This window comes from Arsenicibacter rosenii (genome assembly GCF_001870735.1).
GTDB lineage: Bacteria > Bacteroidota > Bacteroidia > Cytophagales > Spirosomataceae > Arsenicibacter > Arsenicibacter rosenii.
On record NZ_MORL01000001.1, the window covers coordinates 519,045 to 576,715 of the forward strand.

Consider the following 57,671-nt stretch of genomic DNA (forward strand, 5'->3'; position numbering starts at 1 on the left):
GGATTGGCCTCGTAACGGGGATTCTGATGTCGCCCCGCTTCGGGCTGCTGGTGTATTTGCAGTACAGCTTTCTGGTTAATATACTCGCCCGGTTTTTGCCGGTAAGTGCGCCCTTCGGCCTGGTCGTGGATGGACTGCTGGCGCTGATTCTGCTCAGTCTGCTGTTCAACGGCCGCCGCTTAAACTGGTCGAAACTGAAGAACCCGGTCTTTTTTCTGGTCGGGACGTGGTTTATGTATAACGTGCTGGAGCTGGCCAATCCGGAAGCGCCCTATAAACCAGCCTGGTTTTTTCACGTGCGCGCGTTTTCGATGCACTGGTTCTTTGTCTCGATTATTGTACTGGTAACGCCGATAAAACGTTCCGATATTCTGCTGGTGTTACGAACCTGGCTGATCTGGTCGGTATTTGCGGCCATCTGGGCATTTAAACAGCAGTATCTGGGGCTTACCCAATCGGAACTGGAATGGCTCAATTCGGCCGGAGGCAAAACGCATTTGCTGTTCGGACACTTACGGAGCTGGTCATATTATACCGATGCTTCCCAGTTCGGAGCCGAAATGGCAGGGCTGGCGCTGATCTGTCTGATCTTCTTTTTTGAAGAGGATAAGTGGATTGTGCGGCTGGGCTACCTGGGGCTGGCCCTTGTGTACTTCTGGGGGTATGCTGTTTCCGGAACGCGGAGTGCCTTGTTTGTATTTATCGCAGGCTATGGCTTTTATCTGCTGCTGAAGCGCGATTTTACCAAGATTGCCATCGGGTTAAGTGTTGCGATTCCGGTATTGCTTATGCTGTTGTATACCGACATCGGCAACCAGAACTACCAGGTCTACCGGATACGCACCGCCCTGAAGCCCCTGGAAGATCCGTCGTTTCTGGTGCGGCTGGAAAACCAGGCCAAACTGGCAAATTACCTGCGGTATCTGCCGTTCGGGGCGGGGATTGGGACGGCGGCGGATGCAGGGGCGCGGTTCTCGCCCGGGCATTTTGCCGCGCAGATTCCGCCTGACAGCTGGTACGTTGAACTTTGGATTGAAACCGGTGTGGTAGGCGTGTATTTATATGTTGCGATGCTGCTGAGTATTGTCGGGGTAGGGGTCTACCGGATCTGGCACCTGAACGACCCCTGGCTGAGTAAGATCATGGGCATGTTCATTGCCGAATTTGTCGGGATTGCCGTCATGGGCTATTCCAATCCGGTGCTGGGGCAGTTTCCGACCAGTACCATGCTGTACCTGACGTCGCTGGCCTTTACGACCTGCAACCGCTGGGATACCGCCCCTACGAAACCGGCCTGACCCAGGCTTGTTGCGCGGCATCGTACTGTTTCAGCATGCGTGCCGGATTGCCGCCGACCACCGAGTAGGGAGGCACGTCTTTGGTTACCACACTGCCGCCTGCCACCACCGAATGGCGGCCGATGGTGACCCCTGCCGTGATAACGGCATTGGCACCAATCCAGCATTCGGGTTCGATGGTGATGCGTTTGGTGGTGACGGGTTGCCGGTGAATAGGCTGCTGAATGTCTTCGTATGCGTGATTCAGGCCCGACATGACCACATGCTGGGCAATGATCACATCGGAGCCAATGACCACGGGCCCGATGACTACGGAACCGATGCCTATCAGGGAGTTGTCGCCGATGGATACGTCGCCGACACCATTGTTGACGACGCAGAAATCTTCGATGGCACTGTTTGCACCCATCGAAAACCCATTGAACGGCAGCACATCCATGCGGGCAGACGACCGGATGGACGACCTGCGGTGGCGCTGGTGCATAAACGGGTTAACGAACCATTTAACCCACAGTCTGGGCCGGGCCTGACCGGCCGGAATGAGCAGCCAGTGGACCAGTTTTTTTACCGACGGGCGGCTGTCGAGGTAGGATTTTAGTGACATAACAGGTTAGGGCGCTGGCAGTTTACGGATAGCGTCGATGAGTTTTTGCATGGAGTTGTCCCAGGTATGCTCGCGCGCGAAGGCAATGCCAGCCTCCGCCGACGACGGGAAATGACCCAGCAGGGCCTGGTCAATGGCGCTGACAAACTCACCGGCATCGCCGGCGAGGTAGACGTGATCGCGGAAAATGCCCATGGTCTCGGTTTTAACGGCCACAACCGGTTTACCCATAGCCAGGTACTCGTCGATTTTACGCGGGTAATTGCCGATGGTTACCTCATTGACCCGCTGTGGATTAATCAGCACGTCGAGGTGGGCGAGGTAGGCCGGAATTTCGTGGGCCGGTTTAGAGCCAAGGAACGTAATATTGGGCTGCGCATTAAGCCGCTCTTTCTGGATTGAATCGTCGGTATGGCCGATCAGAACAACCTGCCAGTCAGGACGTTGGCGGGCCACGGCTTCGATAAGTTCGACGTCGAGGCGCAGACCGGTCAGGGCGCCGGCATAACCAATGCGCGGGCCGGGAAGGGCGGCCAGGTCAGCGGGAATAGGGGCGTGCGCGGACGGGTCGAAAAGCGTCAAGTCGCAACCCTGGCCAATATCAATGGCATTCGGATTGTAGCGGGCGGCCTGATTGGCAAGGTACAGCGAGTTGCTGGCAACCAGATCCGACGTTGCCATCAGCAGCGGTTCGAGCCGGAGACCGTGTTTACGCCAGTAATCGACCGCCAGAAAGTTGTCGCGCAGGTAGTAAACGGATGCCGCCGGACGGAGGAATTCTTTGTGGTAAAAACCCTGAATCATGTCATTATCATTGATCAGGACAAAGGAGGGCCAGCCGAGTTGGTTAACGGCACCGGCAATTTCACCGGCCACGGCCCGGCCATTGCGGCGGTTCATCCAGTCGAACAGCGGGCCGTCGGGCAGGAAGTTAATGGAAGCCAGTACCGATGCCGGACTCAGCACCCACAGATTCGGTTCGTCTTCGATGAGCCGCTTGCCCTGGTGTTGATCCAGAAACTGTTGGCGGGCCTGACCACGACCGGCCGGATCGTTGAAAACCGTCGTCCAGTCCATCGGGTCATTGACGAACAAAACGGAATGATTTCGGGCCAGACAGCGGGCCATGTCACGAATGTTGCTGCCCAGATTTTTTTCTTCCCAGGGTTGTCGGGAGGTAATGACAAAGTTCATACCCGTGGATTGGGTTGGATGAAAAAAAGTTACCGCTTTGGGGGAATATGTGTTACTTATTTAATTTGAGCGATATTAATAAACGCAATAGGTTTCCTTATAAACTCAAATCGTAAAGCGAACATATTGACCTGAAAAGCCAAATATTGTGATTAATTTTAAAAAAAAGAGCGATTCTCGTATAACTTTTGCTAGAAGTTTAAACAGGTAAAACGGCAGTTTTCCTGGGTATCCGGAGCGCAATACACTATGAGTACACGGACGTATATACGAAGAATAAAAAGACGAATGGGTCGGTATGCCGTTGGGTCAGGTCTGATAATGACCGGTTTTTTGCCGGCACACGGACAAACCACTCCGCCGGCCACAACGACGGCGCCCGCGGGTGTCGGCATTATGATCAACGACACCCTCTATTTTGATTTTAAAAAAGATATTTCGGCCCAATTATTGCCGATAAACCAATTGAGTGATCTGGCCGTGGCTTCATCGCCTTTGGTTAAATACGAAAAGCAGGTAACGGTTAGTCAGCTGGAGGCTATCAAACTGGCCAAATCGCAGAAATTTACGAATGCATCCGGCTTTGTGAATTACTCAACCGGTAATCAGGCGATTCTGTCGACAACACCCACGGGCAACGATGCCATCGGGCAGATTGCCAACGGGTATCGGGCCGGGGTGACCTTACAGCTAAGCCTGTTTGAGCTTTTCGGGCGGAAACACGAGGTACGGATGGCCCAGTCGAACCAGCAGGCAGCCGTGTACCGCCGTGAAGCCATTGAGTTACAGGTACGCCGTGAGCTGATCAACCTGTACCAGGATTTGCTGACTGCTCAGCGTATTCTGCTGGTGAAAATGCTGGACGAAGAAAACTCCTTAACGGCACTGCGGATTGCCGAAATTGAAATGCAGCAACGCAAACTGGACCCGAATACACTAGCCAACGTCAGCAACCGGTATTCGATCGTCAAATCATCGACGGAAGAGGTAAAAGGGCAGTTGCTGAAAAGTTTTTACCAGCTGGAAGCCCTGGTCGGGGTACCGATGCAGCAGCTGCGCCGGAAGTAAATTGGCTGAAGGACAGAACAAGGATTTAAAGGCAGCTATTCCGGTTTAACCGGTTTACGGAACGATATGATTTCAAAACTATTTCTCCGGATACTGAAACAATATGCTTACCTGTTTGTGCTGTTGCCACTTATTACGGCAGGGACGGTAGCTTTATTGACTCAAAATCAAAAGAAAACGTATTTATCGCAGGCGACAATTTATACCGGTCTGGCGTCGGGGTATTCACTGAACGCTAACAAAAACAACGCTTCCTTCGACTATTCCGGGGTAAGTAATGCATTTGATAACCTGTTGACCACCCTTAATTCAAAGGAAACGCTTCATCAGATTGCCGTAAGCCTGCTGGCCAAACACATGCAGGTGGCTCAGCCGGATACGCTTGTGCTGGCTGCTCCGGGGTTCGAAAAACTCAGACAATCGATTCCTGATCCGTTACGCCGCGAGATGCTGGCTGCCGGCTCACCAGCCCTGATTTATGCACGGATTGACAGCCTGTCGCGCTCCGAAAAAGACAATCCGGTTAAGGCACTGCTTTTTCGCTCGGAGACGTATTATTCGGTCAATCAGATTGCCAAGAAGCTGATCGCCAACCGGAAAAGCTCCAGTGATATGCTGGAAATGAGTTATGAAGCCGATGATGCAGCGGTGGCTCAGCAAACGCTGCAGTACGCGATCGGGATTCTGAATGCCCGCTACACCGCCCTGAAAAGTGCCGACAGTAATCCGGTCGTTACCTACTACGAAGATAAATCAAAGGAAGCCAAACGGCGCCTGGACGAAGCCGAAGCCCGGCTGCGGTCGTTTAACGTACAGCACGAGGTCCTGAACTTCGACGAAGAAGCCAAAAATATGGCCTTTTCGCGGGAGACTTTCGAGAACCAGTACAATCTGGAACTTATGCGGAACAACGCCGCCAAAGCAGCCATGGATGCCCTGATGCGCCGGATGGGGCAGCGCGGTAACCTGTTAGCGATCAACAGCGATATGGTCAAAAAGCAGAATGAGCTTTCTGACGCCGAGCTGCAACTGGTGACGGCGATGGCCAATAACCAGGATAAAACAAAATTGCAGGAGAAGGTGGCCCAGATTTCGGAAGAACTCCGGACCATTGCCCGCCGGTATTATGCCGCCGGTGACTCGCCGGAATCCATTCCGCAGGAAAAACTCATTGATGAGTGGCTGGCAAAAGTTATTGAATTCGAGGAGTCGGGGGCGCGGCTGGGGGTTTACAAAAAACGCCTTGGTGAGTACCAGGCAAAAACCAAAGAATATAGTCCGCTCGGATCCGATCTCCGGGAGCTGAACCGCGATCTGAGCGTGGCCGAGAAAGAATACCTGACGTTGCTGCAAAGCCTCAACGAGGCCCGGATTCACCGGCAGGACGTCTCGATTGACGGGGAACTGAAAATTCTGGACCAGCCGAATTATCCGTCGTCACAGAAAAAAACAAGCCGGATTGTGTTTATTGCCGGTGGTATCGGAGTCGGGTTGTTCCTGGCGCTGCTGGTGGTTGTGCTGCGCTTCCTGCTCGATCGCCGGATCAGCTCGCCGGACCAGGCCGAGTCGCTGATTGGCCGGCCGGTAGTGGCAATCTTTCCGGTCATTAAACGGTTTTCGATTGACGCCCGTAAGAGCCGGATTGCCCTCAGTATGTATGAGCAGCTGTGCAATGCGATCAATGTTGACATTGCGCGCTCAACCAGTAAAATTCACCCGCCGGTAATTACCCTGATCAGTATGCGGGCCAAACAGGGTAAGACCTGGATTACGCATGGCCTCGCCCGCCTGTATGCAGAGTCTGATCAGCGGATCGCGTTCTGCTTCCCGCGCCAGAGCGACGAAGATCACGGGTTTGAGCAGGATAATGTGACGTTTTTCCCTTACCGGGTCTTGCCGGGATTCATGAATACGATGTCGGTCGACGAGCTGATCCGCCGCGACTATCCGTTCAATCCGACCGATTTCGACAAAATCATTCTGGAGTTGCCGGCCTTTATCAACAGCCCGATTCCGGTTTATCTGGTAAACCAGACCACCGTGGCTATCATGGTGGCCGATGCCAACAGCGTGTGGGGGAGAGTGGAAAAGAATCTGCTTGATTTGTACCTGAAGGTAGCCAATCATCAGATGTTGCTGGTCCTGAATAAGGTAGATGGCGAGTATACCGAGGCCCCGAGCGTGGAAGAAGCCCGCATGGTCCGGATTCAGCCCGACCACCTGAATGAAGGGCGCTAAAGCCGAATTACTGACCCATAAATAACGTATGAGTACTACCCGGAATGCGATTGACGGCGGGAAATGGATTACCATTTCTACGGTCATATCCACTGTGTTTCAATTTGCCCAGGTATCGATACTGGCGCGGCTGTTAGATCCTGCGGTGTTCGGGGTCGTCAGCGTCAGTACACTGATCATCAACTTTTTTTACATTTTCAGCAATTTAGGTTTTTCCAACTCCATCATTTACAAGCAGGAAAGTGATCCGCGCGTATTGTCGACCCTCTATTACGTGAGTTTGCTGATGGGTGTGCTGATCTTTGTGATTGTCTATTTCAGTGCCCCCCTGGTGGTTGCCTATTACAAGGAGCCGAAACTGGACCGCGTGATCCGGCTGGCTTCCCTCTACTTTCTGATAATCTATTTCGGGCAGCTTTATCTGTTTATTCTGCAGAAAGAACTACGGTTTAAATCCATTGCCATCATGGAAATTCTGGGCGCCTTTGTCGGCACCGGCGTGGCGATCGGGCTGGCCTATAATGGCTTTGAAGAATTATCCCTGATCTACGGGCAACTGGCGATGCACGTGGTCCGGACAGCGATTCAGATTATGTTCGGTATCAAGCTGTTTTTTCCGTCGTTCTATTTCAATTTAGGGCTTGTAAAAGAGCATATTAAATTCGGTATTTATAATGTCGGCGATGGGTTGCTGGGGTTTGTGCAGGGTAACTCCGATAACATTATTGTCGGCGGACTGCTGGGCGTAAAAGCGCTGGGTTATTACACAATTGCCTACCAATTGGCGGTCTTTCCGATCAATAAACTGAACCCGATTATTTTACAGGTTGCTTATCCGATTCTGGCCAAGATGAAGGAAAATGCGGATGAATTAAAGCAGTCGTATCTCAAGATTCTGGACCTGATCAGCTACCTTAATATTCCGCTATTGGCCGGATTATTTATCACGGCCGAAAGTGTAGTACCGTTGTTATATGGCGACGGGTGGGAGGAAACGATTCCGCTCATTCAGATTTTTGTTTTACAGAGCTTTTTCAGCTGCCTGGCACATCCGTTGTTTACGCTGGCATTTACCAAAGGCAAGCCAAATCTGTTGTTTTACCTGAACCTGGCAACGCTGGTTGTTAAAATTCCGCTTTTGCTGCTTTTCGGGAAGTATTGGGGGGTAACCGGCATTGCGCTGGCGTTTGTATCGGCTACCTTCTTTAACCTGGTCGTCAATTTCGGTATTGCCCATTCGCTGATCGGGTCGTTTTTCGGTTCTTTTCTGCGGAATATTCAAAAACCGCTCCTGTTTGCGTTACTAATGATCGTTGGCATATATCTATACAAAGTGAGTGTCGGCTACGAAGGTCCAATACATACTTTGGTCGAAATTGCCATTGGCGGACTCATTTTCGGCGCCTTGACGCTTCGCTTCAAATTGTCGTTTTCGGAATTAAAGGCGTTCAGACAACAGATGTAATATGAAAACCAAACATCGTTTTGACGTTCTGGATATATTCCGGGGAATTTTTGCGTCGATGGTGGTCTTTTTTCACCTGTCGCCCTTTGCTGATACGCCGTTACTGAATAATCCGCTGGTCGACAACGGCGATATGTTTGTTGACTTTTTTTTCGTGCTGAGCGGGTTTGTCATTGCCTACAACTACAGCGAAATCCGGTCGGTCGGCGAGGCAAAGAACTTTCTCTCAAAGCGGTTCTGGCGGATTTATCCGCTACACCTGATTATGCTGCTGGCATTTCTGGTGGTGGAGCTGTCTAAAAACTCCTTATCGGCCTACATTCATGTTAACAATTCGGTCAGGAGCAACGATGTAAATTCGTTTATTTCTTCCCTCTTGTTGATTAACTCCATTAAGCTGCCGGGCATTCAGGATGTCAGCTGGAATATCCCGAGCTGGTCGATCAGTGCCGAGATGGTAGCTTACGTTGTATTTGCAGGGATTTTGCTGCTTATCGCCAGCCTGAACCGGCAAGAGGCAAAAGGAATTGTTTTTCTGATTGTGGCGGGGCTGGCCGCCTTGATGTTAGTACAGCTTACCGGTACCTACCGCTTAAACTATAGCTTTGATTACGGGTTTCTGCGCGGGAGTTTCGGGTTCTTTTCCGGAGCGTTCTGCCTGATCATTTTTCAGGGTTCGTACGGCAGTGTACACCAATTTTCCCGCTATCTGTTTGACGTACTGGAGCCCCTCATACTCGCGGCGATTTTCTACATGATCATACACGGGGAGCAGTATAAATCGGTCGGGCTGGTGTATGATGCGTTGTTTGTAGCGGCGATTTATATTTTTTCGTTTGAAAAGGGGTTTGTATCAGCCTTACTCAAAAAGCCGGCTATACTGGCAAAGGTCGGGATGTACAGCTACTCGATCTACATGACCCATACGCTCATCCTGAGTTTGTTCAATATTGTCTTTATCCGAATTCTGAAATTACCGCCATCGGCGTACGTTTATTTAGTATTTTTGAATTACTACCTGATCTACAAAGTGTCAGCGTGGACCTATCACCATATTGAAATGACGTTTAAAGGACTACCCGACTGGCTCAAGAAGCATCTTTATCCGTATAATCCTGCCAATCTGCCGCAGGACCGGGTAGAGGCCATCCGTCAACGAATGGCAAACCAACGGACCGATCAGCCTGATGTGTCGATTGTGGTGCCGGCCTATAACGAAGAAGCGAATCTGCTGCATACACTCTCATCGCTGGCGAGCCAGAAAACGGCGTATACGGTTGAACTGCTGGTGGTCAACAACAACTCGGTCGACCTGACGCAGGCGATTCTGGATCAGTGCGGCGTACGCTCGGTACTGGAAAAACGTCCGGGGGTGGCCTATGCCCGTCAGGCGGGTCTGGAGGCGGCAAGAGGCCGGTTTGTGGCCAATGCTGATGCCGACTGTATTTATCCTGCCGGCTGGGTAGAGGCTATGATCAGGCCGCTCGAAAAACCGGAAATTGCCTGTACCTATGGTCTGTATTCGTTTCTGCCCGGCGGCCACTCCTCCCGGCTGGCGCTGATGGCCTATGAAAAGGCGGCGCATCTGGTGAATGCGATCCGGAACCGGAACCGTGCCTACCTCAATGTGTATGGCTTTAATTTTGCCTTCCGGCGTGCCGATGCGCTGGCGGTTGGCGGTTTCGAACTGGATTCGGGCCGGGAGGGCTCTGTGGCCGAGCTGATTGCAGGGGGAGAGGCCCCGCCGGATTCAGGGCGCTGTGAAGACGGGTTAATGGCTATGGCCCTGGAAGAGGCGAAAAAAGGCCGGATTCTGCGGATTGCCAACCCGGCCGTGCGCGTCTGGACAAGCGACCGGCGCCTCGTGGCTGACGGAAGTCTCGGACAGGCATTTAGCCGGCGGGTGCGTAAAAGTTTGCAGGAGATGGGTTTCTACCTCTCCTCATCCAAAACGACTTCGTCCTGATATGAAGCGACTGCGGCAGCTTGGTCTTTTGTGGATGAGCCTGTTGATGAGTCGGTGTTTATGTGCGCAATGTCCTTCCGGAACCGGACTGATTATAGCACAGGAGACCTTCGGAACAGGTCCCTCGATACCTTTGCCTGCCGGACGGATCCCCTTTACGTACGTGACCGCTAATTGCCCGAATGACGGACAGTATACCATTACCCGCGCGGTAAGCGATACCTGTTACACATCAACCTGGCATGGTGCACCGTCGGATCGCTCCGGAAACGGAAACATGCTGGTGGTCAATGCCCCTTATCCGGGCGAATTTTACCGGCAAACTGTCAATGGACTCTGTAACGGCACCTCCTACGTTTATTCGTTCTGGATTGCCAATCTGAATATTATCCTGCCGCCGCTGACCTGTGACATTGTGGTTCCGCATAACCCGGACATAACCATAATTGCCCAGCGTCCCGACGGTAGCCTGATCGACTCGGTCAGTACCGGTGTGATCGACCGGACCACCAGCCTGCAATGGCGGCAGTTCGGGTTATCGTTCACGATTCCCGGCGCCACCACAGACAGCAGTTCGGTTGTCATCCGGTTGGTCGACAAAGAAAAAGGGGGCTGCGGCAATGACTTTGTGATGGACGATCTGACGCTGACCCAGTGCAGCGACTGTTATTTTTCATCGGTGTTTGTGCCGGATGTATTTACCCCAAACGGCGACGGGCTCAATGATGTGCTGGAGATTTTCAGCGGTAATACCGGTGCCTTTTCGATGACCGTTTATAACCGCTGGGGCAGTGTTGTCTTCGCGTCGGATGCCCGGCAGTTACGCTGGGATGGCACCTACCTTGGCGAACCCTGCGAAGAAGGGCTCTATACCTGGACGTTAACCTATGCAGGCTTAACGACCAACCGTCAGTTTAAGCGCACAGGACGTGTACTACTATTACGTTGACTATGACTACCCCGACCCACAATTTTCCGGGTGTAACGCTGCTGATCACCCATTATAACCGCAGCTCGTCGCTGGAACGGCTCCTGAAGGCGTTTGAGGCCCTTCATTGCCGGTTCGACGATATAGTGGTATCGGATGACGGCAGTAAGCCCGAACACCTCGATGCCCTCCGCCAGCTTTCCGGCACGTATGCCTTCCGGCTGATTACAACCCCGGTCAACAAAGGGCTGGGCAACAACATTAACAAAGGGCAGGACGCGGTAAAAACGCCGCTGACGTTGTATGTACAGGAAGATTTTGTGCCGAAACCAGCCTTTGTGCCCCATTTTACAGATGCCCTGGCCATCATGAACCAGGAGCCTGCCCGGGACATTATCCGGTTTTATGCCTATTTCCCGTACCCAAAACTGAAACCCTATGGCAAAGGGTTTTCGGAAATGGTCTACAGCCCGTGGACGCCCGATCACCTGAAGTTTTATTTCTACAGCGACCACCCGCACCTCCGCCGGAGTAATTTCTTTACGAAGTTCGGCCGGTATGCGGAGGGGATAAAATCCGATAAAACCGAGTTCCTGATGTGCCTGTCTTTTCTGAAACGGAAGGCAAACGGATTATTTTTCAACGACTTCACAGCCGTTTTCGATCAGGTCAATTCGAGTGACGAACCGAGTACCATCGGACGCGCCGACTGGCGGCAAAATAAATCACCGTTGTTTCTGGCCATGCGGCGGGTGTATCTCGTATGGCGGTTAATGAAAAATCAGATAGAACTGGCCCGTACAAATTAAGCGTCTATGCATCATCATTTTCCTTCCGTTACCCTGCTGATTACCCATTATAACCGAAGCCGTTCACTGGAACGGTTGCTGGCATCGTTCCGTGATCTGGGCTTTGCGTTCGGAGAAATTGTGGTGTCCGATGATGCCAGCAAGCCGGATCAGCAGCAGGTGCTGACGGCTTTACAGGCTGAATACGGTTTCCGCCTGGTTTCGACACCGGTAAACAAGGGGTTGGCCAATAACCTGAACAAAGGACAGGCTGCCGTTAAAACGCCCCTGACGCTTTACGTGCAGGAAGATTTTATTCCCAAACCCGCTTTCATTGAAAAATGTAAGGAAGCCGTGGCGATGATGGAGGCGGAGCCGGTCTGGGATTTTGTACGGTTTTACGCCTATCTCAGGTACCCGTATCTGAGGCCATACCGCGCCGGTTTTTCAGAAATGTTGTATAAACTCTGGTACACCGACTACCACAAGATTTACCTTTATAGTGATCATCCGCACCTGCGCCGGAGTAATTTTAACGAGCGGTTCGGGAAATATGTGGAAGGAATCAAGTCGGATAAAGCCGAATACCTGATGTGTGTATCGGTGCTGCAAAACAAACCGAAAGCCTTATTTTACGAAGACTTCAAAGGCTTATTTGATCAGGTCAATTCGAGCGATGAACCCAGCACCGTGACGCGTAATAACTGGCGTCAGCAGAGTCAGAATCCGCTTATTTCCATCGCCCGCTACGTCTACCGGCAACTTAAATACAACTACGACCTACTATGATTATAATGATTGAAGGATTAAATGATTGAAATATTAGATGATTGAAGGATTAAATGATTGAAATATTAGATGATTGAAGGATTAAATGATTGAAATATTAGATGATTGAAGGATTAAATGATTGAAATATTAGATGATTGAAGGATTAAATGATTGAAATATTAGATGATTGAAGGATTAAATGATTGAAATATTAGATGATTGAAGGATTAAATGATTGAAATATTAGATGATTGAAGGATTAAATGATTGAAATATTAGATGATTGAAGGATTAAATGATTGAAATATTAGATGATTGAAGGATTAAATGATTGAAATATTAGATGATTGAAGGATTAAATGATTGAAATATTAGATGATTGAAGGATTAAATGATTGAAATATTAGATGATTGAAGGATTAAATGATTGAAATATTAGATGATTGAAGGATTAAATGATTGAAATATTAGATGATTGAAGGATTAAATGATTGAAATATTAGATGATTGAAGGATTAAATGATTGAAATATTAGATGATTGAAGGATTAAATGATTGAAATATTAGATGATTGAAAGCTTAGATGATTGAAAAATTAAATGATTGAAGGATTAAATCATTGACCTGAAAAAAGTGGTGGCCCGACTAGTCGGGCCACCACGAAAAAGCTACCCAAAAAAGGATACACGTCAGCTAAAAAATCATGCCAATCATTGAATCAAACAAATCATGTGTCCTAGTTAACTTTGATGACCTTCCGGAAGGCGCGTTCATTGCCGCGTTTTACGTCGATTACATAGGCGCCCGGAGCCAGCCGGCTGAGATCGATCCGCTCGTTGACAGCGATGCCCGCCTGCGGCACCTCAATCTGACGATGCAATGTGCCCGCCTGCGCATCGAACAGGATAATGCTGACCGGCTGTAACGACGGATTCGGCAGGCTTACCTGTACATACTCACTGGTTGGGTTCGGATATACCTTCACTGTCGTAGCCAGCGTTTCAACAGCTTCCGGAGAAACGGCCACCCGGGCACCGGATACGTCCAGGGCTTTAACAAATACCGGCGTTTCGGTTACGGTCAGCGTTACTGTTCCCTGATTGGTAGCTACCGTGTCGACATGCATGGTGGCCGTACCTGCCTGCGGTGTGTAGACCAGTGCCTTAGCCGCGTTACCCAGATTCAGGGAATAAGTGGCTGTGCGGCCTACCTCATCCGGGACAACCAGCGCGTAGATTGATTTACCGTTTTTCTCATACCGGTCGACAATCGGATCGGCGTGCAGGGTTTGTTTGTACTGGAAATCGCCAAGCAGGTTTTTGGCCTGTAGCAGAAAATCAGCGGCGGGCTTACGGGTCTGATCCGGATTTACCAGTCCGGATGAGCCAAACTGGATCGGGTTGTTGATATTGTCGTCGTAAAGTTGGTAGAAAAATACCTTGTCGATGCCGGTTCGGGCATAGAACAACGAGGTGCGCAGTATCCAGTCGGCCTGCGTCTGCAGCACTGATTTCGGGCCAATCGGGATTGCTTTCAGCGGGCTGCCCTGGTTAACGTCGTAGCCGGTTTCGGTAATCCAGACCGGCATGTCATTCAATTGCTCGTGAGCGGTTTTCAGCAGCTGAGCCGCGACATCGGCAGCGGCAGATTTTTCGGGAGCTGCCCCACGGGTACTTTGGCCGCTTTGTGATGAATTGGCGTTGTCGGGGTAGAGGTGATAGTTGATTACGTCCCAGCAGACATTGACAGAGCCATCCGGCCGGTAACCGCGATGCTGACGGCACCAGTCGATCATTCCCCGCAGATAGTCGTCACCGGCATAGACAGAGGCCATACCGCCAATCACCACCTGTACCGACGGATCGGCATTTTTGACGCCTACCCCGGCACCCATCGTATTTTTGTGACCATCGTAGAACGCCGACAGGTTAGCAGCATATTCGCGGGCAGTTTGGTAGGCTTTGCGGCCTTTCCACCATTTGTCACGCTCATTGTCGCATTCGATGTATTTAATGAGCCCCAGACCGATTTTCACGGTATTGATCCCATCACCCGTCCAGCGCTGCGAACTGTTTACGCGGAGCAGTGAGGGGTCAACCGACGGATTGCTGCCATAGCGGGCAATGTACTGAAACGCGACCCTGGCCTGTTCAAGGTAAGAAGCTGGTTCAGCAAAATCCTTGCCATAGCGTACCGGCACATTTTCGGCATCCCGTTCGGATGCCGGATACGTGTTCAGCATCCAGTTCGGTACTGTTTTTAAGCAGGCCAGTACCTCGATACCGTCGGCTTTGCAGCGTTCGTAAATCACATCATAATTCCAGCCGCCGCTATGCGTAGGATTATAGGTATAGCCGCCTTCGGTCGACTCCAGTTTTTCCCAGTCCATATAATGACGGACACCCGAGAATGTCTTTACCGCCTGCATTTTAGTCTCATTAATGACGGTTGGATTCTGACCGTCTTCGAAATCCCACTCAAACGCGTTTACACCCACCATATGCTTGAATTCCGGCGATTTTTGCGGGGCAGCGGTGGTAGTTGCAGCCGGGGGCGTATAGCTGCCGTACAGCTCAATTTCGGTTGGGTAGCCCCACCAGGCATTAATCACCAGATAACGGGCATTGGTAATGGGCGTGTCCAGCATATATTTTGCCTCACCCGACAACTGACGGTCCGGATACGGGCCGACCCAGCCGTTATATTCTTCGCCGGTAAAAGTAGCAATCGGGATACGCTGCCATTGATCGGTAATAATCGATAACGTCATCGGCTTATCCTTCATAGAACCCTCACCATCAAAAAACTTAATTTTTTCGATGCGCATGGTTTCGCCGGGCTTCAGGGGGTAATAGGCATCATAGTTGGCCAGTACTTTACCCCAGCCGGTATTGACCTGCGTCTGGGTGTTACCGTCAAATAAACCGTTCAGCCCGTTGCTGACGTTGTTTAGCTGATACCAGCGCTTCGGATCAATGGCTATTTTCACGGCTGTCGACGATACGGGGTGGTGGGGTGGTGGGGTAACCGTGCCATTAGTGCTGAAGCTGAGCCAGTTAAAATTCCAGTCGCCGACAAGGGCGTATACACGGAGTTTCTGACCACCGGCAGGCAACGTAACGTTTGCGGTGAGGGTGGTCCAGCTTTGCCAGCCACCGGTTTGCGGTACGGAGAGCGTTGCCAGTACACTATCGGCCGCATTGCGCAGCTGCAGTATACCACTGCCCCACGAGTTTGATACCCGGAATGAAGCGGTATAAGCCCCTGCCGCAGCGACGTTTACGGCATAATCCATCCAGTCGCCGTCATTGATCCAGCCCACATTCAGCCCGCCATCTGTATCAGATGTAGTTTCGGTCTGAATCCCGTACATACCGGAATGATTTTCGGCCTGAATAACGCCGGGAATGCTGGTGGCCGGGGTGAAGGAAAACCAGTTGAAATTAAAGTCGCCGTTTATGGCATGGATGCGCAGCGTCTGATTGCCCTGGGCCAGCGCAATGGTAGTTCGTACGCTTGTCCAGCCTTGCCAGCCACCCGAAAGCGGAACCGATGTGCTTTGTAACACCGTGCCATTTTCATTCCGTACCTGAATAATACCATTGCCGTAGCCGTTTGCCGTACGGAAGGTCAGGTTATATAAACCGCTTTGCGCAACCGACACATTATAATCCATCCAGTCGCCGTCATTGATCCAGCCTACATTCAGTCCGCCGCCTTCATCGGATGTGCCCTCGGTCTGAACGCCCTGCATGTTTACGTAACTTTCGGCTTCGATTTTGCCCGGAACAGGCTGTAGATTGGTCAGAGCAGGAGCCTGCTGCCCGTAAACCTGTACTTTTTGCGGAATGTTATTCGAAAATTTGTGAATGCAGATGGCGTCAGCCAGTACAGGCGCTGGAAGCTGCCAGTTCACCCAGCTCATATAACCCGGACCATCGAAACTACCCAGGAATATTTTTTCATTCCCGTTTAGCGCATAAATTAGGGCCGGCTTGTCGGTGAAAACGCCTTCATAGTCATACAACGAAATGCGGTTGATGTATGATTTGTTTGCCAGTTTCAGGGTAACATCAACATATTTAAAGTTATTTTCCCAGGCGTTAGGAACCAGACTGGTCAGGTCATCAGACAGCCATGAGCTATAATCCTGTCCGGTATTCTCGCTTGCAGTTATGGTTGAAAAATAAATCCGTGAAGGCGTCTGCGCATTCAGTTTTATGGTAATTACAAGTAACAAAAAGGTGAGTAGGAAATGTTTCATAATCCAATATTTATGAAAGAAAATGTACAAGATTCGGCTAAAAAGGTAATTTTATACTGAAATAATGTGAATCAAGGAAAAAAAATATGATTTTAAGCAGGAAGAAATGTAACTAAACTTTGTGGTCTATATACGTTTATGAGCCTAAACATGGATTTGTAACATGACATTTGAAACTTTTTTTTCAATTGTATTCTTTCCAGTAGCTATCTATCTGATGGCCAATGTGTTGTATTTGTGTGGTAATGCTGTTGCCGGCTGGTTCGGCGATAGCGATGATGTACCTGCACAACAGAAACCTTCCCTGTACCGGAAAATAGTCGTCCTGATTCCGGCTTATAAAGAAGATAAAGTTATTCTTGACTCAGTAGCCGCCAATCTTAACCAACAATACCCTGCTGACCGGTTTGACTTGCTGGTAATCGCCGATTCGTTTAAACCAGAGACTTTACAGACGTTGCGTACACAACCGGTCAGGGTCCTGGAAGTGAGCTTCGAGCAATCGACTGTTCAGAAGTCTATCAATGCTGCACTGGCTTCACTGGGGGAAAACGAGTACGATATTGTGGTAATTTCGGATGCCGACAATCACATGGCACCGGATTTTCTCCACCGGGTTAATCTGGCCTTCGACGCGGGCTGGCGGGCCGTACAGGGGCATCGGGTAGCCAAAAATACCAATACCAGCGTGGCCATTTTTGATGCCATGAACGAAGAAGTCAGTAACCATATTTACCGGATGGGGCAGCGGGCCCTGGGCTTATCGGCCCAGCTGATCGGCTCGGGCATGGCTTTTGAACCCGAAGCGATGAAACGGGGAATGAGTCAGCTGAAAACCATGGGTGGCTACGATAAAGAGCTGGAAATCAGTTTGCTGTCCGAAGGAATTCACATTGGTTATCTGGAAGATGCCTATATCTACGATGAAAAAGTGCAGAATCTGGAAGTGTTCGAACGCCAGCGTACCCGATGGATTGCTGCCCAGGTTCATTTCGTAAAAACTTACTTCTCCCTTGGCATGCGCGAACTCTTCAGAGGCAACTACCACGCCGCCAATGCCGTTTTAAAATTTCTCATCATTCCCCGCACACTTTTACTGGCGCTGTTGTTCACTAGTTGTCTTCTCGGTATCGTAACCGGTTTCAAACCGCTTTGGTCGTGGACGGGCTGGATGCTGGGCGTGCTGGTGTTTGCGATGGTCATCTCCATCCCGGGCTATTTGTGGAAAAAGCTGTCCATTCAGGATCTGGCCACATTCCCGAAACTGGTTTTCCGCATGATACGCTCATTGCTGAAGCTGAAAACCGCCGGTAAAAGCTTTCTGCATACCCCGCACGGTGAGACAAAGCCGGACGCTACCGGACAGTAAATAAATTTTGAGCGCTACCCGTATTATGGTCAGGGGGTTAGCACGACATGCCAAAAAAGGGCTTCCGGTTAATGCCTGAACCTGTTATTTTTGGTATAGCAAATTACTATTGCCCAATCGTAGATTATTATGCAGTTTTCTCACCTTCACTGTCACACACAATACTCGTTGCTCGACGGTCAGGCCGACATCAAGAAGCTAATCAAGAAAGCCAAAGCCGATAACATGCCGGCCGTTGCCATTACCGATCACGGTAACATGTTCGGGGTCTTTGAATTTGTTGCGGAGGCGGCCAAACAAGGCATCAAACCCATTGTGGGTTGTGAGTTCTATGTGGTTGAGGATCACACCAAAAAACAGTTTACGAAAGAGCAGAAAGACGTCCGCTACCACCAGCTGCTGCTGGCCAAAAATGCGACCGGCTACAAAAACCTGGTAAAGCTTTGCTCCCTTGGCTACATGGAAGGGCTTTACGGGAAATACCCGCGGATTACAAAGGAACTGATTGACAAATATAAGGAGGGCCTGATTGCCACAACCTGCTGTATTGGAGCAATTGTGCCGAAAACCATTCTGAAAAAAGGCGAAGAGGCGGCCGAAAAAGAGTTCAGATGGTGGCTCGACCGGTTTGGCGAAGACTACTATGTGGAGTTACAGCGCCACGAAATCCCGGATCAGATCAAGGCCAATCAGGTGCTGGTAAAATTCGCGGTAAAGTACAATGTAAAGATCATTGCTTCGAACGACTCACACTATGTTGACCGCGACGATTGGGTGGCACACGATATCCTGTTGTGCGTCAATACGAACGAAAAGTTAAGTACGCCTTCCGAGAAAGAATTCAATGACGAGGAAGGGCCTAAAAAAGGGACCCGTTTCGCATTCTTCAGCGATCAGTTCTACTTCAAGAACACGCAGGAGATGAGTACCCTTTTCAGCGATATGCCGCAAGCCATTGATAACACCAATGAGATTGTGGATAAGGTGGATACGCTGAAGTTGAAACGGGATATTCTCTTACCTAACTTCCCGATTCCCAAGGAGTTTCAGGTACACGATGATGATGTGCTGAATCAGTGGGAATACCTGAAGCACCTGACCTTTGAAGGAGCCCGCAAACGCTATGGCGAGATTGAATCGCACATACAGGAGCGCCTCGATTTTGAGTTGTTTACGATCAAAACCATGGGTTTTGCCGGGTACTTTCTGATCGTAGCGGACTTTATTCAGGCGGGCCGGGATCTTGGGGTGATGGTTGGCCCGGGGCGGGGGTCCGCAGCCGGATCGGCAGTTGCCTACTGCATCGGTATTACGAACATTGACCCGATAAAGTACAATTTACTGTTCGAACGTTTCCTGAACCCGGATCGTAAATCAATGCCCGATATTGATACGGATTTCGACGATGAAGGCCGTCAGCGGGTGATCGATTACGTAGTGCAGAAGTATGGCAAACAACAGGTTGCCCAGATCGTTACCTATGGTACGATGGCTGCCAAATCGGCGATCAAAGACGTGGCGCGGGTGATGGAACTGCCCCTTTCCGACTCCAATGCCCTGGCGAAACTAGTGCCGGATAAGCCGACCTATAACATGAACCTCCGCCGGATTTTCGAAGATCCGATCGACGGCCCGGGGGGGCTGACCAACGTCGTTTTGCCGGAAGAAGTTGAAAACGTGCGGCGAATGCGGCAGCTCGAACAGGGCGACGACCGTACGGTAAGGGAGCTTAAACTGCTTTCGGATTCGGAAAAGATTGCTCAGGTATTGCGGCAGGCCCGTAAGCTGGAGGGGACTGTCCGGAACACCGGCCTGCATGCAGCAGGGATTATCATTGCCCCCGACGACTTGTCGAACATCGTACCGGTGTCGACGTCAAAGGATACCAACCTGATTATCACGCAGTATGAGGGGAAAGTGATTGAGGATGCAGGGGTAATCAAGATGGACTTTCTGGGACTCCGAAACCTGACGATTATTAAGGAGTGCCTGCGCCTGATCCGGCAGAACTACCATAAAGAGATTGAAATAGACAGTATTCCGCTCGACGATCCGGAACCGTATAAGCTTTTCCAGCGCGGAGAAACGAATGCGATCTTCCAGTTTGAATCCGACGGGATGAAGAAGTACATGAAGGACCTTAAGCCTGATCGCTTCGAGGACCTGATTGCGATGAACGCCCTGTATCGTCCGGGACCGCTGGCGTATATCCCGACGTTTATTAACCGGAAGCACGGCCGCGAGGAGGTGAAGTATGACCTTCCGGAAATGGAGGAGTACCTGGCGGAGACCTACGGAATTAACGTTTATCAGGAACAGGTGATGTTGCTGTCGCAGAAACTGGCTGGGTTTACGAAGGGTGATGCCGACGTACTCCGGAAGGCGATGGGTAAGAAGCAGAAGGACATCATCGATAAGATGAAGGGCAAATTCATGGAAGGGTGCGGAAAAAACGGCCTCGATCTGAAAGCCTGCGACAAAGTCTGGACTGACTGGGAGGCCTTTGCGTCGTATGCCTTTAACAAGTCGCACTCAACCTGTTATGCCTTCGTTGCCTATCAGACCGCTTACCTGAAAACGTACTATCCGGCCGAATACATGGCCGCCGTTTTAACCTCGTGTCTGGGCAACATCGAAAAGATTACGTTCTTCCTCGAAGAATGTAAAAGCCTGGGCATCCGGGTATTAGGTCCTGATGTTAACGAATCGGAGCGGGTGTTCGGGGTAAACAGCCGGGGCGAAATCCGGTTTGGTCTGGCGGGTATTAAAGGGGCCGGGGATGCCGCCGTTGAAGCCCTGATCGCCGAACGGATGGAAAACGGCTTTTATAAAGACATTTTTGATTTCATTACCCGCGTTAACCTCCGGACTGTCAATAAGAAAACGCTTGAAGCGCTGGCTTATGCCGGTGCCTTTGATGCCATTGATGAATATCACCGGGCGCAATATTTCGATATGCCGCCGACAGAGTCGACGAGCTTCCTGGAGAAGCTGATCCGGTATGCCAACAATTATCACGCCGATAAGGCGGCGGCACAAAGCTCGCTGTTCGGGGCCATGATGGGAGGCGACGACATGATGATTGCCCGTCCGAAAGCACCGGTTGTTACCGAATGGAACCAGATCGAAAAACTCAAGTTTGAAAAAGACGTCGTGGGTTTCTACATCACCGGTCACCCCCTGGATGAATTTAAACTGGAGCTTGATGGGTTCTGCAATTGTAAGACAGATCAGATTTATGAGATCAAAACGCCGGAGATTAAAATCGGTGGTATTGTCTCCTCGGTTATCAACAAGATTGCCCGAAACGGCAATCCGTTCCTGATTTTCAAGCTGGAAGATTATAACGGGTCGGTGGAAATGACGCTGTTTGGCGAGGACTATGTGAAGATGGGTCAGTATATTGAAGTAGGGCGTTTCCTGCACGTTACCGGCAAGACCCAGAATCGCTGGAACTCTGATCAGCTGGAATTTAAACCAACGAATATCCGGTTACTATCCGAACTCCGTGACAAGATGTGTAAAGAGGTCCGGGTGTCTCTGTCGCTTGAAGCTGTTACGGCTCAGTTAATCAGTGAGATCAATGCCTTGATCACAGCGCATCCCGGAAACTGCACCCTGTTACTGAACGTGACCGATCCTGAAGAACGGATGGAGGTGAGTATGCTTTCCCGGACCGTGAAGGTTGCGCCAAACAACTCGCTGCTCCGTGGCCTTGAGGCGCTGGATGGCGTGGCGTGTAAGGTAGCGTAAAATGGTATCGTTTGATAACAAAGGGTTGTTGATGCCTTATGGCGCAGTAGTATTGCCGCCGGAAACTGTCAGTGAAGTATTCGTCTGGAATGAACAACGTCAGCGCCTCTGGGATTCATATCTATGCTTTAAACGTAAGTTAAGGGATCTGCTCTTAGTGGATTGTAGATACTGGATTGACGGAAGCTTTTCCACAAAAAAGGATAATCCGGGGGACATTGATATTGTTGTGCTCATTCCGTATGAGGAGTTCACTAAAAATATTGATCAGCTAAAGTTGCTGAGGCGTTCGGTAGCTGATGTAGATTGTTATTTTGTTGAGACATTCCCACCAGAACATCCCAGGTACAATATTGCTAAGGCGGATGAACTGACGTGGTATTATTTTTTCAGAACCGATCGCCGTAAAAGACTTAAAGGATTCATTGAAATTAATTGGTAAAGACGATGGAAATTCATGATGAACTTGAAATTGAAATTTTCAATACAATTGAACAGATAAAGCGGATGAATGAAGCTATTCATCGTCATGAACAGTCAAATGATCCGAATCCTTTAATGATTGAACAATTTCAGGAAATACGAAATAGATTAACATCGGATTTGCAGAGACTTATGTCGGAAATAACCGAAACGACATGGGTTCTTGCTGCTTAACAAAAAAGCCCCGGACACGTTGTCCGGGGCTTTTTTGTTAAGCAGCAGGCTTATCGGTTTCTCGGCCGGCCACCGCCCTGACCACCGGTTGTACCCTGGCCTTGTTGAGGCGTGCCTCCGTTATCTCCGCCACCGTCGCCTTTGACGTCGTCGTTGTTAACGGATTTTTTCTTGCGACCACCGAAGCCCTGGCCATCCATGCTCATTTTTCCGAAGCGGTAGCTAAAGTTTACCCGCACACCGGCGTTGTAGAAACTGGTCAGACTCGACTGGGTAAAGGTTGCTGAAGCTAACTCAGTACGGACCTTAAATGGATGGTTGAAAAAGTTTTCACCTGATATACCGATACTACCCCGTTTGCTGGCAAATTCTTTTTTCACTCCAAGACTATAGAACGCAAAGCTCCCCTGCGTACCCTGAAGCTGAACCTGCCGGCCTCTGGCAAAACCGAATCCCTGAATACCCCAGCCGTTTTTAAGGGTAACATTAGTAAAAATCCGCCCTGAAATAACAAAGCCGGAATTGCTCGATTTAAGCGATGGATTCGGACTGTTATTTGTCAGGAAGGTATAATAAGCATCAAACCCGCCACCGATCTGCCACTTCGACAAGATGGTTGCATTTCCAAACAGGTTAAGACCATACGACTCCTGCTGACCAATGTTATAGTAAGTTGTCCGGATGACCTGTTGCAGTACCGGATTTACCACATCACCGGTTCTGATCGTGTCGGTCGTCCGGACACTTTCAATGGAGTTGCCGGTAAACCGTGCAAACAAGGAACCGTTCAGGTAAACGCTTTTAATGTACGTACTGGTGCTGAATTCAAAATTGTCCGTGAGCTCAGGCCGTAGGTTTGGGTTCCCCTGGGTAATGTTCGTTGGGTTCGACGCATTCACGTTCGGGTTCAGGAACTGAATACCCGGACGTTGGAGCCGTCGGTTATACGCCAGCTTAATGGTCTTACCACCTTTGAGGGCTTTTGAAATGTTAATGCTTGGCACCAGGTTCCCATAATCAGGTACACTCACTGCCGGTTGGCTGGTTGAGGTCCGCGACGTAAAGTCGGCATTAATGAATGTGTATTCATATCGGGCTCCCGCCTTAATGGTGTATTTGCTCTTTGTTGAATAAGTGTAAGAGAGGTACGTAGCTGCGACGTTCTGATCGTAGTTTAACGTGTTTGCCGGACGCACATCACTGTTGATCGGATTGAAGGCACCGCTCGCACCGGATGCTGAATAGTACTTAAAGTCGCTGTTTACCTGCCGGAAAATCCCTTTTCCGCCAAATTCAAGCATTTGGTTTTCTTTAACCGGCGTCTGATAATCGGCCTGAACCGTTGTCTCCTGATTATAGCTCAGGTTCTCATTCTTCTCCCGGCTTGTAATTGTCTCCATGTCTACATTATTTAAAATGTTGGCAATGAAGTTGTTGGTCCGGTTGTTGCGGCTATATTGGGTCAGAATACTGAACTCCTGCTGTGGTTTACTGAATGTCTTGGTAAAGTCAACGTTCACATCGACCGTACCCGAGTAATCCTGCACATTTACGTCACGAATACCCAGCGTGCCGGTGGCGCCGCCTGGTAAGAAGGTACGCGTGGTCAGCTTATCCTGAAATGAGTTGTTGTTTCGTAAGCCATAGCGTACGCTCGCCGTGATCGCTGTATTTTTGTTCAGGTCATAATCCCAGCCTAGCTGATACTGGCCAAACATCCCGTTGCTCCGTGTATCGGCCGATTGGACAGTCCGTGAGGTTGACCCACTGCTGTTCCGGACAGTCTGATCATTCTGGTAGGAACCGACTACATTATAGTTTGCCCGGCCGAAGCCACTGAGTGAGAAGCCCATCTTACCGGTACGCAGGTTACCATTCAGACCAAGGTTTGCCCCACGGTTGCCGACACCGGCATCGGTGTTGAGGGTGAATCCCTGCAATGTGTTTTTCTTCGTGACAATATTGATGATGCCGGCAGAACCCTCGGCGTCATATTTCGCCGACGGGCTCGTGATCACTTCTACCGACTTAATCATATCGGCCGGAATTTGCTTGAGCGCATCGGCAACACTGCTCGCCACAATGGTCGAAGGTTTGTTATTGATCAATACCCGCACGTTGGAACTCCCCCGCAGGCTGACGTTACCGTCAAGATCGACCGAGAGCATCGGGACTTTCCGCATCACATCGGTGGCATCGCCCCCTTTACTGGTAATGTCCTTGTCGGCGTTATAGACCAGCCGGTCCACTTTTTCTTCGACCAGAGCGGCCTGCCCGGTAACGGTAACCTCATTGAGGGTACGCACTTCCGGAGAAACCAGAATTTTTCCCAGGTTTATGTCTTGCCGCCGTCCGTCAATAGTCACGGATGGGATAGCCTTATTTTTATAGCCGACGAATGAGACCAGGACGCGGAACGTACCCGTCGGAACTTTGCTCATGGTAAACTGTCCTTTCTCGTCGCAGACCGTTCCGTCAATCGGCCGGTTCGTAGCCGGATCGATCAGGGCAATACTGGCAAATTCAACGGGTTTGTTGGTTGTTGAATCAATAACGATTCCGGAGATTTTTGCATTGCCTTTCGGAGCGTTGTCAGATGCCGTACCAGGGATAACCGGTACGGGCTGGCTTTGTCCGCCGAGAGGAATCTGGGCAAATGCCGTGGTGGCAGAACTGAGTAGTAAAAAAAGTAATGTGTTTTTCATGACGACCATAGGCCAGCTGCTTGCAATAACTATATGTGTGTTCTATACCTATACTTTATAAACGTGGTTACGGGTTGTTAGTTAGAAAATAAGCGCGTATAATCGACAAACTGCCGGATTCTCCCGGCGAATGGTCGGTATGATTCGTTTACTCGTGAAAGAGTTCCGCTTTACCGGCAAGCTCCGGGTAAGACGAAGGGGCCATGATCTCAGCTACATCCGTCGGCTCACTGCGGGATGTGATCCGTTTGCTGATGCTATGGCTGTGCATTTTTGAGACCGGATACTGACGGGCTAACAGGGTAAGACAGTCTGCTTCGGACAGGTTTCCGTGGAGCCAGCTCTCTTCTTCATCCGGAGTGAGCAGACAGGGCATCCGTTCTTTTGAATTATGAATAGCAGCCATGAGCGGATTGGCCGCTGTTGTCAGCATGCTGTACGTATTGACAACTTCACCGGTCTCCGGATCAGCCCACTCGTCCCAGATTCCGGCAAAGGAGAAGATGGGTTGCTCTTTGGAGTGGATATAAAACGGGAATTTCTTCTTACCGATGGTATGCCATTCGTAAAAACCGGTTGCGGGGATCAGGCAACGTCTGCCAGCCTGGATGGCGCCCCGGAATGATGGCTTTTCGAAGATACTTTCCGATCGGGCATTGATGGTTTTTGCCCGGATAGCATCCGCATCGGTACGGCTCTTGACCCATTTCGGGATCATCCCCCAGTGAAAAAACTGAATCAGATCCGGTTGCTGCCTGGTAATGACGGGACTGGGAGTAAACTGATAGGCATTGATATGGTAACGCGGCAGGTCATCCTTTTTTTCAGGCTGCCTTATTTTTGCCTTGTATTTTTCTTCCAGTTGAGCGGCCTGCACGGCAAGGGCATAATGATAACACATGTTCAGTCGGATTAGCTTGGGTAGTCGGAAAAGTTTGAGTAGTTTGTCACGTAAACTGTCGGAGCAGTTCCTGCTGATTAGATAACAACAGACAGTGGTCGTTAAGTTACGTCAATGAGGCCATTTAATAAGTTACGGGTAAAACAGTGGATGACGGGGATTGTCCCGGGCGTTTTGATGAGCATGCCTGTACAGGCTCAGTTTCTGTTTTCGCCTGAAAAACCGGTTGCCGGTCAACCCGTTTCCATTACCTATACGCCCAAAGGGACCGTACTCGAAAAGGAAGAGGCAATAACTGCGTCGTTTCTGCGCTATGGCCTGCCAGCGTATATGTATGCCAGCCGGACAAAATTGATCCCAATGGTCCGGCAAGGCGAAGTCTTTGTCGGGGAAATACCGGCGAGCCACGGTCGGGATAGTGTATTGACTACCGGTATGGTGCTGGCTTTCAGAGGGAAGCAGAATCAAGCCGCCGTTGACCACAACCGTAACCGGCTCTATACGGTACCGGTCCATGATCCGGTCAGCGGCAGCCCGGTCCGGCATGCTGTCGGCGGACTGGCTACGGTGCATACCCGGACCAGCTTTTTGTACGATCTGGGGGCCAAGGCCGATCCCGTATATACCATTGCCTTGTATGAGCAGGAAATGGATTGTCATCCGGATACCCGTCCGGTATATTGGGCTGATCAGCTGACGGCAATCCTCAAACAAAAAAAGCCGGGATTTGCCTTGCGGGTGAAAACGGGGATTGAAGCCTATCTGTCAGCACGTCCGGGCGGCGGGTCAGTCGAGGAACTGACGAAAGCGTGTCAGCTCTACGAACAACTGGGTGTGGCGGCCGATCTCAAACGATGTAAAGACCGGTTGCTGGCGGCTGATACAAAAGGTATTCCGGCGCAGGTGCAGCGGCTGGAAGCGTTGCAGCGGACAGCAACGCTGGCTGATAAGCAACAACAGTATCTGGCTTTTGAGAAAGACTTTCCCGCATCAACGATGCTCCGGCGCGCTGCCGATGCGGTTATCGACGGCTTCCGCGTGGCCCGTGACGGCAAGGCCATTGCCGAATTCATAGGTCAACGCCCGAAGTTATTCACCGATCCGGCCGAACTGGATGATCTGGCGAATCAGGTCAAAGCCTATCCGAATGGCTTACCACCGGCGGAGTGGCTGGCCAAACAGGCTGCCCAACTGGCAAAGACGCAACCTAAACCGGCCCGTTTTACCGGCGACTGGGAGGCTAACCGGCAAATGCTTTACCGGCAATGCATGACAACGTATGCCGTGATCGTTACCGATCAGCAGCGTTTTGACGAGGGCTATCTGCTTGGTAAAGAAGCTATTGATGTAGAAAATCCCTTTCAGACTGATCCGGTAGCGAATGAGGTGCTGGTGCGTTGTGCGTTGAAAACGGGCCGGCCGGATGAGGCCCGTCAGATAGGGGAGTCGGCGGTGCAGTCAGGCACGGGGACGCCGTTTATTAAAACGACCTTACGCGATTTTTATGTACAGGCACAAAAATCCGATACCGGATTTGCAGCGTACTGGACAGAACTGGAGGCACCCTTTAAGAAAAAGCAGCGTGACCTCTTGCGCAATACACTGATCAATGTGCCGGCCCCGGCGTTCTCCGTTCGGGATGCGAAAGGGAATGTGTTTTCGCTGGCGAGCCTGAAAGGGAAGATTGTGGTCGTTGATTTCTGGGCGACCTGGTGTGGTCCGTGTGTCGCCTTATTCCCGGCCATGAACCGGGCACAGGCTGCGCAGAAGGGGAACCCGAATGTGAAATTTCTGTTCGTAAACAGTCGGGAGGGTAATGCCGATGTGGGTACGATGGCGCGGAAAGCGCAGGCCTTCATGCAGAATAAATCCTATAATTTTACAGTGCCGCTGGATCCGGGCAACCGCATGTCTTCCGCGTTCGGCGTGCAGGGAATTCCAATGAAGTTTATCATAGACCAGCAGGGGAATATCCGCTACCGGTCACTGGGCTATGAAGGAAATCCGACAAAAGTAGTAGATGAGATTTCTGCGATTATTGAGGCGCTGAGTGTGGAGTAAAAATAAAAGAGCCCTCAACCGGAAAGTTGAGGGCTCTTTTATTTTTACCAGGGATATTAGCCCAGATACGTTTTCAGCGCTTTGGAGCGGGACGTATGACGCAGGCGGCGGATGGCTTTCTCCTTAATCTGACGAACGCGTTCGCGGGTCAGGTTAAATTTCTCGCCAATCTCTTCCAGTGTCATCGCATGCTCGCCGTTCAGACCGAAGTACAACGTAATCACATCGGCTTCACGCTGCGTCAGCGTCGACAGGGCCCGCTGTACTTCCTTACGCAGTGAGTCATTGATCAGGCCGGAGTCCGGCTTATCTTCACCATCGTTTTCGAGTACATCGAGCAGGCTGTTTTCTTCACCCTGCACAAACGGGGCATCCATTGATACGTGACGACCTGAGATTTTCAGGGTATCAACGACTTCGGCCGGGGTAATGTCCAGCACAGCAGCCAGTTCTTCCGGTGATGGCTCACGTTCAAATTTCTGCTCCAGATCAGAGAAGGTCTTTGAGATTTTGTTCAGCGAGCCTACACGGTTAAGCGGCAGACGAACAATACGGGACTGCTCAGCCAGTGCCTGAAGAATCGACTGACGAATCCACCAAACGGCGTACGAAATAAATTTAAAACCACGGGTTTCATCAAAACGCTGTGCTGCCTTGATCAGACCAAGGTTACCCTCATTGATCAAATCACCCAGTGACAAACCCTGGTTTTGATATTGTTTAGCTACCGAGACAACGAAGCGAAGGTTGGCTTTCGTTAACCGCTCAAGTGACAGTTGGTCTCCCTCACGGATTTTCTGTGCCAGAATCACCTCCTCGTCAGGAGTGAGCAGATCCACTTTACCAATTTCCTGTAAGTACTTGTCTAGCGACTGGCTCTCACGGTTGGTAATCTGCTTTGATATTTTTAGCTGCCTCATGGTACGAGAATTCGGGTGTTATGGGTAGATAACGTTAAATTTAGACGTTTGATTACACGAAAAAGTAACAAATCCCTATGGATTTTTGTTCGCCGGCTTCGGTAAGAGGACCTTACGAGATAAGCGGTATTTACCTGTCTTTTTATCAATGTCAATCAACTTAACCCGTACTTCTTCTCCAACTTCCAGCACCCCTTCCATCGCCTCCAGACGCTCCCACTTAATCTCGGAAATGTGCAATAAACCGTCTTTATTCGGCAGGAACTCAACAAACGCTCCGAACGGCATAATTGTTTTTACTTTACCGTCGTAGATTTCACCGATTTCCGGAATGGCAACAATACCTTTTACGCGGGAGATCGCCTTGTCCATACCTTCCTTGTTGGTGGCGAAGATACTTACATAACCGGCGTTGTCTTTCTCCTCAATAACAATCGTCGTACCTGATTCTTTCTGAATTTCCTGTACCACTTTACCGCCTGGCCCGATAACGGCACCAATCTGGCTCTGTTCAATCTTGATCACATGGGCCCGTGGTGCATGTGGCTTCAGATCATCACGTACTTCACTGATGGCCTTCTTCATTTCGCCCAGAATGTGAAGACGACCGGCACGCGCCTGTTCCAGCGCCTGCTCCAGTACTTCGTACGACAAGCCGTTTACCTTCATGTCCATCTGACAGGCGGTAATGCCTTGTTCGGTTCCGGTTACTTTGAAGTCCATATCGCCAAGATGATCTTCGTCACCCAGGATGTCCGACAGAACGGCGTATTTTTCCGAGTCGGTAATCAGACCCATCGCAATACCGGCTACCGGTGCTTTAATCTTCACCCCCGCATCCATCAGGGCCATCGTACCGGCACAAACTGTCGCCATTGACGACGACCCGTTTGATTCGAGGATGTCGGAAACGATACGGATAGTGTACGGGTTATCTGCGTCAGGCGGTAATACCTTTTTCAACGCACGGTGTGCCAGGTTCCCGTGACCTACTTCGCGACGGCCGGGCCCGCGGTTAGGCTTCACCTCACCGGTTGAGAAACCAGGGAAGTTATAGTGCAGCAGGAATTTGGAATATCCCTGGAACATAGCCTGATCCACAATCTGCTCGTCCATTTTCGTACCCAGCGTAACAGTTGTCAGAGACTGCGTTTCGCCACGGGTAAACAGGGATGAGCCATGCGCACGTGGCAGAACATCGGCTTCGCAGACAATCGGGCGAATCTGATCCAGTACGCGGCCATCCAGACGATAGCGCTCGTCGAGCACTAACCGGCGTGAGGCTTCCCAAACCAGATCATTGAAATATGTTTTGACCAGTGTTTTATTTACGTCAGCATCTTCCGCAAACGTCTCCAGGTATTCGTTCAGAATAGCTTTGAAGGCATCGCTGCGCAGCTTTTTAACCGTCTGTTTCTGACGGGCTGCCTCATAAATCTTATCGTAGCAATAAGCACGAACTGCCACCCGCAACTCTTCGTCGTGGGTTTCGTGGCTGTAGGTACGCTTTTCGGTTTTACCGACTTTCGCTTCCAGTTCTTTCTGGGCCTGGCACTGTAGCTTGATTACCTCGTGGGCGACTTTCAGGGCTTCCAGTACTTCGGCTTCAGAACACTCGTTCATTTCGCCTTCCACCATACAGATATCCTGCTCCGTGGCACCAACAATCAGATCGAGTGATGCACGCTCAAGTTCTGAAATTAACGGGTTGATCTTGTATTCGCCGTCGATTTTGGCCACGCGAACTTCAGAGATCGGGCCGTTGAACGGAATGTCTGACACTGCCAGGGCCGCAGATGCTGCCAGGGCCGCCAGCGCATCCGGTAAAACCTGTGGGTCTGCCGAGATCAGGGTAATCATAACCTGCGTATCGGCATGATAATCCTCAGGGAAGATCGGGCGCAGGGCACGGTCGACCAGACGGCTGATCAGCACTTCATGATCAGACAGTTTCCCTTCGCGACGCTGAAAGCTCCCCGGAATCCGGCCTGCTGACGCAAATTTCTCCTGATAATCAACCGATAATGGCAAAAAGTCAACGCCCTCTTTAGCTTCTTTGCTGGATACTACGGTGGCTAGCAACATAGTATCGCCCAGACGGACAACAACGGCACCATCAGCCTGACGGGCTAATTTGCCGGTTTCGATGGTAATCTCACGTCCGTCGGGAAGAGGAACAGACTGGGTGGTGATTTGAAACATATTCGTAGAAAACGCGCTACAACAGCTTTAAAACCTCTAAAATGACTTCTCCGGCCGCTTTACCGCTTAAAAATTATTAAATGGAATTACTTAAGTTCAGGCTTCCGGAAAGGAATACCTACTCATAACAAAGCAAAAAATCAGGGAATCTACCATTGGCAAATTCCCTGATTGTGTATACTTACTTCCGGATGCCCAGTTGAGCAATAATCGCCCGGTAGCGAGTAATGTCTTTTTTTGCGAGGTAATCGAGCAGATGGCGACGCTTACCTACCAGTTTAAGCAGCCCTTGACGAGTACCGTAATCATGCTTGTGCACTTTCAGGTGCTCTGTCAGGTGAGCAATCCGGTATGTAAACAGCGCGATCTGAGATTCCGCCGAACCAGTGTCTTCCGGACTTTTCTTGAAACCCTGGTTAGCAAAAATTTCCTGCTTTTTGTCGTTCGTTAAATACATCGTCAGACAGCGTTTAGTTTACTGAAAAAATTTAGAAAACGCAAAGGTACGTAAAATTTAATTAAAATGATACAATAACCCCGTTTTTATTGACGGCTAGTGCATCCGGAGCCGGTCAGGCCATTTGTGTTTTCCGGCGCATGCGCCATTCCGTAACCCGCTTCCGGAACCGATCCCAGGCGATGATATAAACATCCTTATCAAAGATGCGTGAATCGTGACGGGCCTGCCGCATGAAATAAAGCCCTACCGGCAGCAGGAGCGCATTCGGTAACCAGGCCCCGATGGGTACCCAGACCACGCCGTCCTTCGCCAGCTTATCGCCGTTGATTGTCAGTACATACAGCAGAACGAAGAAGACGATGGAGACCAGTACCGGTAAACCAAAGCCGCCCTTTTTGATGATGGCTCCCAGCGGCGCACCGATCAGAAACAGGACAAAGCAGGAAAGGGCCTGGGTAAATTTATGGTGACTTTCGAGTTCGTATTTATAGACCGCTTTTTGTTTCTCGGTCAGATAGGTAATGTTAGACGAGGCATAGCTCAGCACACTCTGCGCCTGGTTGAGGGCGGCCTGTGCCAGGTCAAACGGTACCGCGCGGTTTTTCGCCAGCAGCGAATCCACCCATTTCCCGCCTTTCAGCGGTTCTTTACCCGGCATCACCGCTGAGTTTGGCTTAAACTGGTAGTTGTAATACTGTTTGGAGGTGGTTGACACGCTGAGGCTGGTACTTTTCAGGTCTTTTTTCAGCGAATCGGTGGTATGTGTCAGTTCGCCGAGGTTTTTCATAAACTCGTGGTATTCGAACTGCTGTTCGTCGGTACGTTTCAGCCCGAAGGATTCAAGCCCGATGATCAGTTTGTAGTGATTAAACCCGTTTCGGATAAACTGAGTGGGTTTTGTTCCGGTGTTGATATACGCCGGACTACGGCCATCCGCATATTCCTGGTAGTCGTTGCCGTGGTATAGTTCAAAAACGAGATAGGAGTTATCCTGAGCCGTGTACATCTTACCCGAATCGGCCAGGATCACCTCGCGGTTGCCCGTTTCCATGCCCGACGTCGAGTGTTTGTAAATAACCAGCCCTTTGAGCGAGACGCCGTCCTTGGCTTTTTTATCGACCTTAATGCTGTAGCCCGGCAGGTCATTGTAAAAAATACCTTCCTTCAGGTTCAGGGTTGCTTTGGCCGTACGGATGTCGTACAGCAAACTGTAGCCTTTAAGGTTGGCCCAGGGCGAGACATAGTTGTTGAACCAGAATGAAAAAAAACTGATCAGCACGGCTACGATCAGCAGCGGGCGCATGGCGCGGGTCAGGGAAATACCCGCGCTTTTCATGGCTGTCAGCTCAAAAAACTCGCCCAGGTTGCCATAGGTCATCAGCGACGACAGCAGGGTGGCCAACGGGAGCGCAGTAGGAATGGTTAGTAGTGAGAAGAAAAATAACAGGCGGCCAAACGTGGCCAGTGTAATATCCTTAGAAACAAAGTCGTCAATATAAAACATCAGGAGCCGTGTGAGGAAAATAAAGATGACCACACACAGGGTCAGGACAAACGGCCCCCAAAACGAGGTTAAAATCAGTTTATCAATTCGTTTCATGCGTAAATGTATAATGGATAGTGTACAGTGTAACGAGCGGAATGCTTAAAAAACGTTAACAAAGACAGTATGCATTATTCACATCGGTTAGCTTCCGACAATTTCCTTTAGTTTATCCAGTAAACCATCCCAGAGGTCCTTGAGTTCTTCTTCGTCCAGATTCGTCGAATAATCTGTAATACGCAGGAATGTCGACTGGGTTAACTCGCTCTGATCGATCCGGAAGTCGACGTAGTTATTGTCGTGCCCCGACTCACTGGTCTCCAGAAACTCAAACCGGACGCTTTTATTCTGGCGCAATGAAACCTGTTTGGCGATATGGCTTTCGTTATCCCACTGAAAGTCGTATTTCTGATCAGAGAGCGTATTGACCTTAGCTGCGAACCATTGAGACAAGCCGGATGCCGTACTGATGTAAGGGAAAAGCATTTTCGGGGATGCCCGGAACTCGTATTCGGTTACAAACTTAAATTTTTCCATACCTGAAGATTTTTTTTTTACATACCAGCATGCTACAGGGCTTCCTGTCTATCTTCTTAATAACCAGTTGACAGAACCGGCTTAGGGGGCTAAACCGGCATTGGCCTATAAGCAAAGGTAAAATAATTTTAATGCGAAACTCAATGATATAGGTTGCGCGAATAAATATTTTGTGTACTTTTGCACTACGAAACAAGGCGGGGTAGCTCAGCTGGTTAGAGCGTAGGATTCATAACCCTAAGGTCGGCAGTTCGATCCTGCTCCCCGCTACTAAAGAGTCATCAACTGATGACTCTTTTTTTGTTGCCCGGTCTCCTTGACAATCAGTGTTTTATTACTGAACGAAGGGACTTTCTTCCGTCTCGCGTCATCGCCCCCTCTCCGGCAAATATAGAAAACTAGCCATTATAAAGAAGCAGTGCCCTGTTAATTAATGACGTAATCCTGATAAAAATACATGAGCGTTTTTTGGTAAGAAATGGCGGGAAATTATTTAATGGTCTGTCGGGAGAAGGCCCTTGCCGGTTAACAGGGTTAAGGCTGCCCTCTGCTGAAGTTGTACGGGTTCAGCCTTCGGGGTAATTCAGGCTTTAGCCTGGAGACGCTGATGAAAAGCGCCATTGGTTCAGCGCAAAGCAGAGCAGAAAATTATTGTAGAAAGGCCGGAGAGGTGTACATGCCTTCCTGAAGATACAAGTGTGTAGATAAACCTGAAAGGATAAGGCGTACCCTCCGGCGTTTGTCGCTCCACAAGTAGATGTTCCCCGCTGACTCGATAGAAATAGGACATTTAAATTGATTCATATGCATTTCCTGAATAAATTACCTGACAGCTTTTCAACGCAATTTGCAATCAGGACGGTATATGAAAAAAGTGACCGGAATTGGCGGTATATTCTTCAAATGTGATGACCCGCAGAAAATGAAGGAATGGTACGCTCAGCATCTGGGGTTGCCGGTCGATGAGTATGGGGCAACTTTCAGGTGGCGGGAGGCAGATGACCCGCAAAAGAAAGGCACAACGGCCTGGGGGGCGTTCAGTAAGGATACGAAGTACTTTGAGCCGTCAAAAAAAGAGTTTATGATCAATTACCGCGTTGAGCATATCGAAGAACTGGTGGCGCAACTGAGGCGGGAAGGGGTGACGATACTCGATGAAATTGCGGAATATAACTATGGGAAGTTTGTCCATATTATGGATCCTGAGGGTAATAACATTGAACTCTGGGAAGATGTGCAGTCGTAAATACATCGGGTTTCCGGTAGAGAAATACGCCGTCAGGGCACATAAGCACTTAACCAGGGAGCGGCAACGCTCCCTGGTTAAACCAGTAGCATCACACCCGGTACCGTTTTTGCAGCATCGTCATCATGTAGTGATTGATCTCCCACTGATCAACAACGGGCTGGCGGGTGTATGGCAGCAACAATAAGTAGGGGGGCGCCCCGAATTCCGGCGTAATCGTCGTGACCGTATGGCCGGCGGCGGCGCGCTGCGCAATCACTTTGTCCCAGCAAGCCAGGTGGTGTTCGACGACTTCCTGCCACTCCGGGGCTCTGGGGTCTACAATCTGCGGGCCTTCAATGTAGCCAACCCGGCTGTGGATGTGATCGGTACGGCTGATGGCCAGGGAGACCGCCTCCGGCTGATCGTCCAGATAGGTCTCGGCCGTTGTGAACCAGTGCGATATGTCGAGGGTGATCCTGAGCGAGGGGAGCTGCTCCAGGTACATACGGGTTATGTGGGCCGCAAAACTGAATTTGCCGCGGTGTGTTTCATGGATTACCGGAATGCCGGTTTCACCGGCGATACGATCTGCCAGAGCAATTAACCGGGCATTTTGCGCAAACGTGTAATAATCCTTTCCCGTCTGGGTGTTAATGAACAGGGGTTTTACGGCCGCTAACGCCCGGATTCGCCGGTCATATTCAGCATAGTGCCGGTCAAAATCCGGATGTTTGGTTTCCCAATGCTGACCAATCAGTTGCAGGTTGTGGGCTGCCAGGGCATTCAGCATCGTGTCCAGTTCCTGTGATGATGCCGGTATGCCGACTTCGACACCATGATAGCCGGCATCGGCTACCTTCCGGGCAAATACCGGCCATGGGATGTGTTCCTGCCCCCATCTGGGGCAGAAAAAAAGGAGTTTCATGCGTAGCAGGTAAAAATGGTTGATGACGTATATGTATACAGGTAGCCGGGCAATGCCTTATTTCAGGGCCAAATCATCTTCTTTTGCCAGAAAGTTAGCCTCCGCTTCGGTTAATCCGCCCGCTTCACGGGTTAATAAGGCGTCGTCCGGGACAACATCAATGGGGGTTATACAGGCCCCCGCCGAGGCAACTTCATTATAGCCCGGATTCGACTGGCGGTTGTAGCAGGAAATCAGCGACCAGCGGGCACGGTCAGACAGGTTCGCCTCAGACCGGTGCAGGATGTTGCTGTGAAAGAATAACACATCCCCGGCTTTCAGCGTCACATACACCAGCGGCATCGTTTTCAGGGCCAGATCGACGTATCGTTGCGAGGCACCGACCTGCTCACCGGCAAAACCATGCTCCACGCGTCCCATTTTGTGCGTCCCGGGAATAACCTGTAAACAACCGTTTTCGCGGTTGGCATCCGTAATAGCAAGCATGACCGACATCATCTGATCGGGAAACAGAAACTCGTTTTTATACCAGTAGCCATAATCCTGATGCCATTCCCACGCACCGCCGACACGCGGCTCCTTCTGCATGAGCTTTGAGTGAAAATGACAAACCGGGGCCGTCCCGTCGAGGAGCGCATCGACCGAATCGACCAGGCGCCGGCTGCGGGTGAGCAGGCCGTAGATGTCGTTACCGGGCTTGTACCAGAGCGACAGTTTACTGCGTTTGCCGGTACGGTCATTTACATTGATCGCGTTTCTGCTGACGGCCTGATCGTCAACGGCTACGGTATACAACCGGGCTATTTCATCAGCGGTTAAAAGACCGGGAACGATGAGGTACCCATCCTGATGGTACTGCCGGATTTGATCCGGCGTTAAAGAAAATGAGGTCATCGGTATAAGCAGATTTGGACCGTGAAAGCGATTCTTCAGCGCGGATCAGGGGAAAATGACCTGCCAGCACCCATTGCTAAAAGCGCAGGGAAGCCTGAATTTACCGTGAAAAGAAGCGTGAATTCATTTGTTAAATTGTCCACGCAACGCGTAAAATGATAAAACAGCATAATCTGCCGGTTCAGACTAAGCAAAAGCAGCATCGCCACACAAAACGGCTGAGCCTGAAGTAAGACGACAGCCTTATCCGATCAACCAGCCCGTACCGCATGACGATGCTGAGCACCAGCAGGGAGAACGGAATATTGCCTTCTGTTCTCCCTGCCGTTGCTACCGATACACCAGATCCGCCGTTGCCTGACAGGATTTATCAGACGTGAGTCGGATCCAGCGAGCCTGAAAATCAGCTGGGAACGTAAATGTGCTGGTTTGACCCCGTGCTACTGTAATGGTTTTGTATGGCATCCAGACACCGGTGCCGACAGGGTCAGCCTCAAGGGTAAATGTAACCGGCTCACTGGCGTTGTGCGATAACGCAAGGTTTCGCTGGTCGTAAAAACCAATCAGGTAGGGGTCTGATGGTTCATTGGCAGAAACGGCTGTATGCTTCCACGGACCGCCTTTACCGGTTGGCTTGCCCAGCTTCCATAAATCATCGATAACTCCCGCCCAGACGGCGGCCTTTTTGTCGTCAGACACAATAATATGTTCGTTGGTTGCCAGGTTCTCCGGTTCTAAACCCGTCATAATCAGCAGGCCCCGGTAGGAGGCATAGTCATGAATCCGGAGAGTATGCGAGGCAACGGGCCGGATTTTGGCGTATCCGTCGGCATTTTCGGCCGGCAGTTCGTAGAACGTACCGTGGCAGTTGAGCAGGTCGCGCTCCGTGGCCACCTCACGGCAAATGCGTAAGGCCGCTTGCCGGGTGAGATCCGTAAAGGCGTCATGGCCTTTCGGAAGCCGCCACCGACGGCCTTTGTCGTCAACGATCAGCACACTGGCCTCGTCGACTGTAACGGCCTGTTTCGGAATGGCAAACTTTTCGGCGATGAAAGCGGCCGTTTGCGGGTCATTCTTCCGGGTTAGCCGCATCTCTCCGTCCAGTTCATAATAGCCGGCATCGGTAACCTGACCGTTGTCGAACCGGCGGACGTTCATACCCAGTGCTTTACGGTCGTTGCCCAATCCGTACAGCGTACCGCCCAGTGCGTGCTGATCCGTAACCCGGGCAAGGCCGTTAAACATCGGATCTGTATCCGGACGCCGGTTATCGTTTCCGGCGAGGTAAAACTGAATCGTCATCACAGACGGCTTGTTGACGCGGGTCCGGATCCACTCGCCCTGTGTCGCCTGATCGAACGGAATCTGTAAGGCCTGTTGGGGAGCAACCGGCATTGATTTGAGGGGGACCCAGTTACCGGTTCCGGTTTTATCCACCTCAAATGTTATCGTCAGCGGCTCATTCCCGTGGTTTTTTACCCAGGCAGACCGGTTTTTCCAGCCGGCAAACAGGAATGGCTCTGAGGTTTCCCCGGCTTTCACGGACTCATTGAGCCAGACAGCGCCTTCGGCGGTATTCGGGCCCAGCTGATCGGGCAGTGTGAGGGGGGTAAACCAGAGGTTTGAGTTAGACTGGCCTGGGCCTTCCAGATTGCCCTTGGCCAGACGTTTGTTGAGAAACTCCTTTTGAGCCGAGTCGTCGCAGCCAAACACAATCCGGTCATTCCAGCGGGCAAAATCGCCGATAACTTTCAGGTAGGCAGATCCGGGCCGGATACCGGCCGTGTTCCGGGCGGTAAACGTGCCGGGGAAATGCCAGAAAAGACCGTGCATGGTCATGAGGTAGTCGGCCTTGCCCGTGGTACCGATGTCGCGGATGCGCGGCCATTCGGTGTTCCAGCCGTGAGCACCATCGTAGCTGTGGCTGGCTTTCGGAAGCCGGAAAAACTGCCAGCCCGCTGTTTTGTCGCGGACACCCAGCAACACCGATTTATGGTCCCAGCCGGTTGCCCAGATCGGGTCGGTTTCCGGGCGGGCATTGCCGGTAATCCCCCCCGGACCGGTCACTTCCACAAACTGGTTCCGCCGGACAACCTGCCAGCGTTTACCATCCCATTCGGCCAGTACCCCCGCCGGTACATCGAACTGTTTCAGGGCTTTGTCGCCCGGTTCGCCGTTGTTGGAGTAAACCATCACTCCCTGACCCGAGTAAAGTCCTTTGCCATGTGCTCCCGGCAGCAGAGCCGTTGGCTGGTTGCCGGTTTCATCGACGCCCTTTTTGTGTTTGGTATTCCCGTCTTCGTACAGCAGCCGGGGGGTGAGTGTAGCCACGTCGACGTCATAAAAACCTTCTTCCATGGTGCCGTAATAAATCCGGTGTTCCGGATCGGTCAGATGGCGGGCATTGCCGGTATGGCGGCCGGGCATGGCCGAATAGGGAATGGTGCGGACATTGGCACGGGCATCGATGGCATACGGGCCGATAAACAGCTGATTGCTTTCGGGATGGATCATCCGGTTCGCGGGCGTACCGCCGATGCTTTCGGTGCGGATGGTGCGGCTGAGGTCTGGTCTGATTTCATACAGCTTATCCGAAGAGCCATTGGGGAGGTGCGGGCCGTACGTAACGACCCAGAGCCGTCCGGCCCAGGGAACAACGGCACCGGTGCCGCATTCCCCCTCGTTGTTGTACATGGCCAGATGCGGATATACCCCGCTAAACGACTTTGGTGGTTTGGGCTGGGCCACCAGTGTCAGGGCTGTCAGCAGCGACAGGCCCGTTAAAACAGATCGCTTCATGGTTGTTAATATCAGAGTAATTCAGGTTGTATACAGGTTAGTAGCCGGGGTTTTGGGTCAGGTTGGGGTTAACACGGCGTTCAAGCGCCGGAACCGGCCAGAGGTATTGCCGGGTCTTGTCGAAGTTCCGCTGGGCCACGACCTTCACATCCGGGCCGAATCCCGAATAATCGGCGATCCCGTCGGCATCAAGCGGAGTGACACCCGGAAACGGCCATTTGCTGCGGTTCTGCACGGCGGGATCGGGGAGTCCGATCACGGGTCGGGTCAGTGCCTTTTCGGCTAACCGCCAGCGAATCAGGTCCATATACCGAAGGCCCTCTCTGGCGAATTCTACCCGCCGTTCCCGCCGGATGAGCTGCCGGAGTTCGGCGGCATTGGTCGTTGTCGCGGCCGGATACTGGCTGGTCTGGGAAACGGGTACGCCATACGCCCGCGCCCTGACCAGGTTAACGGCATTCAGGACGGTGGCGTCGATCTCATTCAGTTCGGTTTTCGCTTCGGCATACGTCAGCAGGATTTCGGCGTAGCGGCAGATGTAGGCATCGTTGTCTTCGCTCCGTTTATCGGCCCAGGACTGATCCACGCCTTTTTTCCAGAGAAAACCGGTAAAGCTGGCAAAAGCGGCAACCGACCGTGTATCGAGGTTAGCTACTTTTTTGTTGTCCTTCGCGCTGAAAACCGTTGTCGAATCAGGATGAGGCTGATAGGTATACCCGAGCCACTGCGTACCGAACTCAACAATGGAGGCCGTCAGGCGGGGATCGCGGTTTTTAAACGGATCTTTGGGGTTATAGAGCGGCGACTGATCGATGGTTTTGCCATCCCGGCATTCGTAGGCGTCTACCATTTCACGGGTCGGAATCTGGGCACCGTAGCCGCCGGTTATCCGCGGTAGCAGATCCCTGACGGCATCACCGGACGTAAACACTTTCTGGGCTTCGTCCCGCGGAATGCTGATGATCAGTTCATTACTGGTTTCGCCGGCTTTCAGGAACAACTGACTATAATCGCTGTGCAGGGAGTATGCCCCGGCACCGGTAAACTGCATAATGGCCTGAGCGGCTTCTTTGGCCACGGCCCAGTTGCCGGTATACAACGCCGTACGGGCTTTTATGGCCAGGGCAGCCCCTTTTGTCAGCCGTTTCACGGCCGAAGCAGGGTAGGACTGAGGCAGATTGGCAATGGCAAAATCCAGTTCGGCAAAAATAAACTGTAGTACGCCGGCCTGAGGCGAACGGGTAACGGCATAGGATTCTTCCAGCGTCAGGGGATTGGTAATCAGCGGTACGTCACCGAAATGGGTAATCAGCCGGACGTATTGATACGCACGGATCAGCCGCATTTCGGCTTCCAGCTGCTTCAGTACGGCAGCCGATGTGTTGGCCGCTGCCCGGTCTTTGTTGGCCAGAAACGAGTTGGCGCGGGCGATGGCTTTGTAACACAGCGACCAGTACGACTGAACACCGGCATCATCGGCGTTCATGGTACCGAAAGTCACGCTGTTGCCCAGTTGCCCGCGGTGCCAGTAATTGTCCGTAAACTGTTCATTGTCATTTCCCCAGAAGTCAAGCCGGTATAAATCATTGACGGCCAGTTCGAGTTCGGTCTGGTTGGCATAAAAGGTAGCTGTCGACGGTTCCGACAACGGATTCAGATCGAGCGTATGACAGGAGGTTAAGCCTGCTGCCAGCAGCAGAATGCCTGACATGTATTTCATGATGTTCCTGTGTTTAAACGGTTTAAGAGGAGCCTGTCTCAGAATTTAAGGGTAGCACCGGCCATGAGTGTGGTCACAATCGGGTACGATGAACCACCGACTTCAGGGTCCCAGTACCCCGGGAAATGGTGCACGGCCAGCACATCGTTTGCCGCTACGTAGATTCGGGTCGACTGCAAACCGGCTTTCTTCAGCAGGTTGTTTTTCAGCGTGTAGCCCAGCGTAATGTTTTTTACGCGGAAATAAGCGCCGTTGACCAGCCAGAAGTCTGACATTTCGTAATTAGCGCTCAGTGACCGCGTCGACAGCCTCGGATAACGGGCTGCGGCATTCTGTCCGGCCGTATTGGTCTTGCTCCAGAATTTACCGGCCATATCCTGCGGCACATTCCCGAAGGCTTCGGCAAACGGGCGGGCAATATCATCCGGCATCCGGCTTAGTTTCTTACCAACCCCCTGCATAACGATGCCCAGATCAAAGCCGTTATAGTCGAACCGCAAGGTGCTGCCGTACAGATAACGGGGAAGGGAACCGCCCAGCAGTACTTTGTCGTCGGGGGTAATTTTACCGTCCTTGTTCAGGTCCAGGTAGCGGACATCGCCGGCGGTAACGTTTGAGTTCAGGCGCGGGGAGTTGTTGGCATCGTCTGTGGTCTGATAGAGACCGGCAGACCGGTAGCCGAACCATTCGTTGAACTCACTACCCTTAAACGTCGATTGGCTGCCCAGTACCTGTGTTCCTTTCAGGTCGACGATGGTCGATTTGGCATCCGACAGGTTGACGGCTACCGAGTAATTGACTTTCCCGATCCGGTCCCGCCAGCTCGATTCCAGTTCCCAGCCGTTGACATCGAGAATACCCGCGTTCTGCTGCGGACGGTCATAACCCAGATAGAGCGGAATGTCGAGGGCGAGCAGGATATCGTAGGTCCGTTTGCGGTAATAATCGGCCGTCAGGTTCAGGCGGTTTTTAAAGAACGACGCATCAAAACCGGCATCCAGGGTGCGGGTCGTTTCCCAGGAAATGTTCTGCACGGCATAGTCGGCCTGAGCACCGCCGTTGAGCGGCACCACAACACCGTTCTGGTAAAACAGCGCGTTGCTGAAACTGATGGTTGCCTGATACGGGTAGTTGCCGATCCGTTCGTTCCCGACCATGCCGTATGAACCCCTGATTTTCAGGAACGAAAGCCAGTTGATACCCCGCATAAACGACTCTTCGGTGAGCGCCCACCCCGCTGATACCGACGGGAAAAGTGCCCCGCGGTACTGGCTGCTGAACCGCGACGACTGGTCGTAGCGAAGGTTGCCCTGTATGTAGTATTTGCTCTTATAGTCGTACTTGAGCCGGCCGAAGACCGATTGCAGACCCACCTCGCTGGCGCTGCCCGCATTGTCGCGTAATTCGATGGAACCGGCGTTCAGGTAGGGGAAGTTTGTCAGGGCAAACCCGCTGCGGGATGCACTCAGCGACTCCGTTTTATTGTAGATTTCTTCATAACCGGCCAGCAGATCCAGCGAGTGCGTACCACCGAATGTCCGTGCGTAATTGGCAAGCAGCTGCCCCGTCAGCATCAGGCCTTCATTCCGGCCTTCGGTGAGTGTCGTACGGGCCTGGTTACTGAAGGAACTGATGCTGCCATCGGGGTTGGTAAAGGTAATCCGCTTCGAAAACCCTTTGGTTTTGTCGAGGTCAATGGTCGGGGAGAGGAGTGCCGTCAGCGTAAGTCCGTCGACAGGCTTGACCGTAAACGACAACCGGCTCATAAACTGGTTATACGTTCCGCGGTTGGTACCGCCTTCGTTCAGCTGGGCAAGCGGATTCCGGCCGTCTTTTCCGAGGGCATACCGGCCGTCGGTATACACATCATCGTAAATCGGTGGCATTACCCGGGCCTCATAAACGGGGTTTGTAACGGGGCTCAGCGTTCCCGTCCGCTTATAGGCAACGTCCAGGTTTACCGCTAGTTTGTCATTGATCTGAAGATCGTTGTTTACCCGGAACAGGTAGCGCTCGTAGCTATAATTGGTGTAGAAAGCATCCTGTTTCGTATACCCCAATGAGGCCTTGGTCTTGATTTTACCCGTTCCCATCGTAAATACCAGATCATGCCGGACCCGCGGGGCATATGTTTTGGTCATGACCGCTTTCTGCCAGTCGGTATTGGCAAAGGGGAATTTGTCGGGCGATTCACGGTTATATTTCGCGAAATTATCGATATAGTCCTGCGCATAGGGTCCTGTAGCGGAGCCGTCGTTGGTAGCCTGCTCATTAAACAAACGCATGTATGCCGGCGCATTGACATAGGCAGGCAAAGCGGTGGCTTTCTGAACCCCATATTCCGCGTTATACTCAAAACTGCTGTTGCCTTCCTTCGCCCGTTTAGTGGTAATCAGCACGACACCGGCAGCCCCCCTTGAGCCATAAATGGCCGCCGAAGCGGCATCTTTAAGCACCGTAATGGTTTCCACATCGTTGGGATTGACATTATCGATCGAACTGACCGGTACACCATCCAGAATGATCAGCGGACTGTTGGTCCCTAAAGTCGTAATGCCCCGGATGAGGATAGACGACCCGCCTCCGGGGGCGCCGCTGCTGCGGGTGACCGATACGCCCGCGATGCTTCCCTGCAACGCTTCGGACACCTGGACCGTCTGCCGGCCGCCAATATCCTTTGACTCGATGGTCGACAGGGCACCGGTCAGGTCTTTTTTCTTTTGTGTACCATATCCGACCACCACGACTTCTTCCAGAGAGTGTTCATCGGGTTTCAGGGTAACGTTAAGAACGGTCTGACCGGTCAAGGTAATGTCAACCGGCTGATAACCTACGAATGAGTAAGCCAGCACGACCTGACCGGCGTCCGGAACACTCAGCCGGTACTGGCCGTCGGCGTCCGTAACGGTCCCGCGCTGAGTGCCTTTGACCACAATACTGACGCCCGGCAGCCCGTTTGCCGACTCATCAGTGACCTTACCGGTTATCAGCCGGTCTGCCGCAACGAGTGGCGTATACCAACTCAAAAAAACTAAGCAACAGAGTAAAAGTTTTTGTCGCATATTAGTTAGATATTTACTGTTTTTATACCGTTTCTACCAGCCTGCCGGTAGGCTTAAATAAGCATAAACAAAGGTATAGTTGCACTAAAAGAAGACAGTAAAGGAAGGTTAACCAATCTGTTGTTCAAAAAAATGGACAAGGTAATGGCCTGACCATCAATATATAAGACGTTATGATGTCAAAGAATGGACAACAGGAAATGACGGATCGTTTTCACTTTCTGGATATTTGTTGCCGACGGGTGAGTGAAGCATACGGGAAGCCGGACCGGAGCCGGTGGACAAACGGTGATTACGTGGAGCTGGAGCGTATTGTCTTTAAAAAAAGCCATGTCCGCATTAGTCCGAATACGCTTAAACGCATCTTCGGAAAAATTAAAACGGATGCCCGCTACTATCCTCAGAAAGCAACCCGGGATGCGCTTGCCTATTTTATTGACTATAAGGATTGGGATACCTTTGTCGGCGAAACGATGCTGGCCGAACGGCTTCCGGAAGCATCAAATCCCGGCCATGGGCTACCGGAACCACCTCTGCCGGAACGTGTACCGGCTGTTTTCAGAGAGGAGAAACCGAAGGGTGCAGCGGCCGGCCGTCGTCCTGTCCGCAGCCGCTCCGTTATACTCCTGCTGGCTGCTACAGTGCTGCTGACTGTTATCGGAATGATGATGTATATCAGTCAGGTGCATCCGCCGGTGGTTGGGTCGCTGGTTTGCCGGAATCCGGTAGGGGAAAATCCGCATTCGGCTCTTTTCGCCGTCCACAGGAAAAAGGGGGCGGAAGAAGCGGTGTTTACCATACGGTTCGGGGATGGGAAACGGCGACAAATCGAACCGGAAGACAGCGTATATACGCATTATTATGAGCGGCCCGGCCGGTATTATGCCACCTTGTGGCAGGGCAGCACGGTGATCGATACAGCCGTCGTTTACCTGCTCACAAACGGCTGGACAGTTACCGCCTCGATGATGCACGACACCACCCGCGTCTATCCGATTCTTCATCCGGATGGCCGTAAACCGGGCAGACAACATGTCGGTACCTCAGAAGCCGCCCATGCCGGTATTGATACAAACCGAACCTATTTCGTGGAGTTTACCAATACCCGGCAGACGGCCATTGACGGTGATAACTTTGAACTGACGGCAGCGGTAAAAACCTCACCGGAGCGGGCAGGCGTACGGTGCTCGCAGGTTGGGGTTACTATTTTCGGCGAATCATCGTTTCATACCTTTGATGTGATGCGGCCCGGCTGTGTGCACTGGATTGATCTGCAATTGTCAGAGCTTCATAAGAGCGGGCAACACGATGATCTTGGTTTTCTGGGCGCCGATCTGCGGAACGGCGGCCGGCTGACGTTGCAGGTAGCTGATCAAACCGCCCGCCTGTCAATCAATGGCCGTCAGGTCTATCAGGCGCGTTATACCAAACCGCTTCATCAGATTTATGGGGTTAAGATTCGGTTTGCCGGGGTTGGTAGCATTGACTCGTTTCAGTTGCGGGACCTGAAAACAAAAAAGCCGTTTGCGGGGAATTTCTGATCGGGAACGCATATATTTTGTCCGGAAATCCAGATTTTCCCATTCATGACAAATACACCCCATTTACTCGTTGCCAGTCTGTTTGTTAGCTTAGGGTACCGATTTACCGTATCAGTCCGATGGATACCGTAACCGTTTCGAAAAGCCAACTAAAGGCTCCGGGCGGGGGAGAGGAATAAAAAAAGCACATAACGTAGGCTATGTGCTTTGAAGAGAGCCCCCAGTCGGGATCGAACCAACGACCTACTGATTACAAGTCAGTTGCTCTACCAGCTGAGCTATGGAGGCAATGTTAACGGGCGATTAACGGTATGTAACCCTGAATTGGTAAATCATTTCTGATTTTAGAGCCCCCAGTCGGGATCGAACCAACGACCTACTGATTACAAGTCAGTTGCTCTACCAGCTGAGCTATGGAGGCAATGTTAACGGGCGATTAACGATATGTAACCCTGAATTGGTAAATCATTTCTGATTTTAGAGCCCCCAGTCGGGATCGAACCAACGACCTACTGATTACAAGTCAGTTGCTCTACCAGCTGAGCTATGGAGGCAATGTTAACGGGCGATTAACGATATATAACCCTGAATTGGTAAATCATTTCTGATTTTAGAGCCCCCAGTCGGGATCGAACCAACGACCTACTGATTACAAGTCAGTTGCTCTACCAGCTGAGCTATGGAGGCAATGTTAACGGGCGATTAACGATATATAACCCTGAATTGGCAAATCATTTCTGATTTAGAGCCCCCAGTCGGGATCGAACCAACGACCTACTGATTACAAGTCAGTTGCTCTACCAGCTGAGCTATGGAGGCTTTACGTTTAAGGCATGTCCGTTGCCGGAGCGTTTACCTTAATTGTGGCACAAAAGTAGTGCGTTTTATGATATGACGCAATACCTGTTTAGAAAAAAAAGCCTTAAATAAATCCCAAAATAACGTACTATCCTGAAAAATAGGCGCTTATTTGGTTAAAAAAATGCAAAAAACGATTCCCATTAGCCCTTTTTGGCAGAACAGGGATACAATAATCGTTGTCACACGATGTGATAAATGTTCGTCATTCACCAGATGGCAAGCGCAGCGAATGGAGCAGATAAATGTCCTGTGACACAGCATCCGGTTTTCTACTTGTGCCGTGTTTGTCAGGCGTTGAAAGACGGGTAAAAAAAGAAGAGATCAGCTTGGTGCCAATCTCTTCTTTGGAGAAACAATATAGCGGTTCGCTTAGCCTTGTGCGGCCTTCAACTGTTGACGAAGGTCGTTCAGCTGGGCTTGTGCCGAAGCGATTTTCTTTTCAATATCTGCCTTAAGTTTATCGGCATTTTTCGAACGGGCAAAGAACTCGATGTTGTTCCGGTACGTGGCGATGTCGTTTTCGAGGGTAGAGATCCGGCGACGGATGTCTCCTTCTCCACGGTTGAAATTGCCACCCCGCGAACCACCGTCACGATCACCGCGGTCGCGTGAGAACTCAGCTTCGTTTTCCTGCATCACACGCTCTTTCTCTTTCGACGAAAGTTTGCCTGTTGCGCCAACGAGTGAGTTGATCGCGTTGATATACCGTTTCTGAGTGCTTTGCATGTCTTTTTTCGGTACGAAACCGATGCCAGACCATTCTTTCTTAAACGCATTCAGCTGCGAGAGGTCACCACCTTCTTTCGCCGTTGCTTCAATGCGTTCGATCAGGGCAATTTTCTTTGCCAGGTTTTCTTCGAACTCGCGTTCCACTTCCAGGTTTTTGTTGCGCTTCCGGTTGAAGAACGAATCACAGGCCTGCTTGAAGCGGTCGAAAATGGTATTTTTATGTTTTTCCGGAACCTGACCGATCGATTTCCACTGGCGCTGCAGATCAATAACCGTCTGCGTCGCTTCCGGGCTGTCGTCGCCTGATTCAAGAATACCCTCAACCTGCTCGCAAAGGCTTGTCTTGAGCTTCAGGTTCTGCTCACGCTTGCTTTCCAGTTCTTTAAAGAACTCGCCCTTATTATGGAAGAACGTTTTCAGCGACGACCAGAATTTTTTGCTCAGTTCCTTGCCTTCTTCACGCGGCATTGAGCCTTTAATGGCATTCCATTGTTCCTGGATCGCCATAACTTCTTTCGTTTTATCGTTCCACTCATTGATCGACGAGGAGCTGAACGACGTAAACGGAATCAGTGTTTCGTAAATGGTAGATTTGGCTTCGTACAGATGAGCCGCTTCCTTGCGCTGTTCTTCCGTTTGTTCGCGGCGTTTTTCATACAACGCGTCCAGAGCGGCTTTCATACGCTGCCACAGCAACTCCTGTTCTGCTTTAGGGGCAGGACCGATGTGCTTATACTCTTCGAAGAGTGAGTTGGCTTCGTCGATAACCTGACGGGTAACTGACTTTTCGGAAGCGTCTTTGGCGAGGGCTTCTACTTTCTCAATCACCTCAATTTTCAGCGATGAATTACGCTTACGGTCAAGTTCCTTGAGTTCGAAGTAGATGTTCCGGTTGCTGTAGTAGCGGTCAACCAGCGCATGGTATGTTGCCCAGAGGGTGGCGTTATGCGGCGAGTTGATATTACCGGCGGCTTTCCATTCGTCCTGAATCCGTTTGAATTCATTCCAGCTGGTTTTCGGATCACCGGCGTTATTCTCGTCATTTTCAACCAGTTCACGTAGCTGACGGAGCAGTTCTGTTTTGCTGGCGAAATTGGCGTCTTTCGCTTTGTCTAAGTTCTGGAAAAACGTGTTTTTGAGGTTTTTGATCTGCTTGTACAAATCATCAAACTGCGTCACCGTCGCGTCAGATTTAAAGGTAAATCCTTCTTCTGACTCGTTTTCCTGAACATACTTCTGCAGGGCTGCCGAGCGTTCTCCCTGCTTGATCTGGTCGAAAAGCGGTTTAACTTCCTTCAGCACATCGTCAGCCCGCTTGAAGTCGCCGGGCGAAACGGTTTCTGCTTTCAGGGTCGTTAACTGCTTATCCAGCAAATCAACAAAGTCCTGTTTCGAGAACTGGCTGTAGTCAGCTACAGCCGCAGCCTGCGCATCATCGCCGAGGTCCGGGATGTCTGCATACTGGGCTACCAGTTCGTCAGGAACAGAAGCTTCGGGAGCCGTTTCGGTAACGGCTGCTGTTGGTTCTGCGGCGGGTGCGGCTTCTTCAACGGGAGCTTCGTTACTCACTTCGGCGGTAACCGACTCTTCGGGTGTTTCTTCAGCAACGGCTGAGGCTGTGGGTTCAGATACTGTAGGTTCAGCGGATTCTGCTGTTTCGGTTTGGTTGAACTGAGCAGCAGCGTCTTCTGTTACATCCTGATCCGCAGAGCGGGCAGCAGCGTCTTCTGTTACATCCAGTTCCAACATACCGGCTGACTTACTGGTCAAATCCTCTTGATCTTTGATTTCTTTTTCTTCGTTTGCCATGTTGGGAGCGTACCGATTACTTTTGCAAAAGTACAAAGAAAAAGCGGAAATATGGGATTTGGCTTCATATGCCAACTTAATTCACCCTTTTTTTTCGGGAATGGAGCCTGTTTTCGCCTATAAGGTGATTTTTATCAGTAGCTGAACGCGAGAAATTTACTCATTTTACGGTGTTTTCTGACGTCACTGACACAGTTTGTAACTTTTTAAAAATATGTCGAATGTAATTGCCGATATGCGGCGGGATTATACCCTGGCGGGATTAGACATCGCCGATGTACTGCCGGATCCGGTTCAGCAGTTCCGCCGGTGGTTTGACGAGGCGCTGAAAGCCGGTCTGCCCGAACCTAATGCCATGCATCTGGCTACGGTCGGTGCCGGCGGTAAACCCGCCGGCCGGATTGTACTCCTGAAAGAGGTAGATGATACCGGATTTGTCTTCTACACCAATTACGAAAGCCGGAAAGGCCATGAGCTGGCGGCGCATCCGGTCGCCGCGCTGACGTTCTTTTTCGTGGAACTGGAACGCCAGATCCGGATAGAAGGCACAGTAGAGAAAGTAACGGCGGAGGAATCCGATGCGTATTTCGCCATCCGGCCGCGCGGAAGTCAGATCGGGGCCTGGGTATCCCATCAAAGCGATGCCATTGCCGGCCGCGAGGTTCTGGCGCAGCGTCAGCAAGAGCTGGAAGCCCGGTTTGAGGGTAAGGACATTCCCCGTCCGCCACACTGGGGCGGGTACCGGGTTATCCCGTCTGTAATCGAGTTCTGGCAGGGCCGGCCGAGCCGTCTGCATGACCGGATTCAGTATGCAAAAGATGCAGCAGGCGCCTGGCAGCTGGCCCGACTGTCGCCCTAGCCGGGGTGCTGTGTGCTTTTTTCGGGAGCCTCCGTCGCTTTGCCGGCGTGGAGTGCTTCCTGAAAGAAATTATGTTTAAGGTGTTCGTACAGGGAGTGCGGATCGACAATGGTGGCCACCAGCTGAGCCGTAAGACCGCCCAGCAAGAGCGGAAAAATGGCCGAATGCCGGTCTGTCATTTCCAGTACGAGGATAGCTGCCGTAAAGGGCGAGCGTACCACACCCGTTAAAAAACTAACCATGCCCACTAACACCACGACTGGCAGATCCTTTGGGGCAATGTGTGTTAGCTCTGCCGTCAGATTGCCCAGAACGGCCCCTGCGCTGAGCGATGTTGCGAATACTCCGCCGGCTGCTCCACTGCTGTAGCTTAATGCCATTGTGGCTATTCGGGCCGGAAAAACGTACCATGGTATCGGTTCCGGATGCCGGAACAGCAGGTGATTGATGAGGGGTTTGCCCGTTCCGGCTGCGTAATCTCCGGCGAAATAAATAAGGATGGCCATCAGTAAGCCACAGCCGGTTACCCAGACCACCTGCTGCGGTAACGTGCTCCACCGTTTACGCCGGCTGTTCAGCCAGAGCAGGAGTTTACCGAAAAGCGCACCGGCCAGTCCGCAGATAAGGGCGGTCATGAAGGCTACGCCTAAAAAGGTCCAGCCGGTGGCCGGGACCGGCGGATAGCCGAGATAAAGATAAGGTCCCAGAATGGCCTGCGCGGTCATTCCGGCGATGATGACCGCCGTGAAAATGGCCGTACGGAAGCGGGTAATATGGGTTTGGGTAAGTTCTTCGACCACAAAGACAATCCCTCCGAGGGGGGTGTTAAATGCGGCGGCCAGGCCCGCTGCGCCACCGGTAATCAGCGCTATTTTGCGGGATAATTGCGGCCACCCTTTGGGCTGAAGCCGGTTGATAACCTGAAACAAGGCGCCTGCAATCTGTATGGTAGGACCTTCCCGGCCGATTGCACCGCCGCCGAGCAGCAGGACAGCGCTGCTGACGATTTTTACGAACGCTACCCGCAGCCCGAGTAAATACCCGATTCGCTGGTGGCGGGAGGGCGTGGCCAGATCAATAGCTGCCATCAGTTGCGGAATGCCGCTTCCGCGTGCGGCGGGAGCCAGCAGATAGACGCACCCCCAGGCAGCCAGAAAACTAAGCGGCGTAATCAGAAAGGCCCGGACCGGCGTATACGCAATCCAGTGGCGGCAGATTGTTTCGGCCCAGCTGAAAATCCGTTCGTACCCCACCGCAACCAGCCCGGTCAGTACTGACGCTATCCAGAAGGGAATGGATTGTAATACAAGTTTCCGGACATGGTCTGCATAGATACGGTGAAAAAGCCGCCTGTCCAGAAAAGTCAGTAGGCGATGGTAAAATGACGTTTTTTCGGCTGACATCTTACAAGGTAACGGGTATTTTACTCATTTGCGCCAGTAAAACGTCGACATCGATCTGACGGGCCAGCCGGTAGCGGGCAAAGGAATGACCCGGACCTACTTTAATGGTATAGGCCCAGTTGGGCAACTGCCGGAACATGTCCTCATCAGTAGTATCGTCGCCGATGCTGACGATAAAATCAAACGGGGTCTGCTCGACGATCAGCTGGGCAACGGTGCCTTTACTATGTTGGGCCGGTTTTACTTCCACTACTTTATTTCCCTGGATTACGGTCAGCGGTACCGAAACGGGCAGATTCCGCAGCTGGCTGGCAAGCTCCGTGGCGTTAAGCTCGCTGTCCTCCTGCTGCACCATCCGGTAATGCCAGGCAATGGTGGTTTCCTTTGACTCCATAAACGAGCCGGGAAACAGATCAACGTAGGGCTGCATAATCGCCTTCACCGAGTCAATCCAGTTTTCGTTGGTGAGGTCCAGCCGCTGCCAGTCCTGATCCGGCTGTTTCAGAAAAGCACCGTGCTCGGCTACCAGATGTACGGGCAGATGGCGGAACGTCTTCTCCAGAAAGGCCCGGTTACGGCCACTGATCACGACCAGTTCACTGGTTTCTGACAACCGCTGCAATGCCAGTGCCGTACTGGCAGACAGGCGGGCGTCGGCCGGATTATCGACGAGTGCGGAGAGCGTTCCGTCGAAATCGAAGAGCAATAACCGCCGTGAGGCACCCTCGAAGGCGTTGCAGAACGATACGAGTGGCAAGTCAGTTTCGATACTGGTTTTCAGGGTTGTATTTTCATCTAACACTGTTAGAAACTGGTGACTCCACCGGAATACGTTATGATTCTGAATGTGTCGGCGCATGACCTGCATCCGTTCTGCCTGTTCTGCCGCTGGCATGCTAACCGCCTGCTGAATGGCATCGGCAACCTCCTGGGTGTCGGTCGGATTAATCAGTAACGCATCGTTAAGCTCCTGAGCGGCTCCGGCAAATTCGCTTAAAATGAGCACCCCCTGATCGTCGGAACGGGTCGCGATGAATTCCTTGCAGACGAGGTTCATGCCATCGCGGATCGGGGTAATCAGGGCAACGTCGCAGGCGGTGTACAAAGCAAGCAGTTCGGTAAAGGAAAGCGACATGTACGAGTAAACGATAGGCCGCCAGCCGATGGTCCCGAACAGTCCGTTGAGCCGGCCGACGGTTTCTTCGATCTCCCGTTTGATTTCCTGATAGTGCGGAATCTGATCCCGGGAAGGAACGACCGTCATCACAAATGTGATCTTGTTGTGCCATTCGGGGTTCTGTACCAGAAAGCGTTCATAGCCCTGTAAGCGGTAAGTAATCCCTTTGGCATAATCAAGCCGGTCGACCGAAAAGATGATTTTCGGGGTCCGGAGTTCGTCCCGGAATCGGTTTCTGGTGTCGAGTACGGCACTGGTCCGGGCGCCCATGTTGAATTTGTTGAAATCAACGCTGATCGGAAAATCACCGGCAATGACCGATCGGTCCGGTAAGACGATGCGGTGGCCGAGAATGGGCAGGCTCAGCACTTCTGTCACACTCTGCAAAAAGTGTTGTACATAATCGGCCGTGTGAAATCCGATGACATTGGCCCCCAGTAAGCCATTCACCAGGGCCTGCCGCCAGGTACGGGGCAGCAGCTTAACAATTTCGTAGGTCGGGAACGGGATGTGGAAAAAATAGCCGATCAACGCATCCGGTATGGCCTGCCGGACCAGATCGGGCAGCAGCATCAACTGAAAATCATGGATCCAGATCAGGTCACCGGGGCGGGCAATCTCCCTTACTTTCTCCAGAAATAAGCCATTGGCCTGCTGGTATCGCTCAAAATAACTGTCCTGAAAGGAAGCAAATGAAGGGAAGTAGTGGAAGAGCGGCCAGATCAGGTCATTGCAGAAGCCTTCATAATACTCTTTGTAGGTGGTGTCGTCCATATAAACGGGATGGGCAACGAAATTATCATTTTCCAGCGCCGTGGCCCCGAGCTCGCGGACGGACGCATCCGCATAGCCAATCCAGTGGATTTTGGGCGTCTGGTCACTGGCGGACTGCCCCATTTGTTCGGCCATGGAAAGCACGGCCGACACCAGTCCTCCGGCACTCTGGATCAATTCGGTTCCTTCAGCAGTCTGTTTGGCGGAGAAAGGCAGGCGATTGGCAACGATGAGTAGACGATTGTACGGATTCTTAGCATTGGTCATGTGGTTTGTGCGCAACTGAGCGCTCAGTGTCAGCCCGCAAAGTTCGTATATACTTCTTAGAGACTCCTTAAACAAAGCTTAGAAAAGGCTGAGAGCGGCGTTAAAACTGCCAGTGAATCAATGTATTAGCCTTTTTATTCCATAATACGGTAATTTCCATATTTTGGAATGATGTCTGATTTGAAGAGTTTTTTATCACCTCCGGGACTATAGCCGGTGCCCGTTTGCTCTGAAATAAACCGGCTTGTGTATGAGTAAGTCGCTGTAAAACAGGCAGTATACTGATTTGGTAGGGAACGCAAGGATAAGTAGCCGGCTGATGGCACGATAGTAGTTTTACCCCGGGTATTACCATCATAACGCTATGAAACTGACAGCATTGAAAACGATAACGGATGAAGAACTGGTCAGCTTGTTTTCGGCAACTGGCTCACAACGCTATTTCGAGGTAATCTATCAGCGGTACAACCGCCGGGTGTATCAGAAATGCTTACAGATTACGAAAGATGAATACCTGGCGCAGGATTACGCGCATGATGTATTCATGCATTTGTTTCAGAAAATCAACTACTTTGAAGGACGGTCTTCGTTTTCGACCTGGCTATACGCATTGACCCGCAACTTTGTGTTGACCCGTTTACGGACGCATGACGGTGCCAGACGTATTTCGCTGGACGGTCTGGAGTCAATCGCCGATGAATATGGCGAAGGCGGCGTTGATCCAAAGCTTTTTCTGTTGCCTAAAGCCCTGAGCGTGCTGTCAAACGAAGAGTCGCAGTTGCTGGTAATGCGGTATTACGAAGGCCTTGAGTTTTCGGAGATCAGCCAGCAACTAGCCATCAGTATCAGCGCCATCAAAATGCGGCTGAACCGGTCACGGGCTAAACTAAAGAAACAGATACTGACCTGGTCGGAGTCCGAAGCCTATGCCTGACTAGGGTGTTGGCATGGTGGCGCGCCCCAGATAAATTTCATCACCTCTGAGTTTTATTTCTGTATAAAACGAATAGCCGTCTTGCAGGTAACGCACCCGGACAGCCGTTGTCTGATCCGGCCGGGCATACGGCATTGTGGCAGCAATCAGAATCTGATTTCCGTTGACGATGGCGCGGGCGTAGGGTAGTTTTCTGGTTTTCAGTTGATTGGCGTTGAGCGCCTGCCAGGTCTGTCCGCCATCAAACGAGCATTCGGTTGCCTGATTCAGGTATTTTTCCCGCCCGTTAAATAAATCACCATGGTGTTTAAACATACGCCATAAGCCATGGAGGTAATGTTCGTAACAGGCATAATTCCGGTCGTTGCCCAGACCGATACGGGCTCCCTCCGTCGGTGTGGGCTGATCGGGAGTCAGGGCGTTGTGGTCGTCCCAGAAAATAGCGCCATAGGCCCCCGTAAACCAGTAAAAGACGCTCATGCCCTCGGCAATGGCTGGTGGTGCCGCGTTTGAGGCTTTTCCACTATTTGGAAAGTCGGAACTCTGGGTATTGTACAACCACTGCCAGGCAATCCGTCTTTTCGGCGAAAGGGCCTTATTTACTTCCTGCTCACCCAGTAAAGAAGCCAGCCAGTGGCGTCCGTTGTCGGCGCTGTGGTCAATGGAATAGTCAAAGTCCGGGTAAACATAATAGGTGCCCGGCATCTGAAAATCGGCATAGTCAGCATAGGACTTGCCGATAATATCATCGGACATACCCCGCTGCCGGCTTGTCTGCGTATGTCTGGCGGGTTTCTTCCATAACCACTCCAGACCGGCCCGGTAGTCGGAGGCCCGTGAAGCGCCATAGCTGTTGTGCGGCACGGGCGCAATCGATCCGATCTGTGTTGCCGGACCGGCGTTTTCCCTGAGGGTTTTCATCATGTAGGCATACAGATTGGCCTGTTCCTGCTGCCTGAACATACTGACGCCTTCGTTCTCAATATCCAGAATCACAAAACCGTTGGTATTTTTCATCTGGCCGGGCGGGCAGTCGCCGTAGCCGATGCAGGAACCGCAAAGCTCCATTGAGGCCTGAAAGAGCGACTGCCGCCAGTTAGGATCGCCTTGCGGACGCCGGTAGTAGGTTTCTTCGGCCAGCTCGCTGTTGGCGGCCCAGCCCAGCCGGAACGGCTCATCAGCAAAATAGCCCTGTGTCAGCCACTGGGCCCGCTGGCTTTGTTTCAGCCGGCTTTTCCAGCCTTTCGGAATGGCATTCGGGTCATTGGCATATTCCTGCCCCAACACCATCCGGCTCACGTCGATGGCCGAAAATCCCCGCCGGAAGAGCTTACTCCAGTCCTGATCGACGTGCAGATTCCGGCCGGCCCCGCAGAAAATCAGCGCTTTATTCGCCGGCAGCGTAAAGTCGTCCACCACATCAATGTTCCAGTAGCCTTTCCGGTTCGACGGACGGAACGACGCACGGGGCGTTGGCGTCAGCGGGGTAAGCGGAAGCTGACGGGCTGCGGCCACGGGTTGCCGGCCGGCCGGTTGTGCGTTACCGGATTCCGGCGTGCGGGTGGCAGCGTACAAGACCCCGATAAGGAGCAGGGATGGGAGCAGGATGCGGAACATACACGTTTTTGGGGATGCTGCGTTACTGTATGCTGCGTTGAAGCCTCCATAGACGACTACCTAATGCAGAACGCAGCAACCAGTAACGACAAGCGTTAGTCAATATATCGTTTGGTAATCGGCTGATACGAGTCGATGCGGCGGTCACGGAAATACGGCCATGTTGTCCGGTAACGATCCGACAGCGCCAGATCAACCTCCTGGACGTGCACCGTTTCGCCTTCGTGCGGGGCCAGATACAGCAGCGATCCGAAGGGATTGGCCACAAAGGAGCCACCCCAGAACTGCTGATCCGCTTCCCGGCCTACACGGTTGACCGATACGACGTGCACCCCGTTGGCAATGGCGTGACTGCGCTGAATCGTCTGCCACGCATTGTACTGTTCCTGATTAACGGCAGGATCGGTTTCGGTCGTATCCCAGCCGATGGCCGTTGGATAAAAGAGGACCTCCGCACCCATCAGCGCCGTAATCCGAGCGGCTTCCGGGTACCACTGATCCCAGCAGATCAGCACACCGATGCGGGCAAATCGGGTATCAAAGACCATATAGCCCAGATCGCCCGGGGTAAAATAAAACTTCTCGTAGTAGCCCGGATCGTCCGGAATGTGCATTTTCCGGTATTTACCCAGATACGTACCATCGGCGTCGAGCACGGCAGTGGTATTATGGTAAAGCCCCTGCGCCCGTTTTTCGAACAGCGACGCAATAATCACGACCCCACATTCTCTGGCCACCTCACTCATCCGGTCGGTCGTCGGACCGGGGATGGGCTCGGCGAGACTGAAATTATGGTGATCTTCCACATCGCAAAAATAAAGCGATGTAAACAACTCCTGCAGGCAGACGATCTGCGCGCCTTTAGCCGCAGCCTCGCGAATGCCGTCAATGGCCTTTTGCACATTTGCCTCGACATCTGCCGAGCAGGCCATCTGCACTAAACCGATATTTACTTTTTTAGACATGTTTTAATTGCGAATGAGTGATTGAGCGGATTTTATCAGAGATGCGAAGGGCTTCAGCATGAGCAAGCCACTCATTCGCTCAATCACTCATTCACTCACTCTTTAATACGCGGGTCAAAGATAAAGGGTTCGGTCCGGATGAGCCGAATTTTTGAAAAATCCGGGTGTATGGGATTGAGCAGGTAATTCCATTCCTGAGTGACGATGGCAGAGGGCACGCGCAGCACCGCTGTTTGGCCGCCGAGAAGCCAGTTTTCGCCGGTCAGCTGGGTTTGCGCGTAATTCGTGAAGGCAAACCAGTCGGGCGGCAGGCTGTCGGGGGCAATGGTTTGGATACGGACGCTGTCGGGTATCCGGATGACCATGACCCAGAAACTGTCCTGCAGGCCCTCGCCGGAGCGGTGAACCACGTTTT

The 57,671-nt window shown here is 51.5% G+C and carries 38 protein-coding genes and 6 tRNA genes (2 of these 44 cut by a window edge); 18 read left to right on the forward strand and 26 right to left on the reverse strand.

Going from position 1 to position 57,671, the window contains the following annotated elements:
• A protein-coding gene (locus BLX24_RS01925; RefSeq protein ID WP_071501382.1) for an O-antigen ligase family protein crosses the window boundary here: on the forward strand, window positions 1-1,298 show its 3' portion. The gene continues 151 nt to the left of window position 1, outside the view; the window shows 1,298 of its 1,449 coding nt (coding positions 152-1,449); its start codon lies beyond the left edge, outside the window; its stop codon occupies window positions 1,296-1,298.
• On the opposite strand, the gene BLX24_RS01930 is transcribed toward BLX24_RS01925, so the two are convergent.
• Both BLX24_RS01930 and BLX24_RS01935 read right to left on the reverse strand, forming a co-directional pair.
• Window positions 1,282-1,902 carry an acyltransferase gene (locus tag BLX24_RS01930; RefSeq protein WP_071501383.1) on the reverse strand — a complete coding sequence of 207 codons (621 nt, stop codon included), beginning with the start codon at window positions 1,900-1,902 and terminating at the stop codon, window positions 1,282-1,284. The two genes, BLX24_RS01925 and BLX24_RS01930, sit on opposite strands and share 17 nt — an antisense overlap.
• A 6-nt stretch (window positions 1,903-1,908) precedes the next feature.
• On the reverse strand, window positions 1,909-3,096 hold the full coding sequence (locus tag BLX24_RS01935) for a glycosyltransferase (RefSeq protein WP_071501384.1): 1,188 nt from the start codon (window positions 3,094-3,096) through the stop codon (window positions 1,909-1,911).
• 288 nt (window positions 3,097-3,384) lie between these two features.
• On the opposite strand from BLX24_RS01935, the gene BLX24_RS01940 reads away from it, so the two are divergent.
• The 7 genes from BLX24_RS01940 (at window position 3,385) to BLX24_RS01970 (ending at window position 12,338) form a co-directional block, all read left to right on the forward strand.
• Complete coding sequence (locus BLX24_RS01940) at window positions 3,385-4,164, forward strand: TolC family protein (protein WP_218160666.1); 780 nt, start codon at window positions 3,385-3,387, stop codon at window positions 4,162-4,164.
• A 66-nt stretch (window positions 4,165-4,230) separates the two neighbouring features.
• Entirely contained in the window at window positions 4,231-6,402 is a 2,172-nt protein-coding gene (locus BLX24_RS01945; protein ID WP_071501385.1) for a GumC family protein, read from the forward strand.
• Between the two features lie 28 nt (window positions 6,403-6,430).
• Window positions 6,431-7,867, forward strand: a complete 1,437-nt coding sequence (locus BLX24_RS01950; protein WP_071501386.1) for an MOP flippase family protein — start codon at window positions 6,431-6,433, stop codon at window positions 7,865-7,867.
• A 1-nt stretch (window position 7,868) separates the two neighbouring features.
• The gene (locus tag BLX24_RS32545; RefSeq protein WP_083421750.1) at window positions 7,869-9,833 is read left to right on the forward strand and encodes a glycosyltransferase; all 1,965 of its coding nucleotides are present in this window, start codon (window positions 7,869-7,871) and stop codon (window positions 9,831-9,833) included.
• A gap of 163 nt (window positions 9,834-9,996) precedes the next feature.
• The gene (locus BLX24_RS01960; RefSeq protein ID WP_218160667.1) at window positions 9,997-10,782 is read left to right on the forward strand and encodes a T9SS type B sorting domain-containing protein; all 786 of its coding nucleotides are present in this window, start codon (window positions 9,997-9,999) and stop codon (window positions 10,780-10,782) included.
• A 2-nt stretch (window positions 10,783-10,784) separates the two neighbouring features.
• Window positions 10,785-11,570 carry a glycosyltransferase family 2 protein gene (locus tag BLX24_RS01965; RefSeq protein WP_071501388.1) on the forward strand — a complete coding sequence of 262 codons (786 nt, stop codon included), beginning with the start codon at window positions 10,785-10,787 and terminating at the stop codon, window positions 11,568-11,570.
• Window positions 11,571-11,576: 6 nt separating this feature from the next.
• Window positions 11,577-12,338, forward strand: a complete 762-nt coding sequence (locus BLX24_RS01970; RefSeq protein WP_071501389.1) for a glycosyltransferase family 2 protein — start codon at window positions 11,577-11,579, stop codon at window positions 12,336-12,338.
• A gap of 718 nt (window positions 12,339-13,056) precedes the next feature.
• Here BLX24_RS01970 and BLX24_RS01975 read toward each other — a convergent pair.
• Window positions 13,057-16,584: a carbohydrate-binding protein gene (locus BLX24_RS01975; RefSeq protein WP_083421782.1), complete on the reverse strand. Its 3,528-nt coding sequence runs from the start codon at window positions 16,582-16,584 to the stop codon at window positions 13,057-13,059.
• Window positions 16,585-16,747: 163 nt separating this feature from the next.
• Here BLX24_RS01975 and BLX24_RS01980 point away from each other — a divergent pair, with 163 nt between their 5' ends.
• The 4 genes from BLX24_RS01980 to BLX24_RS01995 all read left to right on the forward strand — a co-directional run bounded on the left by BLX24_RS01980 (window position 16,748) and on the right by BLX24_RS01995 (window position 22,363).
• Window positions 16,748-17,953, forward strand: coding sequence for a glycosyltransferase family 2 protein (locus BLX24_RS01980; RefSeq protein WP_177225754.1), 1,206 nt, complete (start codon window positions 16,748-16,750; stop codon window positions 17,951-17,953).
• A gap of 129 nt (window positions 17,954-18,082) precedes the next feature.
• Window positions 18,083-21,706 (forward strand): DNA polymerase III subunit alpha, encoded by a 3,624-nt coding sequence (gene dnaE / locus BLX24_RS01985; RefSeq protein ID WP_071501391.1) that lies wholly within the window; start codon window positions 18,083-18,085, stop codon window positions 21,704-21,706.
• Between the two features lies 1 nt (window position 21,707).
• On the forward strand, window positions 21,708-22,148 hold the full coding sequence (locus tag BLX24_RS01990; RefSeq protein WP_071501392.1) for a DUF6932 family protein: 441 nt from the start codon (window positions 21,708-21,710) through the stop codon (window positions 22,146-22,148).
• Between the two features lie 5 nt (window positions 22,149-22,153).
• A complete protein-coding gene (locus tag BLX24_RS01995; RefSeq protein WP_143092543.1) occupies window positions 22,154-22,363 on the forward strand; it encodes a hypothetical protein in 210 nt (69 codons plus the stop codon).
• A 50-nt stretch (window positions 22,364-22,413) separates the two neighbouring features.
• On the opposite strand, the gene BLX24_RS02000 is transcribed toward BLX24_RS01995, so the two are convergent.
• Both BLX24_RS02000 and BLX24_RS02005 read right to left on the reverse strand, forming a co-directional pair.
• Window positions 22,414-25,068 carry a TonB-dependent receptor gene (locus tag BLX24_RS02000; RefSeq protein WP_071501782.1) on the reverse strand — a complete coding sequence of 885 codons (2,655 nt, stop codon included), beginning with the start codon at window positions 25,066-25,068 and terminating at the stop codon, window positions 22,414-22,416.
• A 148-nt stretch (window positions 25,069-25,216) separates the two neighbouring features.
• Window positions 25,217-25,969, reverse strand: coding sequence for an SOS response-associated peptidase (locus tag BLX24_RS02005; protein ID WP_071501394.1), 753 nt, complete (start codon window positions 25,967-25,969; stop codon window positions 25,217-25,219).
• 114 nt (window positions 25,970-26,083) lie between these two features.
• Here BLX24_RS02005 and BLX24_RS02010 point away from each other — a divergent pair, with 114 nt between their 5' ends.
• Entirely contained in the window at window positions 26,084-28,030 is a 1,947-nt protein-coding gene (locus BLX24_RS02010) for a TlpA family protein disulfide reductase (RefSeq protein ID WP_083421752.1), read from the forward strand.
• 56 nt (window positions 28,031-28,086) lie between these two features.
• Here BLX24_RS02010 and BLX24_RS02015 read toward each other — a convergent pair whose 3' ends face one another.
• From BLX24_RS02015 to BLX24_RS02035, 5 genes are all read right to left on the reverse strand, one after another.
• The gene (locus BLX24_RS02015; RefSeq protein ID WP_019986912.1) at window positions 28,087-28,950 is read right to left on the reverse strand and encodes a sigma-70 family RNA polymerase sigma factor; all 864 of its coding nucleotides are present in this window, start codon (window positions 28,948-28,950) and stop codon (window positions 28,087-28,089) included.
• 75 nt (window positions 28,951-29,025) lie between these two features.
• Window positions 29,026-31,152: a polyribonucleotide nucleotidyltransferase gene (gene pnp, locus BLX24_RS02020; protein WP_071501396.1), complete on the reverse strand. Its 2,127-nt coding sequence runs from the start codon at window positions 31,150-31,152 to the stop codon at window positions 29,026-29,028.
• Window positions 31,153-31,333: 181 nt separating this feature from the next.
• Window positions 31,334-31,609 carry a 30S ribosomal protein S15 gene (gene rpsO, locus BLX24_RS02025; RefSeq protein ID WP_071501397.1) on the reverse strand — a complete coding sequence of 92 codons (276 nt, stop codon included), beginning with the start codon at window positions 31,607-31,609 and terminating at the stop codon, window positions 31,334-31,336.
• A gap of 115 nt (window positions 31,610-31,724) precedes the next feature.
• The gene (locus BLX24_RS02030) at window positions 31,725-33,212 is read right to left on the reverse strand and encodes an LptF/LptG family permease (RefSeq protein WP_071501398.1); all 1,488 of its coding nucleotides are present in this window, start codon (window positions 33,210-33,212) and stop codon (window positions 31,725-31,727) included.
• An 87-nt stretch (window positions 33,213-33,299) separates the two neighbouring features.
• Window positions 33,300-33,692 (reverse strand): START-like domain-containing protein, encoded by a 393-nt coding sequence (locus BLX24_RS02035; protein ID WP_071501399.1) that lies wholly within the window; start codon window positions 33,690-33,692, stop codon window positions 33,300-33,302.
• Window positions 33,693-33,888: 196 nt separating this feature from the next.
• On the opposite strand from BLX24_RS02035, the gene BLX24_RS02040 reads away from it, so the two are divergent.
• Both BLX24_RS02040 and BLX24_RS02045 read left to right on the forward strand, forming a co-directional pair.
• Window positions 33,889-33,962, forward strand: a tRNA-Met gene (locus tag BLX24_RS02040).
• A 595-nt stretch (window positions 33,963-34,557) separates the two neighbouring features.
• On the forward strand, window positions 34,558-34,938 hold the full coding sequence (locus tag BLX24_RS02045; protein ID WP_071501400.1) for a VOC family protein: 381 nt from the start codon (window positions 34,558-34,560) through the stop codon (window positions 34,936-34,938).
• Window positions 34,939-35,029: 91 nt separating this feature from the next.
• Here the strand turns inward: BLX24_RS02045 and BLX24_RS02050 are convergent, their stop codons facing one another.
• The 5 genes from BLX24_RS02050 to BLX24_RS02070 form a co-directional block, all read right to left on the reverse strand.
• Window positions 35,030-35,845, reverse strand: a complete 816-nt coding sequence (locus BLX24_RS02050; protein WP_071501401.1) for a sugar phosphate isomerase/epimerase family protein — start codon at window positions 35,843-35,845, stop codon at window positions 35,030-35,032.
• 57 nt (window positions 35,846-35,902) lie between these two features.
• Window positions 35,903-36,739 carry a phytanoyl-CoA dioxygenase family protein gene (locus tag BLX24_RS02055; protein WP_071501402.1) on the reverse strand — a complete coding sequence of 279 codons (837 nt, stop codon included), beginning with the start codon at window positions 36,737-36,739 and terminating at the stop codon, window positions 35,903-35,905.
• Window positions 36,740-37,069: 330 nt separating this feature from the next.
• The gene (locus BLX24_RS02060) at window positions 37,070-39,538 is read right to left on the reverse strand and encodes a hypothetical protein (RefSeq protein ID WP_071501403.1); all 2,469 of its coding nucleotides are present in this window, start codon (window positions 39,536-39,538) and stop codon (window positions 37,070-37,072) included.
• 37 nt (window positions 39,539-39,575) lie between these two features.
• On the reverse strand, window positions 39,576-41,258 hold the full coding sequence (locus BLX24_RS02065) for a RagB/SusD family nutrient uptake outer membrane protein (protein ID WP_071501404.1): 1,683 nt from the start codon (window positions 41,256-41,258) through the stop codon (window positions 39,576-39,578).
• A 38-nt stretch (window positions 41,259-41,296) separates the two neighbouring features.
• Window positions 41,297-44,284, reverse strand: a complete 2,988-nt coding sequence (locus BLX24_RS02070) for a SusC/RagA family TonB-linked outer membrane protein (protein WP_229201675.1) — start codon at window positions 44,282-44,284, stop codon at window positions 41,297-41,299.
• Between the two features lie 209 nt (window positions 44,285-44,493).
• Here BLX24_RS02070 and BLX24_RS02075 point away from each other — a divergent pair, with 209 nt between their 5' ends.
• Entirely contained in the window at window positions 44,494-45,861 is a 1,368-nt protein-coding gene (locus BLX24_RS02075; RefSeq protein ID WP_071501406.1) for a hypothetical protein, read from the forward strand.
• A 215-nt stretch (window positions 45,862-46,076) separates the two neighbouring features.
• Here the strand turns inward: BLX24_RS02075 and BLX24_RS02080 are convergent.
• From BLX24_RS02080 to BLX24_RS02105, 6 genes are all read right to left on the reverse strand, one after another.
• Window positions 46,077-46,149, reverse strand: a tRNA-Thr gene (locus tag BLX24_RS02080).
• Between the two features lie 60 nt (window positions 46,150-46,209).
• Window positions 46,210-46,282 (reverse strand) — tRNA-Thr (locus BLX24_RS02085).
• Window positions 46,283-46,342: 60 nt separating this feature from the next.
• A tRNA-Thr gene (locus BLX24_RS02090) sits at window positions 46,343-46,415 on the reverse strand.
• Between the two features lie 60 nt (window positions 46,416-46,475).
• Window positions 46,476-46,548 (reverse strand) — tRNA-Thr (locus BLX24_RS02095).
• A gap of 59 nt (window positions 46,549-46,607) precedes the next feature.
• A tRNA-Thr gene (locus BLX24_RS02100) sits at window positions 46,608-46,680 on the reverse strand.
• 411 nt (window positions 46,681-47,091) lie between these two features.
• Window positions 47,092-49,260 carry a DUF349 domain-containing protein gene (locus BLX24_RS02105; protein ID WP_071501407.1) on the reverse strand — a complete coding sequence of 723 codons (2,169 nt, stop codon included), beginning with the start codon at window positions 49,258-49,260 and terminating at the stop codon, window positions 47,092-47,094.
• A 214-nt stretch (window positions 49,261-49,474) separates the two neighbouring features.
• On the opposite strand from BLX24_RS02105, the gene pdxH reads away from it, so the two are divergent.
• Entirely contained in the window at window positions 49,475-50,119 is a 645-nt protein-coding gene (gene pdxH / locus BLX24_RS02110) for a pyridoxamine 5'-phosphate oxidase (RefSeq protein ID WP_071501408.1), read from the forward strand.
• Here pdxH and BLX24_RS02115 read toward each other — a convergent pair.
• The gene (locus BLX24_RS02115; RefSeq protein ID WP_071501409.1) at window positions 50,116-51,522 is read right to left on the reverse strand and encodes a chloride channel protein; all 1,407 of its coding nucleotides are present in this window, start codon (window positions 51,520-51,522) and stop codon (window positions 50,116-50,118) included. The two genes, pdxH and BLX24_RS02115, sit on opposite strands and share 4 nt — an antisense overlap.
• 1 nt (window position 51,523) lies before the next feature.
• The gene (locus tag BLX24_RS02120) at window positions 51,524-53,740 is read right to left on the reverse strand and encodes a bifunctional alpha,alpha-trehalose-phosphate synthase (UDP-forming)/trehalose-phosphatase (RefSeq protein WP_071501410.1); all 2,217 of its coding nucleotides are present in this window, start codon (window positions 53,738-53,740) and stop codon (window positions 51,524-51,526) included.
• Between the two features lie 364 nt (window positions 53,741-54,104).
• Here BLX24_RS02120 and BLX24_RS02125 point away from each other — a divergent pair, with 364 nt between their 5' ends.
• Window positions 54,105-54,674: an RNA polymerase sigma factor gene (locus BLX24_RS02125; RefSeq protein WP_071501411.1), complete on the forward strand. Its 570-nt coding sequence runs from the start codon at window positions 54,105-54,107 to the stop codon at window positions 54,672-54,674.
• Here the strand turns inward: BLX24_RS02125 and BLX24_RS02130 are convergent, their stop codons facing one another.
• From BLX24_RS02130 to BLX24_RS02140, 3 genes are all read right to left on the reverse strand, one after another.
• Window positions 54,675-56,291, reverse strand: coding sequence for a hypothetical protein (locus BLX24_RS02130; protein ID WP_083421753.1), 1,617 nt, complete (start codon window positions 56,289-56,291; stop codon window positions 54,675-54,677).
• A gap of 95 nt (window positions 56,292-56,386) precedes the next feature.
• Entirely contained in the window at window positions 56,387-57,256 is an 870-nt protein-coding gene (locus BLX24_RS02135; protein WP_071501412.1) for a carbon-nitrogen hydrolase, read from the reverse strand.
• 95 nt (window positions 57,257-57,351) lie between these two features.
• Window positions 57,352-57,671, reverse strand: the 3' portion of a protein-coding gene (locus BLX24_RS02140) for an RES family NAD+ phosphorylase (RefSeq protein WP_071501413.1). It continues 130 nt past the right edge of the window; the window shows 320 of its 450 coding nt (coding positions 131-450); its start codon lies beyond the right edge, outside the window; it ends in the stop codon at window positions 57,352-57,354.

Coding starts and splice junctions, on each gene's coding strand:
- pnp (WP_071501396.1), bottom strand. CDS start 31,152: ATGTTTCAAATCACCACCCAGTCTGTTCCTCTTCCCGACGGACGTGAG.
- pdxH (WP_071501408.1), top strand. CDS start 49,475: ATGTCGAATGTAATTGCCGATATGCGGCGGGATTATACCCTGGCGGGA.
- BLX24_RS02130 (WP_083421753.1), bottom strand. CDS start 56,291: ATGTTCCGCATCCTGCTCCCATCCCTGCTCCTTATCGGGGTCTTGTAC.
- BLX24_RS02120 (WP_071501410.1), bottom strand. CDS start 53,740: ATGACCAATGCTAAGAATCCGTACAATCGTCTACTCATCGTTGCCAAT.
- BLX24_RS01980 (WP_177225754.1), top strand. CDS start 16,748: ATGACATTTGAAACTTTTTTTTCAATTGTATTCTTTCCAGTAGCTATC.
- BLX24_RS01940 (WP_218160666.1), top strand. CDS start 3,385: ATGGGTCGGTATGCCGTTGGGTCAGGTCTGATAATGACCGGTTTTTTG.
- BLX24_RS02005 (WP_071501394.1), bottom strand. CDS start 25,969: ATGTGTTATCATTATGCCCTTGCCGTGCAGGCCGCTCAACTGGAAGAA.
- BLX24_RS02015 (WP_019986912.1), bottom strand. CDS start 28,950: ATGAGGCAGCTAAAAATATCAAAGCAGATTACCAACCGTGAGAGCCAG.
- BLX24_RS02135 (WP_071501412.1), bottom strand. CDS start 57,256: ATGTCTAAAAAAGTAAATATCGGTTTAGTGCAGATGGCCTGCTCGGCA.
- BLX24_RS01995 (WP_143092543.1), top strand. CDS start 22,154: ATGGAAATTCATGATGAACTTGAAATTGAAATTTTCAATACAATTGAA.
- BLX24_RS01970 (WP_071501389.1), top strand. CDS start 11,577: ATGCATCATCATTTTCCTTCCGTTACCCTGCTGATTACCCATTATAAC.
- BLX24_RS01945 (WP_071501385.1), top strand. CDS start 4,231: ATGATTTCAAAACTATTTCTCCGGATACTGAAACAATATGCTTACCTG.
- BLX24_RS01975 (WP_083421782.1), bottom strand. CDS start 16,584: ATGAAACATTTCCTACTCACCTTTTTGTTACTTGTAATTACCATAAAA.
- BLX24_RS01965 (WP_071501388.1), top strand. CDS start 10,785: ATGACTACCCCGACCCACAATTTTCCGGGTGTAACGCTGCTGATCACC.
- BLX24_RS02075 (WP_071501406.1), top strand. CDS start 44,494: ATGATGTCAAAGAATGGACAACAGGAAATGACGGATCGTTTTCACTTT.
- dnaE (WP_071501391.1), top strand. CDS start 18,083: ATGCAGTTTTCTCACCTTCACTGTCACACACAATACTCGTTGCTCGAC.
- BLX24_RS02115 (WP_071501409.1), bottom strand. CDS start 51,522: ATGTCAGCCGAAAAAACGTCATTTTACCATCGCCTACTGACTTTTCTG.
- BLX24_RS02105 (WP_071501407.1), bottom strand. CDS start 49,260: ATGGCAAACGAAGAAAAAGAAATCAAAGATCAAGAGGATTTGACCAGT.
- BLX24_RS32545 (WP_083421750.1), top strand. CDS start 7,869: ATGAAAACCAAACATCGTTTTGACGTTCTGGATATATTCCGGGGAATT.
- rpsO (WP_071501397.1), bottom strand. CDS start 31,609: ATGTATTTAACGAACGACAAAAAGCAGGAAATTTTTGCTAACCAGGGT.
- BLX24_RS01950 (WP_071501386.1), top strand. CDS start 6,431: ATGAGTACTACCCGGAATGCGATTGACGGCGGGAAATGGATTACCATT.
- BLX24_RS02000 (WP_071501782.1), bottom strand. CDS start 25,068: ATGAAAAACACATTACTTTTTTTACTACTCAGTTCTGCCACCACGGCA.
- BLX24_RS02050 (WP_071501401.1), bottom strand. CDS start 35,845: ATGAAACTCCTTTTTTTCTGCCCCAGATGGGGGCAGGAACACATCCCA.
- BLX24_RS01930 (WP_071501383.1), bottom strand. CDS start 1,902: ATGTCACTAAAATCCTACCTCGACAGCCGCCCGTCGGTAAAAAAACTG.
- BLX24_RS02030 (WP_071501398.1), bottom strand. CDS start 33,212: ATGAAACGAATTGATAAACTGATTTTAACCTCGTTTTGGGGGCCGTTT.
- BLX24_RS02065 (WP_071501404.1), bottom strand. CDS start 41,258: ATGAAATACATGTCAGGCATTCTGCTGCTGGCAGCAGGCTTAACCTCC.
- BLX24_RS01935 (WP_071501384.1), bottom strand. CDS start 3,096: ATGAACTTTGTCATTACCTCCCGACAACCCTGGGAAGAAAAAAATCTG.
- BLX24_RS02035 (WP_071501399.1), bottom strand. CDS start 33,692: ATGGAAAAATTTAAGTTTGTAACCGAATACGAGTTCCGGGCATCCCCG.
- BLX24_RS01990 (WP_071501392.1), top strand. CDS start 21,708: ATGGTATCGTTTGATAACAAAGGGTTGTTGATGCCTTATGGCGCAGTA.
- BLX24_RS02055 (WP_071501402.1), bottom strand. CDS start 36,739: ATGACCTCATTTTCTTTAACGCCGGATCAAATCCGGCAGTACCATCAG.
- BLX24_RS02060 (WP_071501403.1), bottom strand. CDS start 39,538: ATGAAGCGATCTGTTTTAACGGGCCTGTCGCTGCTGACAGCCCTGACA.
- BLX24_RS02125 (WP_071501411.1), top strand. CDS start 54,105: ATGAAACTGACAGCATTGAAAACGATAACGGATGAAGAACTGGTCAGC.
- BLX24_RS02010 (WP_083421752.1), top strand. CDS start 26,084: ATGAGGCCATTTAATAAGTTACGGGTAAAACAGTGGATGACGGGGATT.
- BLX24_RS02045 (WP_071501400.1), top strand. CDS start 34,558: ATGAAAAAAGTGACCGGAATTGGCGGTATATTCTTCAAATGTGATGAC.